At 32.2% G+C, this 57,671-nt stretch carries 62 protein-coding genes, 1 pseudogene and 1 riboswitch (1 of these 64 running past the window's edge); of the genes and pseudogenes, 19 read left to right on the top strand and 44 right to left on the bottom strand.

Annotated elements, in window-relative coordinates; genetic code table 11:
• From LQ679_RS04520 to LQ679_RS04495, 6 genes are all read right to left on the bottom strand, one after another.
• Window positions 1-1,464 carry the 5' portion of a GldG family protein gene (locus LQ679_RS04520; RefSeq protein WP_239762192.1) on the bottom strand. The gene continues 108 nt to the left of window position 1, outside the view, so the window shows 1,464 of its 1,572 coding nt (coding positions 1-1,464); its start codon is at window positions 1,462-1,464; its stop codon lies beyond the left edge, outside the window.
• An 86-nt stretch (window positions 1,465-1,550) separates the two neighbouring features.
• Window positions 1,551-1,844 (bottom strand): hypothetical protein, encoded by a 294-nt coding sequence (locus tag LQ679_RS04515; RefSeq protein ID WP_037589276.1) that lies wholly within the window; start codon window positions 1,842-1,844, stop codon window positions 1,551-1,553.
• A 68-nt stretch (window positions 1,845-1,912) separates the two neighbouring features.
• Complete coding sequence (locus LQ679_RS04510; protein ID WP_159315788.1) at window positions 1,913-2,764, bottom strand: SA0632 family lipoprotein; 852 nt, start codon at window positions 2,762-2,764, stop codon at window positions 1,913-1,915.
• A 70-nt stretch (window positions 2,765-2,834) separates the two neighbouring features.
• Window positions 2,835-4,877: a cation:proton antiporter gene (locus LQ679_RS04505; RefSeq protein ID WP_037589278.1), complete on the bottom strand. Its 2,043-nt coding sequence runs from the start codon at window positions 4,875-4,877 to the stop codon at window positions 2,835-2,837.
• Between the two features lie 18 nt (window positions 4,878-4,895).
• Window positions 4,896-5,333: a GNAT family N-acetyltransferase gene (locus LQ679_RS04500; RefSeq protein WP_037589279.1), complete on the bottom strand. Its 438-nt coding sequence runs from the start codon at window positions 5,331-5,333 to the stop codon at window positions 4,896-4,898.
• Between the two features lie 11 nt (window positions 5,334-5,344).
• Window positions 5,345-6,097: a sulfite exporter TauE/SafE family protein gene (locus tag LQ679_RS04495; protein ID WP_224658829.1), complete on the bottom strand. Its 753-nt coding sequence runs from the start codon at window positions 6,095-6,097 to the stop codon at window positions 5,345-5,347.
• A 144-nt stretch (window positions 6,098-6,241) separates the two neighbouring features.
• Here LQ679_RS04495 and LQ679_RS04490 point away from each other — a divergent pair, with 144 nt between their 5' ends.
• The gene (locus tag LQ679_RS04490; RefSeq protein WP_037589281.1) at window positions 6,242-6,925 is read left to right on the top strand and encodes a DUF1129 family protein; all 684 of its coding nucleotides are present in this window, start codon (window positions 6,242-6,244) and stop codon (window positions 6,923-6,925) included.
• Between the two features lie 592 nt (window positions 6,926-7,517).
• Here the strand turns inward: LQ679_RS04490 and LQ679_RS04485 are convergent.
• From LQ679_RS04485 to LQ679_RS04460, 6 genes are all read right to left on the bottom strand, one after another.
• On the bottom strand, window positions 7,518-8,033 hold the full coding sequence (locus tag LQ679_RS04485) for a hypothetical protein (protein WP_239762190.1): 516 nt from the start codon (window positions 8,031-8,033) through the stop codon (window positions 7,518-7,520).
• A gap of 57 nt (window positions 8,034-8,090) precedes the next feature.
• The gene (locus LQ679_RS04480; RefSeq protein ID WP_239762188.1) at window positions 8,091-8,618 is read right to left on the bottom strand and encodes a GNAT family N-acetyltransferase; all 528 of its coding nucleotides are present in this window, start codon (window positions 8,616-8,618) and stop codon (window positions 8,091-8,093) included.
• 115 nt (window positions 8,619-8,733) lie between these two features.
• Window positions 8,734-9,438: an amino acid ABC transporter permease gene (locus tag LQ679_RS04475; protein WP_235906933.1), complete on the bottom strand. Its 705-nt coding sequence runs from the start codon at window positions 9,436-9,438 to the stop codon at window positions 8,734-8,736.
• Between the two features lie 5 nt (window positions 9,439-9,443).
• Window positions 9,444-10,139 (bottom strand): amino acid ABC transporter permease, encoded by a 696-nt coding sequence (locus tag LQ679_RS04470; RefSeq protein ID WP_037589283.1) that lies wholly within the window; start codon window positions 10,137-10,139, stop codon window positions 9,444-9,446.
• Window positions 10,140-10,150: 11 nt separating this feature from the next.
• Window positions 10,151-10,978, bottom strand: a complete 828-nt coding sequence (locus tag LQ679_RS04465; RefSeq protein ID WP_103362169.1) for a transporter substrate-binding domain-containing protein — start codon at window positions 10,976-10,978, stop codon at window positions 10,151-10,153.
• A gap of 10 nt (window positions 10,979-10,988) precedes the next feature.
• Window positions 10,989-11,732 (bottom strand): amino acid ABC transporter ATP-binding protein, encoded by a 744-nt coding sequence (locus LQ679_RS04460; protein WP_239762187.1) that lies wholly within the window; start codon window positions 11,730-11,732, stop codon window positions 10,989-10,991.
• Between the two features lie 190 nt (window positions 11,733-11,922).
• On the opposite strand from LQ679_RS04460, the gene LQ679_RS04455 reads away from it, so the two are divergent.
• Together LQ679_RS04455 and nfsA are read left to right on the top strand one after the other, a co-directional pair.
• Window positions 11,923-13,206: a homocysteine synthase gene (locus LQ679_RS04455; RefSeq protein WP_239762185.1), complete on the top strand. Its 1,284-nt coding sequence runs from the start codon at window positions 11,923-11,925 to the stop codon at window positions 13,204-13,206.
• 138 nt (window positions 13,207-13,344) lie between these two features.
• Entirely contained in the window at window positions 13,345-14,100 is a 756-nt protein-coding gene (nfsA, locus tag LQ679_RS04450) for an oxygen-insensitive NADPH nitroreductase (RefSeq protein ID WP_239762184.1), read from the top strand.
• Between the two features lie 53 nt (window positions 14,101-14,153).
• Here the strand turns inward: nfsA and LQ679_RS04445 are convergent, their stop codons facing one another.
• Window positions 14,154-14,831 carry an ABC transporter ATP-binding protein gene (locus tag LQ679_RS04445; protein ID WP_239762181.1) on the bottom strand — a complete coding sequence of 226 codons (678 nt, stop codon included), beginning with the start codon at window positions 14,829-14,831 and terminating at the stop codon, window positions 14,154-14,156.
• Window positions 14,832-14,833: 2 nt separating this feature from the next.
• Window positions 14,834-15,886 (bottom strand): ABC transporter permease, encoded by a 1,053-nt coding sequence (locus LQ679_RS04440; protein ID WP_239762179.1) that lies wholly within the window; start codon window positions 15,884-15,886, stop codon window positions 14,834-14,836.
• A gap of 179 nt (window positions 15,887-16,065) precedes the next feature.
• Here LQ679_RS04440 and LQ679_RS04435 point away from each other — a divergent pair, with 179 nt between their 5' ends.
• A complete protein-coding gene (locus tag LQ679_RS04435; RefSeq protein ID WP_037589290.1) occupies window positions 16,066-16,485 on the top strand; it encodes an OsmC family protein in 420 nt (139 codons plus the stop codon).
• 55 nt (window positions 16,486-16,540) lie between these two features.
• Here LQ679_RS04435 and LQ679_RS04430 read toward each other — a convergent pair whose 3' ends face one another.
• Complete coding sequence (locus LQ679_RS04430; RefSeq protein WP_239762177.1) at window positions 16,541-17,440, bottom strand: DNA-3-methyladenine glycosylase family protein; 900 nt, start codon at window positions 17,438-17,440, stop codon at window positions 16,541-16,543.
• 136 nt (window positions 17,441-17,576) lie between these two features.
• Between LQ679_RS04430 and LQ679_RS04425 the strand changes: the two genes are divergently transcribed.
• Both LQ679_RS04425 and LQ679_RS04420 read left to right on the top strand, forming a co-directional pair.
• On the top strand, window positions 17,577-18,476 hold the full coding sequence (locus LQ679_RS04425) for an ABC transporter substrate-binding protein (protein WP_239762175.1): 900 nt from the start codon (window positions 17,577-17,579) through the stop codon (window positions 18,474-18,476).
• An 817-nt stretch (window positions 18,477-19,293) separates the two neighbouring features.
• Window positions 19,294-19,851, top strand: a complete 558-nt coding sequence (locus LQ679_RS04420) for a TetR/AcrR family transcriptional regulator (protein ID WP_239762174.1) — start codon at window positions 19,294-19,296, stop codon at window positions 19,849-19,851.
• Between the two features lie 82 nt (window positions 19,852-19,933).
• Here LQ679_RS04420 and LQ679_RS04415 read toward each other — a convergent pair whose 3' ends face one another.
• The 3 genes from LQ679_RS04415 to LQ679_RS04405 all read right to left on the bottom strand — a co-directional run bounded on the left by LQ679_RS04415 (window position 19,934) and on the right by LQ679_RS04405 (window position 22,723).
• The gene (locus tag LQ679_RS04415) at window positions 19,934-20,266 is read right to left on the bottom strand and encodes a hypothetical protein (protein ID WP_126476704.1); all 333 of its coding nucleotides are present in this window, start codon (window positions 20,264-20,266) and stop codon (window positions 19,934-19,936) included.
• Window positions 20,267-20,329: 63 nt separating this feature from the next.
• Complete coding sequence (locus LQ679_RS04410; RefSeq protein WP_239762172.1) at window positions 20,330-21,763, bottom strand: sucrose-specific PTS transporter subunit IIBC; 1,434 nt, start codon at window positions 21,761-21,763, stop codon at window positions 20,330-20,332.
• Between the two features lie 123 nt (window positions 21,764-21,886).
• Window positions 21,887-22,723: a hypothetical protein gene (locus LQ679_RS04405; protein WP_239762171.1), complete on the bottom strand. Its 837-nt coding sequence runs from the start codon at window positions 22,721-22,723 to the stop codon at window positions 21,887-21,889.
• Window positions 22,724-22,874: 151 nt separating this feature from the next.
• Between LQ679_RS04405 and LQ679_RS04400 the strand changes: the two genes are divergently transcribed.
• Both LQ679_RS04400 and LQ679_RS04395 read left to right on the top strand, forming a co-directional pair.
• On the top strand, window positions 22,875-23,816 hold the full coding sequence (locus tag LQ679_RS04400; protein ID WP_025905703.1) for an agmatinase family protein: 942 nt from the start codon (window positions 22,875-22,877) through the stop codon (window positions 23,814-23,816).
• 28 nt (window positions 23,817-23,844) lie between these two features.
• A complete protein-coding gene (locus LQ679_RS04395; protein WP_239762169.1) occupies window positions 23,845-25,068 on the top strand; it encodes an Nramp family divalent metal transporter in 1,224 nt (407 codons plus the stop codon).
• A gap of 61 nt (window positions 25,069-25,129) precedes the next feature.
• Here the strand turns inward: LQ679_RS04395 and LQ679_RS04390 are convergent, their stop codons facing one another.
• Entirely contained in the window at window positions 25,130-25,714 is a 585-nt protein-coding gene (locus LQ679_RS04390; protein ID WP_239762155.1) for an AAA family ATPase, read from the bottom strand.
• 245 nt (window positions 25,715-25,959) lie between these two features.
• Here LQ679_RS04390 and LQ679_RS04385 point away from each other — a divergent pair, with 245 nt between their 5' ends.
• Complete coding sequence (locus LQ679_RS04385; protein WP_107603061.1) at window positions 25,960-26,055, top strand: type I toxin-antitoxin system Fst family toxin; 96 nt, start codon at window positions 25,960-25,962, stop codon at window positions 26,053-26,055.
• 157 nt (window positions 26,056-26,212) lie between these two features.
• Here LQ679_RS04385 and LQ679_RS04380 read toward each other — a convergent pair whose 3' ends face one another.
• Window positions 26,213-26,584 carry a hypothetical protein gene (locus tag LQ679_RS04380; protein WP_025905698.1) on the bottom strand — a complete coding sequence of 124 codons (372 nt, stop codon included), beginning with the start codon at window positions 26,582-26,584 and terminating at the stop codon, window positions 26,213-26,215.
• A 169-nt stretch (window positions 26,585-26,753) separates the two neighbouring features.
• Between LQ679_RS04380 and LQ679_RS14930 the strand changes: the two are divergent.
• Window positions 26,754-26,834: pseudogene (locus LQ679_RS14930) on the top strand (type I toxin-antitoxin system Fst family toxin); the annotation flags it as partial.
• 165 nt (window positions 26,835-26,999) lie between these two features.
• On the opposite strand, the gene LQ679_RS04375 reads toward LQ679_RS14930, so the two are convergent.
• From LQ679_RS04375 to LQ679_RS04365, 3 genes are all read right to left on the bottom strand, one after another.
• Window positions 27,000-27,407: a GNAT family N-acetyltransferase gene (locus LQ679_RS04375; protein WP_204176119.1), complete on the bottom strand. Its 408-nt coding sequence runs from the start codon at window positions 27,405-27,407 to the stop codon at window positions 27,000-27,002.
• A 102-nt stretch (window positions 27,408-27,509) separates the two neighbouring features.
• Window positions 27,510-27,719 carry a hypothetical protein gene (locus tag LQ679_RS04370; RefSeq protein ID WP_204173339.1) on the bottom strand — a complete coding sequence of 70 codons (210 nt, stop codon included), beginning with the start codon at window positions 27,717-27,719 and terminating at the stop codon, window positions 27,510-27,512.
• Between the two features lie 737 nt (window positions 27,720-28,456).
• The gene (locus LQ679_RS04365; protein ID WP_239762146.1) at window positions 28,457-28,975 is read right to left on the bottom strand and encodes a GNAT family N-acetyltransferase; all 519 of its coding nucleotides are present in this window, start codon (window positions 28,973-28,975) and stop codon (window positions 28,457-28,459) included.
• A gap of 106 nt (window positions 28,976-29,081) precedes the next feature.
• Here LQ679_RS04365 and LQ679_RS04360 point away from each other — a divergent pair, with 106 nt between their 5' ends.
• Window positions 29,082-29,525 carry a YtoQ family protein gene (locus tag LQ679_RS04360; protein WP_206166415.1) on the top strand — a complete coding sequence of 148 codons (444 nt, stop codon included), beginning with the start codon at window positions 29,082-29,084 and terminating at the stop codon, window positions 29,523-29,525.
• 51 nt (window positions 29,526-29,576) lie between these two features.
• Here LQ679_RS04360 and LQ679_RS04355 read toward each other — a convergent pair whose 3' ends face one another.
• Window positions 29,577-30,038 carry a threonine/serine exporter family protein gene (locus LQ679_RS04355; protein ID WP_037589302.1) on the bottom strand — a complete coding sequence of 154 codons (462 nt, stop codon included), beginning with the start codon at window positions 30,036-30,038 and terminating at the stop codon, window positions 29,577-29,579.
• Between the two features lie 10 nt (window positions 30,039-30,048).
• Window positions 30,049-30,807, bottom strand: a complete 759-nt coding sequence (locus LQ679_RS04350) for a threonine/serine exporter family protein (RefSeq protein ID WP_037589303.1) — start codon at window positions 30,805-30,807, stop codon at window positions 30,049-30,051.
• Window positions 30,808-31,036: 229 nt separating this feature from the next.
• Between LQ679_RS04350 and LQ679_RS04345 the strand changes: the two genes are divergently transcribed.
• A complete protein-coding gene (locus LQ679_RS04345) occupies window positions 31,037-31,477 on the top strand; it encodes a MarR family winged helix-turn-helix transcriptional regulator (RefSeq protein ID WP_126476710.1) in 441 nt (146 codons plus the stop codon).
• A gap of 44 nt (window positions 31,478-31,521) precedes the next feature.
• Here the strand turns inward: LQ679_RS04345 and LQ679_RS04340 are convergent, their stop codons facing one another.
• The 4 genes from LQ679_RS04340 to LQ679_RS04325 form a co-directional block, all read right to left on the bottom strand.
• Entirely contained in the window at window positions 31,522-32,091 is a 570-nt protein-coding gene (locus LQ679_RS04340; protein ID WP_159315805.1) for a DNA-3-methyladenine glycosylase I, read from the bottom strand.
• 10 nt (window positions 32,092-32,101) lie between these two features.
• Window positions 32,102-32,587, bottom strand: coding sequence for a DUF1648 domain-containing protein (locus LQ679_RS04335; protein ID WP_239762145.1), 486 nt, complete (start codon window positions 32,585-32,587; stop codon window positions 32,102-32,104).
• A gap of 87 nt (window positions 32,588-32,674) precedes the next feature.
• The gene (locus LQ679_RS04330) at window positions 32,675-33,889 is read right to left on the bottom strand and encodes a NupC/NupG family nucleoside CNT transporter (protein WP_025905003.1); all 1,215 of its coding nucleotides are present in this window, start codon (window positions 33,887-33,889) and stop codon (window positions 32,675-32,677) included.
• 181 nt (window positions 33,890-34,070) lie between these two features.
• Entirely contained in the window at window positions 34,071-34,280 is a 210-nt protein-coding gene (locus LQ679_RS04325) for a hypothetical protein (RefSeq protein WP_025905002.1), read from the bottom strand.
• A 202-nt stretch (window positions 34,281-34,482) separates the two neighbouring features.
• Between LQ679_RS04325 and LQ679_RS04320 the strand changes: the two genes are divergently transcribed.
• From LQ679_RS04320 to LQ679_RS04310, 3 genes are all read left to right on the top strand, one after another.
• Entirely contained in the window at window positions 34,483-35,313 is an 831-nt protein-coding gene (locus tag LQ679_RS04320; RefSeq protein WP_239762144.1) for an aldo/keto reductase, read from the top strand.
• Between the two features lie 49 nt (window positions 35,314-35,362).
• Window positions 35,363-36,295 (top strand): aldo/keto reductase, encoded by a 933-nt coding sequence (locus LQ679_RS04315; RefSeq protein ID WP_204258138.1) that lies wholly within the window; start codon window positions 35,363-35,365, stop codon window positions 36,293-36,295.
• A gap of 591 nt (window positions 36,296-36,886) precedes the next feature.
• A complete protein-coding gene (locus tag LQ679_RS04310; RefSeq protein ID WP_037589371.1) occupies window positions 36,887-37,927 on the top strand; it encodes an NAD(P)/FAD-dependent oxidoreductase in 1,041 nt (346 codons plus the stop codon).
• A gap of 77 nt (window positions 37,928-38,004) precedes the next feature.
• Here LQ679_RS04310 and LQ679_RS04305 read toward each other — a convergent pair whose 3' ends face one another.
• Together LQ679_RS04305 and glpT are read right to left on the bottom strand one after the other, a co-directional pair.
• Window positions 38,005-38,907, bottom strand: a complete 903-nt coding sequence (locus tag LQ679_RS04305; protein WP_191836278.1) for a helix-turn-helix transcriptional regulator — start codon at window positions 38,905-38,907, stop codon at window positions 38,005-38,007.
• A 302-nt stretch (window positions 38,908-39,209) separates the two neighbouring features.
• Complete coding sequence (gene glpT / locus LQ679_RS04300) at window positions 39,210-40,571, bottom strand: glycerol-3-phosphate transporter (RefSeq protein WP_239762141.1); 1,362 nt, start codon at window positions 40,569-40,571, stop codon at window positions 39,210-39,212.
• Window positions 40,572-40,757: 186 nt separating this feature from the next.
• On the opposite strand from glpT, the gene LQ679_RS04295 reads away from it, so the two are divergent.
• A complete protein-coding gene (locus LQ679_RS04295) occupies window positions 40,758-41,339 on the top strand; it encodes a TetR/AcrR family transcriptional regulator (protein ID WP_159315832.1) in 582 nt (193 codons plus the stop codon).
• 12 nt (window positions 41,340-41,351) lie between these two features.
• Window positions 41,352-41,897 (top strand): hypothetical protein, encoded by a 546-nt coding sequence (locus tag LQ679_RS04290; RefSeq protein ID WP_191836277.1) that lies wholly within the window; start codon window positions 41,352-41,354, stop codon window positions 41,895-41,897.
• Window positions 41,898-41,939: 42 nt separating this feature from the next.
• Here LQ679_RS04290 and LQ679_RS04285 read toward each other — a convergent pair whose 3' ends face one another.
• Window positions 41,940-42,965: a hemolysin family protein gene (locus tag LQ679_RS04285; RefSeq protein WP_107577871.1), complete on the bottom strand. Its 1,026-nt coding sequence runs from the start codon at window positions 42,963-42,965 to the stop codon at window positions 41,940-41,942.
• Between the two features lie 232 nt (window positions 42,966-43,197).
• Between LQ679_RS04285 and LQ679_RS04280 the strand changes: the two genes are divergently transcribed.
• On the top strand, window positions 43,198-43,842 hold the full coding sequence (locus LQ679_RS04280) for a FusB/FusC family EF-G-binding protein (protein WP_159315834.1): 645 nt from the start codon (window positions 43,198-43,200) through the stop codon (window positions 43,840-43,842).
• Between the two features lie 219 nt (window positions 43,843-44,061).
• Here the strand turns inward: LQ679_RS04280 and LQ679_RS04275 are convergent, their stop codons facing one another.
• The 8 genes from LQ679_RS04275 to LQ679_RS04240 all read right to left on the bottom strand — a co-directional run bounded on the left by LQ679_RS04275 (window position 44,062) and on the right by LQ679_RS04240 (window position 52,200).
• Window positions 44,062-44,664, bottom strand: coding sequence for a response regulator transcription factor (locus tag LQ679_RS04275; protein ID WP_239762138.1), 603 nt, complete (start codon window positions 44,662-44,664; stop codon window positions 44,062-44,064).
• Window positions 44,661-45,767: a sensor histidine kinase gene (locus LQ679_RS04270; RefSeq protein WP_191836275.1), complete on the bottom strand. Its 1,107-nt coding sequence runs from the start codon at window positions 45,765-45,767 to the stop codon at window positions 44,661-44,663. The genes LQ679_RS04275 and LQ679_RS04270 overlap by 4 nt, the downstream gene beginning before the upstream one ends.
• Window positions 45,767-46,498, bottom strand: coding sequence for an ABC transporter permease (locus tag LQ679_RS04265; RefSeq protein ID WP_106417328.1), 732 nt, complete (start codon window positions 46,496-46,498; stop codon window positions 45,767-45,769). Before LQ679_RS04265 ends, LQ679_RS04270 begins: the two co-directional genes overlap by 1 nt.
• Window positions 46,499-46,504: 6 nt before the next feature.
• Window positions 46,505-47,371 carry an ABC transporter ATP-binding protein gene (locus LQ679_RS04260; protein WP_201277779.1) on the bottom strand — a complete coding sequence of 289 codons (867 nt, stop codon included), beginning with the start codon at window positions 47,369-47,371 and terminating at the stop codon, window positions 46,505-46,507.
• A 184-nt stretch (window positions 47,372-47,555) separates the two neighbouring features.
• A complete protein-coding gene (locus LQ679_RS04255) occupies window positions 47,556-49,253 on the bottom strand; it encodes an FTR1 family iron permease (RefSeq protein ID WP_204256201.1) in 1,698 nt (565 codons plus the stop codon).
• On the bottom strand, window positions 49,228-50,466 hold the full coding sequence (gene efeB / locus LQ679_RS04250) for an iron uptake transporter deferrochelatase/peroxidase subunit (protein WP_191836273.1): 1,239 nt from the start codon (window positions 50,464-50,466) through the stop codon (window positions 49,228-49,230). Before efeB ends, LQ679_RS04255 begins: the two co-directional genes overlap by 26 nt.
• A gap of 6 nt (window positions 50,467-50,472) precedes the next feature.
• On the bottom strand, window positions 50,473-51,333 hold the full coding sequence (gene efeO / locus LQ679_RS04245) for an iron uptake system protein EfeO (protein ID WP_037589373.1): 861 nt from the start codon (window positions 51,331-51,333) through the stop codon (window positions 50,473-50,475).
• 237 nt (window positions 51,334-51,570) lie between these two features.
• Complete coding sequence (locus tag LQ679_RS04240) at window positions 51,571-52,200, bottom strand: PepSY domain-containing protein (RefSeq protein WP_239762137.1); 630 nt, start codon at window positions 52,198-52,200, stop codon at window positions 51,571-51,573.
• A gap of 131 nt (window positions 52,201-52,331) precedes the next feature.
• Window positions 52,332-52,431, top strand: a riboswitch (SAM riboswitch).
• 74 nt (window positions 52,432-52,505) lie between these two features.
• Between LQ679_RS04240 and LQ679_RS04235 the strand changes: the two genes are divergently transcribed.
• Window positions 52,506-52,724, top strand: a complete 219-nt coding sequence (locus LQ679_RS04235; protein WP_037589321.1) for a hypothetical protein — start codon at window positions 52,506-52,508, stop codon at window positions 52,722-52,724.
• 456 nt (window positions 52,725-53,180) lie between these two features.
• Here the strand turns inward: LQ679_RS04235 and LQ679_RS04230 are convergent, their stop codons facing one another.
• The 4 genes from LQ679_RS04230 to LQ679_RS04215 form a co-directional block, all read right to left on the bottom strand.
• Window positions 53,181-54,029 (bottom strand): patatin-like phospholipase family protein, encoded by an 849-nt coding sequence (locus LQ679_RS04230; RefSeq protein WP_239762135.1) that lies wholly within the window; start codon window positions 54,027-54,029, stop codon window positions 53,181-53,183.
• Between the two features lie 109 nt (window positions 54,030-54,138).
• Window positions 54,139-55,029 (bottom strand): NAD(P)/FAD-dependent oxidoreductase, encoded by an 891-nt coding sequence (locus tag LQ679_RS04225; RefSeq protein ID WP_239762134.1) that lies wholly within the window; start codon window positions 55,027-55,029, stop codon window positions 54,139-54,141.
• Between the two features lie 70 nt (window positions 55,030-55,099).
• Entirely contained in the window at window positions 55,100-55,480 is a 381-nt protein-coding gene (locus tag LQ679_RS04220; RefSeq protein WP_037589324.1) for an RrF2 family transcriptional regulator, read from the bottom strand.
• Between the two features lie 124 nt (window positions 55,481-55,604).
• Complete coding sequence (locus tag LQ679_RS04215) at window positions 55,605-57,326, bottom strand: ABC transporter ATP-binding protein (RefSeq protein ID WP_126477845.1); 1,722 nt, start codon at window positions 57,324-57,326, stop codon at window positions 55,605-55,607.
• Between the last annotated feature and the right edge of the window lie 345 nt (window positions 57,327-57,671).

Below are 57,671 nucleotides of genomic sequence, written 5' to 3'. Positions count from 1 at the left end.
GGTTACACCGTTTTTAATTTTTGGTGATACTGAACTTGAAACACCTGGTGCTTGTCCGTCGAACATACCTACTTCTTGTCCGTCTTTATTTTTGATCGACAACTGGAATTTATGATTTACTAATTTCGATTCATCGACATGGACTGTTATTTGAAATTTCTCTTGTTTCTGAACGGATGATGGCATTTCAAATGCACCTTGGTCACTGTTAGATGATTGATTATTATTTTGTTCTTTTGAACGAGACGTCGTTGATTGATCAGCTTTCTTATTTTTACTTTCTGAGTTTGCACCATAACTTCCAGATGCATAAGTTGATGAATCATACCATTTATATCCTTGTTTAGGTGTTCCCCAAGGTTCTTTTTCATTTTCTCTACTGTTCTCTGGTTGTTCAAAATTTAACAACTGTGTTTTTTCATCAAGTTGAACATTCATAGATAATAAATCTTGTTGGTCATCTTTTTTATTTAACCATTCTACAATTTGCATAATCATTTTTTGGTTATCTTCTTCTTTAAATCCATCATAAGTCTTTTTAGTTTCACCGTTGTCTTCACGTTTATACTTTGGTGACTTATCTTCTACCATTGAAGAATCACCTATAAATGCGCCTTTACCTTTAGATACTTTACTCACAGCAATATATGGACCTTCATTGCGGCCACCACCATTGTATATACCTTGGTCTACAGCATGATTCCATGCATCATCTGTTGATAATTTAGGAACAAAAGCGACACCTTTTGCTTTATTAGGATCTGTAATGGCGATTGTTGAACCGGCATGCATCGATACTGCTTTAACACCTTTAGTAATTCCAAAGCTATCTTTTTCATCCGCTAAATCATCTACTTTAATGTTACCTAATGCATTGTATCTAAATCTTAAGCCAAACACTTCGTTTAAGAAATCTCTACTTTGAACATTTTTCATCTTATCTGACGAGCTTTCCTCAGCGTTCATGCCTTTTGTAGGATTATCAAAAGCACCTCTTCTATAACCGTTCATCACTTCTGAAGAATCATATCGATTAAAGTTTCTATCGGCATTATAATGATCACTAATCATTAATATACTTCCACCAGACTTCACATACTGCTCTATAGCGTCTTGTTCACTCGCTTTAAGTGGATTATTAGCCTCTGGAATAACAACGACTTCATATTTTTTCATCTTGTCATAATCTAATAATTGGTTATACCCTAAATCTGTTACTTCATAGTTTTCTTTAGTTAATGCATCAGCAAAATCAGAAAAGCCACCATTGATGACCCAATCTGCACTGCCCGCTGTTTGACCATGTGCACTATCAAACAAGACTTTCCCTTTAATGTCATCACTTTTAGGTGATAATATAATTTTTCCATCTTTGCCTTCTTTCTCAGTTGCGTCATTTGAACAACCCGCAATAACAAAGACAATCAGTGTTATTAAACTCAATATCGACAGTTTAGACTTCATTATATTTCTCCTTATGTATAAAATATGGAGCGAGTGAGAAATCTTTTAAACTTAAAAGATTTCATCATCCCGCTCCGTTATGTGTACTATGCTTTTCTAATATATGTTAGCAGTTTAATTGTTACAGGATCAGTATCATAATTTTTAAAGCCTCTAGGAACTTCAATCGTTGCATCAATCAAATCGTTAACATCATTAAAACGATATGTGACTTGATTAATATTAGATTTGCGATTAAAATTTACTGCTTCTGATGGCCAACTTCTAACCTCACCTGTTGTTGATTGTAATGTTCGACCTGTGATTGTTTCGATTTCATGACCTAATTCTAATAATGTCATTTTTCCGCCTTCAATCAGAACAAATTCTTTTTCGTGCACGATGACATCCCTCTTTTCAAATAATCCTTTGTTGTTTATTCCCTAATACAATTCAGTCTAAACGCGACTTATAAATCTAATTTAAATGATTTTACTTTATCAGTTGCATCATCAAATGTAGCTGATTTACTTACACCACCGTGTATATTAAAAGTAGCACGGTTTTTTTTAAGCGCATCATAAGCTTCATGGGAAATTGGAATAGATTTTAAACTTTTTGTCTTTTCACCAGGCTGATATTCATCTGTATTTTCTTTAGACTTTTTCATGTACTTTTCATTGTGAGAGTCTGGTATAAATGATGCATAATCAGATCGTTGTTTATGACTGCCATCTTGAATAGATGCCGTATTATCATAGTATAACTTATGATTAGAAGTATTTTCAGTTAATACTTCATACATCACGACATAACCATTTTTCGCACCGTTAAACAGTAAGACCTGTCCTTCAGGCATGTTATGCACTTGGAAAATTTGCAAATGATCAATATTGACTTTCATGCCACTATCTTCAAATTGAAAATGTTTATCTTTAAGATCATGAATGAGTTCAACATCTCCATTTGTTGACGTTCGAATTGTATTAGGAAATGGCTTTTTTACTGAGTCCTCTTTACTTTCAGCACTTGAAGTTTCTTTTTTGTCTGAAGAATCTTCTTTGCTATCTTTAGATTCTTCTGTATCTGATTGATTACTTTTCACTTCATCTTCAAGTTTTTTTAATTGTTCTTCTTTATCTTTAATACTTTCTTTTAACTTTTCATTTTCTTTTTCTAAAGACTTTTTATCTTTTTGATAATCTTTAGTCGATTTCTCTAAAGATTTAATTTCTTGTTCTAGATTTTTCTGTTCATCATCATTGCCACACGCTGCTAGAATAATTGATGAGCTCACCATAAGTAAAAGTGCCTTCTTCATAGGTGTCGCCTCCTATATATAGTCTTAAACATTTTACCACACAACATGTAAGCTATCTATTGAAAACAAACTATATGCTGTTACCGAGAACAATCATTTCATCATAATTAACAGATTCTCTTAGTTTGATTGCCATAGAACGACTGACTTTACCTTCTTCTGTTAACTGATTAATCATTTCTCTTTGAATTCTTAATGCGTAAATTTCCATTTCTGTATATACAGCAGTGTGATTACCTTTAAAGTAATCAGGCGTTAATCTTTCAACTTTGTTTAAGTAAGAATCACATACAATACTAATTTCAAATTCATTGTTGTCATTCATTTCTTCGGTTAATCTTTTAACAACATTGAAATGCACTTCTTTACTGATAAATCTCATTTCTTTAATGTTACTTTCAATTGAAAGTGAACTTGTAGCATTGATGAATGTTTTAATTTTTCTACGTCTAACAAATAATTTCAACATTAATTTCACTTTTGTATATAATGAAGCATTTTTAAATGTTGATGAACGTTCAGTAATTTGTCTGTAGTTATCAAATGTACTTTGAGATATTTTATTTTCTTTAATAAGTTTATCCAACGTATTGAATTCTGTATCAATCGCAATGCGTTGCATACGTTCTAACTCTTTAATATCTTCGTCTTTTTCTTCATTTTCTCTTAAGAATGATAATTGCATATGATAACTACGTGTGATTTTACCGTAAATATAGCTTGTTTCTTTACTGTAAAATTCTTGTAGATTTTCTAATGCACTTTCAATTAATAAAATTTTCGCTTCGTTAAATGTTAATAAACTTTGATCTTTCGGTTTAGCTTTTGGTGTAACGAGCGGCAATATTAATTGCGCGAGCACAAGACTGATTAAAATAACACCAGTTGCGATAAACAATAGATGATCGCGATAAATAAAATCAGTGTGTTCTGACAATTTAAATGGCAACATCAATGCGATTGCTAATGAAATGGTACCGTGAACACCACAAATCGTCATAATAAATGCATATTTAAAACGATTTGGTTTATCTATTTCTGACTCTGGCGCAATATCTTTACCCGTATTTAACATTTTAGAAAATCGACTTTCTGGTAAATAGAAATATGGATATGAAATAAGCACCCAAATGTATCTAAATAGATACACTAATGCAGCTACAAATAGTGTAATACCAATAACATGCATAATTTCATGTTGTGGTTCTTCTAATATATTAATCATGACCTCAGGTATTAAGAAACCTAATAAAATGAATACAAAACCGTTTAATAAATAACTCAATAAATCCCATGTATGATTATATGTTACTTGCTCTTTCGTCGTTGCTTGAGCAATTCTGTCTTTTTCAACACCGTGAATTAAACCTGCAACAACTGCAGCAATAATACCTGATGAATGGAATGTTTCAGCAATAATATAAACTAGAAACGGCGTAATAACCTGGATGAACGTCAACATATTACCGTTATTAATCCCATTTCGAGTTAAATAAACACGTAACTGTACAACACCATAACCAATGATAAGACCAACAATTGCGCCTCCGATTGCAGTTATGAAGAACTGGCCAACTGCACCAGTTAATGAGAATGAACCACCTACTAATGCGGCTAATGCAATCTTAAATGATAAGATACCTGCAGCATCATTTAGTAAAGATTCACCTTCTAATATAGTCATAGAACCTTTAGGCAATAATTTACCTTTCGCAATAGCTTGAACGGCTACCGCATCTGTAGGTGACACGATTGCACCAATTGCAAAACATGCAGCTAATGGTAATTCTGGCCAGATAATATGTAATAAGAAGCCTAGACCAATAACTGTTGAGAATACAAGCACTAATGCCATAGACATAACGGGTTTCAAATATCTCGCTAAATGGAAACGTGATACCGAAATACCTTCTAAAAATAGCAATGGTGCGATAATTCCTACCATAAATACTTCTGACTCAAAGTTTAATTCAACTGGAATTGGAGATAAGAATATAACAAAACCAATTATGATTTGAACAAAACTTAAAGGTATCTTAGAAATATAATGATGTATGATTGAACTTAGGATGATACCCATGATGAACCATAAGAAACCTTCAAATATGGCCATAAAATTCCTCTCTTCTGTTTAAAATAACTTTTTACGCATAATAACTTTTTCAACTTCGTAGTCCATTGATTCATTTATTTGAATCATTGTTTTATTGTGAGCATGGACTGTTGAAACGATGGTATACGCACCCATTTCTTTCGCCCACTTTTCTATTTCTCGTTTCAAAGCGGTTGCTATACCTTTATTTCTATGACTTTTCTCAACGAGAAGGTTGTATATCTTAACCTCTCGATCATGAACATTATATTTCGCCCATATAAAACCGATGCATTCATCTTGAATTAAAGCACCTTTCAAAACACTCTTCTCATATTCAAGAGATCGCTTTATCGCTTCATATTCCAATGATGTAGCAAGTCTCAAGCTTTGATTTTCATCTTTAAATGATGAAGCAGCCATTTCACTAATGCTATATATCGTTGCGTCATCTTCTATATTTTTTATGACAAACATTTTTACCCTACCTAATTATTCTCGATTAATAATTTAATTGCTAAAATAAATATAATAATAAACATTATGATTTTTAGTTTCTTTTCAGGTAAAGAAACTGTTAAACGACCACCTATAAAACCACCTAATCCTGAACCAAGTGCTAAACTTATGGCAAATGGCCAATTAACATAACCTTGAAAAATAAAAACAAAAGTAGATAATGATAAGTAAATCGTTATAACTAACGTCTTCATACACTGAACTTCAGCATAAGTCAGTCTTGGCATAATTAAATTTAAAGCTATAATAAATAAAAATCCTACAGCAGCTTGAACAATGCCACCATAAATACCAAGTGCTAGAAAAACAATAATGAGAAGTACAATTCTAAAGACAGATAATTTTTCAGATTGTTTTTGTGAATCTTTCCATCTGGTAGGAATAATCATTACGATTAAAACGAGAAGCATAATAATACCTAACATGCGGTTAAAGACAGCATCCGGGAGATTTATAGCGAAATGAACGCCAATAAAAGAGCCAATTATAGCAGGCACACTTAACATTAAACTCAACTTAACATTTTTCATGCCTTTTATATAAAACACATATAACGCTAATAAATTTTGAACTAAAATCGCAACCCTGTTCGATGCGTTCGCAACAGTAGTTGGTAGTCCAAAAAATATAAGTAATGGCAAAACAATTAATGAGCCACCAGCAGATACGATATTAATCGTTCCTGCAAAAACCCCTACTAAAAAGATAATAAATAATGTCATGATCTCCAAGACTACACCACCTGTTACATTTAATAATATCGAAAAATGAATCATCTGTAAAAAGTATAAACCTCAAATTTGTAATGTTTTTATTAGAAAATACTTGTTAAAATAAAATTATTGATAACAGAAAGGAAAACGCTGATGAAAAAATCAACACGCGACCTTATAATTGAAAATAACGTAAAACGATTAAGACTCAATAGTCACGATAGAGAAGTTTACGAAAATTATATAACATACGTACGTGCAAATTTGAGCATCAATGAATATGACTCAGAGAAAATGTTGCTCAATATACTTAATCATTTATTAAGCGCCGAAAAAGACGGCATGCATGCCATGGAATTTTTTGACCACGATCCAAAAAAACATGCCGACACGATGATTAGAAATATGCCAAATAGAACATTCCAGAATATATTTAAATTTATCGGATTACACATCCTTATTTTGTTAGGTGTATTTTCATTCATAAGAGGGTTCACAGGATTCTTCACACAAGTTGAATTCACATATCTTTATACATTCCTCATCACCTTTGTAACAGGATTTACGATGATTTTTATATTTATATGGATGATATTTAAAGTCGTTCAAATACGAATATATAGCGAATCCAATTGGACAACCATGATTACTAATATATTGATATTCGGGACATTAGTTGTAACGATACTAGCCTTTTATTTACCAGGCGTCTATTTACAATTAGGACCTAAAATATATACATCAAATTGGGCATATATCATACTTTCATTCATACTAACACCACTCGGATTATATATAGATCACCATAGAAAAATAGACCAACCCGATTCAAGGTAGATAGGACAAGCGGAGCAGGACAATAGAGCAGAACAAGCGGAACCATCATTGATTATGGTTCCGCTTGTTTCATTTTATGTGGTATTAGGAAATTGGGAGCGGGACAGAAATCTAATTTGTATAAAAAGATTTCGTAGTCCCGCCCCGGCAAGGATGACTAGAGTTGAAAAAAGCTTGGTACAAGCGCATTTTCAATTCAGTCATCTACTGCCAAGATACTATAAGAGGCTAAGACATTACATTATGTCCCAGCCTCAATCTCATTTTCGGGTCGATATTTTTTTTTATCGGCCCGTAAATCTTGTTTTCGGGTCGAGAATTTTTTTTATCGGCCGGCAAATCCTGTCTTCGGGTCGATAATTTATTTTATCGGCCTGGTAATCTCATTTTCGGGTCGATATTTATTTTTATCGGCCTGCAAATCCCATTTTCGGGTCGATATTTATTTTTATCGGCCTGGTAATCCTGTTTTCGGGTCGATAATTTTATTTATCGGCCTGCAAATCCCATTTTCGGGTCGATATTTATTTTTATCGGTCCATATTTCTCGTTTATGGACCGGTAATTTATTTTATCGGTCCAGAAAGTCACCTCATATAACAAAAGTTCCTATATATAGAATTAAAAATATCAGTAGCGTTTCAATATTTATAAAAATTACATTTGGTCTAATACCTTTCTTGTGTCTTGTTACATAATTTATAAGGATGCCAATATAATAGACAATCGTTATGCCCCATATTAGAACTAATAATCCTATTCCATAGTCGTTGTTTTGAATTAAATGTATGCCTAATAGTAATAACCATACTGATTTCATTACATTACCAGCTACCTCAAATGGATCAGATACAATTTTGAACATTTTATCTATGGTTTCTGTTCTAAACAAATTCGTATAAGATGTTAAATCACAAATCACTTGTAGGAACATCGATACACTCATCAGTATTGTAGATATCAATCCTAATATCAATACAATGCCATTTAAGTCCCCTTCAAGTTTTGCATAATAAATTAAAGGAATTTGGCTAAAACAAATAAAGATTACTGTAAACATCGTATGAATAATATAGAATTTTTCATTTTTAATTAAGTTATTAGCCAATAATAACAAACATATATAAACACCCAGCCCTACTACCACCATGCTACTCACCTGTCTTTAATAGTTTTCATTTACGATGGCATATAGGTAATGGTCTTTCCATTCGCCATTGATTCTTACGTTAGATCTGTTTAGTCCTTCGCGTGTCATGCCTGCTTTTTCTAATACTCTAACTGAACCGATATTTGTTGGTTGAACGCCTGCTTCAACTCTATGAAATCCTAATTCATTAAATGCGATACGAATGACTTCTTTTGCTGCCAATGTTGTAATACCTTTTCCGTTATATGCTTCGTCTAATGCATAACCCATCATACAGCTCTGAATATTGTGTCTAACGACTGCAAATAAATCTATCGTTCCGATTACTTTATTATCTTCTTTATGTACAATGACATAGTGATAACCCTTATCTTCAGTCATATCTTGTAAATGTTTATCGATAATTTTTCTGTAATTATAAAGTTGGTAGTCTGAATCTTTTCTATCTGCTGCTGAATATGATTCAAATAGTGCTCTATTACGTACATCTATATCTAATAATTCACTTGCGTCTGTCATTTCTACTGGTCGGATTTCAATCATGTTGCACCCCCGATATTTATTTATCTATTAGTATACACTTATACGATGTAAAGTTATAAAAAAACAAGGTCATAGTTAAAATTTCCTAGGAAATGATAATCTATGACCTTGCGCTTTATGTTTGATATAAATATTTTCCAACTCTGTTTTCCATCTTGCCAAAAATCCATTCGAAAAAGATAGCCATAATCCAATATATTGCACTAGCTATAATATATACTTCAACAAAACGATAACCATCGTTAGCAATAATTTGGCTGATTGCAAGTATTTCTGTTACTTGCACGACAAACGCGATAGCTGTTCCTTTAATTAATGCAATAAATTGATTACCTAAGTTCGGAATTGCATAACCTAAAGCTTGAGGTATCACAATTCTCATAAGTATATGTCGCTTTCTAAGTCCAACAGTAAGTGCCGCTTCTATTTGTTTATCATCAACACTTCGTAAACCACCACGCATCACTTCTGTTAAATAAGCAGCTGAATGTAATGTAAATACAAATAATACGATTGCTAAAGGATTTATACCATCAGGATTAATGTTCAACTGCCACATTTTGTTTAACCACTCTATGACTACAGGCGTCCCATAATAAAAAGCAAACAACTGAACGATGAGTGGAGTCGATCTGAAGAATGAAACAAATATGACAATGAGTTGATTAATAACTGGATACTTAGCTTGTCTTATTAATGCAAAAGCAGTACCTATCACTAAACCAATTACCATACTGACAACTGCTATTAATAACGTTGTTGGTACACCTTTTAAAATATCTCCAACATGTTCATACATAAAAGGAAAATCTATCGTCAAATTGCTCACCTCATTTGTTCAGTTTGATATGGAATATTGTATTTCTTTTCTAAAAGCATCACGATAAATTCGACTATGATACAGATAACCCAGTAAATTATGCAAATCGCGACATATACGGGAAACATACCTAGTCCGTAGTTATTACCGATAATTAAATTTACTTGTCCCATCATGTCGATTAAACCGATTGTAAACGCTAATGATGTGTCTTTAATCAGCTCTATAACTTGATTGCCGATGTTTGGTAAACTATTTCTAAATCCTTGTGGAATAATAATTCTTAATAAAATCGTACGATCATTAAGTCCGACTGTTTTCCCTGCTTCAATTTGACCTTTATCAACAGAGTTATATCCAGCTCTCATCACTTCTGATAAATATGAACCAGTATGTAGCGTGAATGTCAAAATCACAAAGAAAAGTCTACTAAAATGATTAATATCAATGTAAATCCACTGCAATATGATTGGTAACGCAAAATATACTAAAAATAGTTGTAATATAAGTGGCGTACTTCTAACAAAGGATACATATAATTTTACGATTTGGGATAGTGCAGGTACTTTTTTGATTCTAATAACTGCTAATACTAGCCCTAATATCATCGCAAATAAAAGAGAAAGAACGGTTATTAACAATGTTATTGGTAGTTTATCCAGTATTTGCACAAACAAATCTGGCCAAGTAGTTGTTCCCATATGTCTCCTCCTTATAAGCGGTCTTTAATATCATTTAATGACTCTTTATCATCAAATATATTAAATCCAAACCATTTTTTAGATAATTCCTCTAGCGTACCGTCTTCTTTTAATTCTTTAGTCGCTTTGTCTATATCTTTTTGTAATTGCGTATTTTTCTTGTTATATAAAATATGAACAGATTCTTTTGAAACAACGCCACCAACTTTTACATCAGCATTGAGCTCTTTTTGAATCGCTTGGTAAGTTGTTAAGTTTAAGAACATGGCATCTCTTCTTTTAGATTCAATCATTTTGAAATTCTCACCATTTGAAACTTTATGAATTTCATCAATGTCGATTTGATTTTTATGTGTCTTGTTGTAACCAGTTAAGATTGAATATAAGCCGCCACTCGGTGACATAGGCGTCAGCCTTTTATGTTGTAAGTCATCTAAAGTTTCAATATCATTTGTATCATTATGTACAATAAGCGTTGTTAAAGAATAAACATAAGGTTCTTTCTGATATAAGAATTTCTGCTCTCTTTCAGGCGTTTTGAAGAACCAATTAATACCCATATCAAATTTACCAACACCAATACCGACAACGTTAGATTCTTCTTCTCCGAATTCATATTGAAAATCATACTGCGGTAATTTCTTTTCAAGTTCTTTCATGTAATCCATATCGTATCCGACTGGTTTATTATCACTATCTGTATATAAATAAGGTGGATTAACTTCTGCAGATAAAGCTACTTTAACTACTTTTTTACCGTTATTTTCTTTCGTGATTGTGCCGCAACCAGATAAAGAAATGATGAGCATCATCAAAATCAATAATTTAATATACTTCATTCTTTACCTCCTACAATCCGACTGGTGTTAAACGACTTAAGAATCTTCTCGTACGTTCAGACGCTGGATTATCAATAACGGCTTCTGGTGTCCCACTTTCAATAATTTCACCTTTATCCATAAACACAACTTGATCAGATACTTCTTTCGCAAATTGGATTTCATGGGTTACAATAACCATCGTTCTACCTTCGCTTGCGATTTCTTGAATAATATTTAACACACCTTGTACAGATTCCGGATCAAGTGCTGAAGTCGGTTCATCTAATAACAATACTTCAGGTTCGATACTGAGTGCTCTCACGATACCAACTCGTTGCTGTTGTCCACCTGACAATTGAACAGGATAAACATCTGCTTTATCATCTAAAGATACTTTCTTAAGATACTTCATAGCTTTTTCTTTAGCATCTTTCTTCTTCATTCCTTGTCCGTATATTAAACCTTCTGTAATGTTTTCTAAAATCGTACGGTTTTTAAACAAATTATAGTGTTGAAAGACCATTGCAGATTGACTTCTTAAGCGTGTAACATCCTGTTTTTGATAATTTTCTACATCGAACTTACAATTCCCTAGTTCGATCAATCCTTTATATGGTGTTTCAAGCATATTTAAACTTCTTAGTAGCGTCGTCTTCCCCGATCCACTTGGTCCAATAATTGTTGTGACGGTACCTTTTTCTTGTTCAAAATTTATATTCTTCAAAATTTCTTGTGTACTAAATTTATGATACAACCCTTCAACTTTAAGCAAGTCATTCACTCCCGAACGTAATAATATTTTGAATTTATCACAACTATTCTTATAAGTAAAGTCGGTTTTAATCTAAAATTGCATTTTAAAAGGCTTAATGAAATTTTCTTATCTTTTAACTCGGATTTAATTGAATTTTTTAAATTATCTGACTATAATGACATATATAACTTTAGGAGGGATTATTTTTATGACACAAGAAAATTGGAATAAAGAAACTTTAGCCATTCATGGTGGACAAGTACCTGATCCTGTAACAGGTTCTACAGCTGTACCTATTCATCAAACAACTTCATATACGTTTAAATCTACTGAACATGCGAAGAACTTATTCGCTTTAGCTGAAGAAGGTAATATATATTCTCGAATCATGAACCCAACGAATGATGTATTCGAGAAACGTATCGCTTTATTAGAAGGCGGACTAGCAGCATTAAGTGTTGGTAGCGGTCAAGCAGCCATTACGTTGAGTATATTAAATATTGCAGAAAGTGGCTCTGAAGTAGTCGCATCTACCAACCTATATGGTGGTACATATAATTTATTTGCTGTAACTTTAAAGAAATTTGGCATTAAAGTTCACTTTGTAGATCCAGATGATCCAGCAAATTTTGAAGCAGCAATCAATGAAAATACGAAACTTATTTTCGCTGAAACAATTGGTAACCCACGTATAGATGTATTAGATATTGAAGCTGTTGCTAAAGTTGCACACGATAATGGTATTCCATTAATCGTCGATAATACATTTGCTACACCTCACCTACTACAACCAATTAAATTTGGTGCTGACATCGTTGTCCATTCTGCGACTAAATTTATTGGTGGTCACGGTACATCAATTGGTGGTGTGATTGTAGATAGTGGTCAATTTAACTGGGATAATGGCAAATTCCCCGGATTAGTCGAACCTGATCCAAGTTATCATGGTGTATCTTATGTCAATGATGTTGGTGCAGCTGCATACATTACGAAAGCACGTGTACAATTATTGCGAGACATTGGACCGGCACTTTCTCCATTTAATGCACAACAATTCCTAATCGGACTTGAAACTTTACATTTAAGAACAGAACGTCATTCTGAAAATGCTCAAAAAGTTGCAGAGTTTCTAGAAAAACATGAAAAAGTAAGCTGGGTTAATTATCCTGGTCTTAAATCTAATCAATATCACGAACTCGCAACTAAATACTTACCTAATGGCCAAGGTGCTATCTTAACATTTGGTGTTAAAGGTGATTCAGAAGCTATTCCCGAATTTGTAGAAGCCCTGAATTTATTCTCTTTATTAGCAAACGTTGGTGATTCTAAATCACTTATCATACATCCAGCAAGTACAACACACCAACAATTAACAGACGAAGAACAACTAGCATCAGGTGTTACAAAAGACTTAGTCCGCTTATCAGTAGGTACAGAATCTAGCGAAGACATTATTAAAGATTTAGAACAAGCGTTAAATAAAATTAAATAAGTTTCACTTAAAAAGCGTTTAGGATTTCATTTGATATCCTAAACGTTTATTTTTTATTTAAAGCACGTTATATGAATATTTTTAATATTTTTGATAACATTTATATATCATAAGTATTATAAAGGAGCACTGAACACAATGAATCAAAGCGTATTTGACTTAACACAACAGCACCGATCTGTTAGACAGTTTAAAGATGAACCTCTTTCTAAAGAGACTGTAGAAAAATTAGTAAAAGCAGGACAAATGGCTTCAACTTCAAGTTACGTTCAAGCTTATTCTATTATTGGTATTACAGACCCAGAAATTAAACAAGCATTAAAAGAAGTATCAGGGCAACAACATGTTGTCGATAACGGTTATTTATTTGTGTATGTGATAGATTATTACCGCCATAGTTTAATTAACCAAGAAACACAAGGCAATATGCAACCTAGTTTTGAGTCAGCTGAAGGCTTGCTCGTTGGTACGATAGATGTTGCACTTGCTGCACAGAATGTAGCTTTAACTGCTGAAGATATGGGGCTAGGCATTGTTTATTTAGGATCATTACGTAACGATGTTGGTCGAGTGAGTGAAATATTAAACTTACCTGAGCATGTCTTCCCACTATTCGGTATGGCTGTCGGTGTACCGAGTGATGACGATCAAGGGTCACCTAAACAACGCTTACCATTTGAACATGTCTTCCACGAAAATCAATATAATGCCGACAAAGAACAACAACTTAGTCAAATTAAACAATATGACAAAGACATTCAAGAATATTATGAAAAACGCACACAAGGTAAACGTTCAGAATCTTGGTCAGAACAAATTAAGAATATGATGAGCAAAAAAACAAGACCAGACATTCTAGAAAAATTAAATATCAAAGGATTTATTAAAAAATAAACATACAAAAAGCGACTGTGAGATGATTAACAATCTCCAGCCGCTTTTTCTAATTATGATACTTGTTCCTCAATTCTTCCGTCACTTAATTTAATCACTTTATCTGCAAATTCAAATATTCTTTCATCATGTGTAATCATAATACCAATTGAATTATTTTCTTTCACACTATTTTTAATCATTTTTGCTACTTCTATTGCACGTTTTGAATCTAAACTTGCAGTAGGCTCATCTGCCAAAATCATTTTTGGATGATTCATCCAAGCTCTCATAATTGCAACACGTTGTTTTTCCCCGCCTGACAATTCATTTGGATATGATTTAAGTCGATGAGATAAACCAATTTGTTTTAATAATTTTTCAGCTCTTTCTTTAGCATCTTTTTTACGCATACCAGCCATTTCACCAACATAAACAAGTTGATCTGTAACATTTAAATATGGTATTAAGTGTGATGATTGAAAGATAAATCCTATTTGATTCAATCTCATATCTGTTAATTTTTTATCTGATAAGTCTACATAATCTAAATCGTCTAAAGTTATTTCTCCTGAGCTTTTGCCAAGTAATCCACCAATAATAGAAAGTAATGTAGATTTCCCTGAACCAGAAGCGCCATTCAAAATAACAAGCTGTCCTTTTTCTGCTGTAAATGTAATGTTATTTAATACTTGTGTTTTTGCTTCATTTTCTCCGAATGATTTTGTAACATGTTCAACAACTAATCCCATTATTATTCTCCTCCTATAGCTTCAAGTGGTTCGATTTTTGTCACTTTAATCAGTGATAGTACGGCGCCGATTAATGAAACTACGATGAATACGGCTACCATTAACATCATTAAGTTTGCGTCAATATAGAATGGCATTGAAACTGGCATCACACTGTTGATGATAAATATAATGGCAATGGATAAGACCACGCCCACTAATGTAATCATCAGAATTTGCAACATTAATGATGAGATAAGTGATATGTTTTTTGTACCGATTGCTTTTAAAATACCAAATTGGCTTGTTTTTTGAATTGTCATAACATAGAAGAATGCCGTAATAACAATCGCTGAAATAACGAATAAGAATACAATCATCAAGTTCAATGGTTGTTGTTCTGCGTTATAACTTGGAATGGCATTTAACATGTCATCTTGTGAAATGACTTTAACATTGTCTATGTCGTTGATTTCACTTTTTTGATGATTATTCAAGTTGTCATAAGCAATGACTGAAATATGATGACCTTTCAACGCATCCATACCATTTTCATTTACATATGCCATAGATGTATGTGAGAACATGATGTTATCAGCGAATCCTGAGATTTTATATGATTGATCGCCTTCTGATAATTTAATTTCGTCCCCTACTTTAAAACCTTCTGCTTTTAATTTTTCATTCAATAACACTTCGTTTTTATTTTGAGGTAAATGTCCTTCTGTTGGTTTCGGTTTAATGTTATTTGTCATTTGTGTAAACATTAAATCCGTTTTCCCGCTTTTAGTATCTATTTTTTGCATTGCTGTTTTGATTGTGTCGCCTTTAGCGATTGTATTAACAGCGTCATCAGTTTTCGTCGTAATATTAGACTGACTCAAGTTATTGTCAGCATCACTGGCAATTACGTAAGTACTTTTATTCCATTGTTCAATTCCCGATACGTTCTCTTTAGCTAACCCTTGTGCTAAAGCTGATATAAATAACACTAAAAATGCTAATAAGAATAAAATTAATGTTACGAGTAGATATTTAAATTTGTAATAAGTAAGCTCTTTAAGTGCTAGTTTCATGTCTATCCGTTCCTCTCTCTTTAATGTATATACATATCATAACGAGGCAATATGAACTGAATATGAACAAAAAGACATAAAACAAATTTTTTTATTTTATGAATGATTATGGGAAAGACGATTTACTAGTCTATATTATTTGAAGTTGATACAATTTAGAAAAAGAGGAGGAGAGCTTAATGATTAAGTCTACTTGGCAAGGTAAAAAAACTTTTAAAGCACAATCCAAATTTGGACATGACATCATCTCTGATGCACCAACAGAATCAGGTGGAGATGACAATGGTCCATCTCCTGTTGAACTCATGCTAAGCGGTTTAGCTGGATGTACTGGAATTGATGTTACCAATTTAATGAAAGAACGTTTAGCTCAAGTTACGAAATTAGAAATTACTGTAGATGATGAAAGAGAAGATACAACATCTCGAGCAGTGAAACATGTCACATTAATCTTTGATGTTGAAGGTGAAGTGGATTTAAAAAAATTAAAGCGTTCCATAAAACTGAGTGTCGAAAAATATTGTACGGTTGCACATTCTTTAAAAGCAACAATTGAACCGAAACTTATCTTTAATGGTGAAGAACAAACTTTAGACTAAACAATAAGAGTTGGATGAAATACCCTAATTATCGTAGAGATTTCAATCCAACTCTTTAATTTTGAATATGTGGTGCTCGCCATATATAAAATGTTGCATATGAACTCCACTCATGCCAACCTTCATTCAAACTCAACATTTGTTCTTTAGATGGTTTCTTACCTAAATTCAAGATGTCTTTCAATGCGTTTTGTAAACCAACATCCCCGATTGGAAAAGCATCCTGAACACCTAACGCACGCATCATAACATAATGTGCTGTCCAAGGACCAATCCCTCTATTTTTAATAAGTGTACGCTCAATTTCATTTGTATCTTCAATATCCAACAACATGTCTTTAGATAACATTTGAGAATGCATTCTTTTCGCAATATCTATTAAATATTCTGCTTTTCTTCTTGAAAATTTCAAATCCATCAACTCTTGAACTGAAACATTCGCAATCACTTCAGTTGTAGGATGGATATAATAAGCTTTATGATTGTAAGTTATTTTTTCGCCATATGTTTGAACAAGTCTCTTTTTAAGTTGGTATGCAAATGTTAAATTAATTTGCTGTCCAATTACGCCCCAGGAAATAGCTTCAAATAAATTTGGAATTCTAATCAACCTTAAACCATATAATTCCTGGATTAATGGCTTTAGTATTTCATTTTTTCTACCATATTGGTAAAACGATGATAAATCTGCTGAGAAATCGAACCATTCTTCTATATATGCAATTATTTTTTCAGTAAGTGCGGGATTTACAGAAACATCATTTAAAATCTCAACAATTAAGTAATGGCGATGATAATAAATACACATCAACAGTCGCTCGCCATCTAAATTAATCGCACGATAAATTTTATGATCTTCAACTTCAAATAACACTTCATTCTCATCTCTTTTTAAATAATCTAAGCATTTTTCATAGTCGAATATTTTGGGACATTCTATTCTAATTTCATGCATGATACATCACCTCCATCGTTACAGTTTATTATCCATTATTTACAATTCATAAACAAATTTAAAATAAAAAAATGGATACTATTTAACAAATTAACATGATATAATTGAAAGTAATTATCACTTAGGAGAGAGAAAAATGACAAAAAAATTACTTGTATTCCTCGCTACATTGTTACTTGTATTAGCAGCTTGTGGCATCAAAGATGATGACTCATCTAAAAGCAAAACTCACAAATATAAAACAGATGAAGGTAAAACGGTTGAAATTCCTAACAATCCAAAACGTGTTGTCGTATTAACAACTAACCAAGGTAACTTCCAAAAACTTGGTGTAGATCCAGTCGGAACAGATGCTGATTTCCCTAAATCAAAATATGTTGACGATAAAGACGGGAAACGTGTTGGTTCTGAAGATGTTGAAGCTGTTACAAAGCTTAAACCAGATTTAATCATTACTTATAATGCTAACCCACAAATCAAAAAATATGAAAAAATAGCACCTACTGTACCATTCGACCACAGTAAACGTACTTTTAAAGAAGTACACATTGAAATCGGGAAATTATTAGGTAAAGAAGATAAAGCTAAAGAACAAGTTAAAGAATTAGAAGATATCATGGCTAAAGACGGGAAAGAAGTTCAAGACAAAATTGGTAAAGACAGCACAGTTTCTATCATGGAAGTTGGACCTAAAGAACTTACATTAATCGGTAAGAACTTTGGTAGAGGTTCAGAAGTCATTTATCAAGGATTTGGATTTAAACATCCAGAAGCAGCACAAAAAGATATTCCTAAAGAAGGTTGGTTAACAACATCATTCGAAAACTTTAATAAATACACTGGTGATTATTTATTAATCCCAACTGAAAATGGAAAAGCACCAAGTTCTTCATTAACTAAAGGTAGCATTTGGAAAAACACACCAGCAGTTAAAGAAGATCACGTGTATTACTATCCAAGAAATGAATTCATGTATTCAGATCCAATTTCAATCGAAAAACAATCTAAATACTTCAAAGATATGTTAACTAAATAATAAAGCAGAGACTAGGTCATAGTGACCTAGTCTCTTCTATTATATATGGGGGTTGTTAAATATGTACGTAACGGCGGGCTTGTGAACACTTCTGGCCAAACTTGTTCATAACGATGGCTTTGTGAACACTTCTGGCCAAACTTGTTCATAACGATGGCTTTGTGAACACTTCTGGCCAAACTTGTTCGTAACGTGGGCCTTGTGAACACTTCTGCCCAAACTTGTTCATAACGAGGGCTTTGTGAACACTTCTGCCCAAACTTGTTCATAACAGTGGTCTTAGTTACAAAACTCGGCCGAAGTGTTACTATAGACCTCCTTAATTACAAAACTCCGCCGAAGTGTTACTATGGACCTCCTTAGTTACAAAAGTCGCCTGAAGTGTTACTAAGAATAGCCATAATTACAAAAGCCGCCTGAAGTGTTACTATAGACTGCCTTAGTTACAAAACTCCGCTGAAGTGTTACTATAGACCGCCTTAGTTACAAAACTCCGCTGAATTGTTACTATAGACCTCCTTAATTACAAAACTCCGCCGAAATGTTACTATGGACGGCCTTAGTTACAAAACTACTGAGAATTGTAATTACTGGTCTCCTTATTTGCACTTCTCACTAAAACTGCTAATAACAACCTCAGTATTTGCACTTCTCATCAAAACTGCTAATAACACACTCAGTATTTGCACTTCTTGCCAAAAGTGCTAATAACGGCACGCTCATATACACAACTCGTAACAACTATTCCTCACAACCTCCCTATTTGCATTTCATAAATTTTATGCATACACTGTATATTAAAGGAGTGGAATTCATTTTGACTAAACAAACGGATTTACGCGTGATTAAAACTAAAAAAGCACTCACAGAAACATTAATCTCGATTCTTAAAGAGAAGAATTTCTCAGAGATTACTGTAAATGAAATTTGTCATACATCGCTTATACATAGAACAACTTTTTACAAGCATTTTATGGATAAGTTTGATCTCTTACAATATGCATTAAGCGAATATACAAAAGATTTCTTTGAATTAGATTTATACGACCGTCTACATCATCCATTTCAATCGATGGAAAAGGCATTTATCAGTGAGTTAAGTGACGTATTTGAAAAGCAAAAAGATAATAGTGATACTGCATTTATGGACGAAATCGCTAAGTACTTTATTGAAGTATTCAGCAAAGATTTCAAAAATAATATCAATATGGTTTCAACACCAGAGCATTTACCTCAATCTTTACTACCTTTTATTTACGCTTCTAATTTAGCTGGTATTATACATTGGTCAAAGTCCACAAACAATGATTTAGACTATGAAAAGCTGGATAAAATATTTAACGAAGTCAATATTATTGGATTGAATAACGATTAATCAACTTCATCATTTGTATATAAAAAAACCTTTCAATTTAGACCTGTTATGGTCTTCATTGAAAGGTTTTTAACAATGTTATTTATTGTTGAACAAGATTGTTAACGTAATCTTTGAATGCTTCTTTGTCTCCTTCTTCAATATCAATCATTGCAACTTTTCCTTGTGGGAGGAATTCAATAAATAATACACCTTTATCTTCTATTGTAACGGCTTTGATATCTTGATAACTAAATACTCTTTTATAAGGTTCACCGTTCATATCAACGCTCATAATGACACGTTCGTTTGTTGTAATATATGCCCCTTTAAATTGGCTTTGTTCGCCTACTTTATAAATAATTGTTCCTAGTACACTTGGCCCAATTTTTTCTGTAGGATATAATTCATTTTCATCAATTTCATTTAATTTCATGTTCAATACCTCCATTTAATAACTACTTCTATTGTACGAAATAATGAGAGGTCGTAACAAATATTATGATTGCACATCTCTATATGCTTTTCTTCTAGATAATACAATTGTAACAACAAAAGCGACAATAATTGCTATCGCCATACCGATAATATAGTTAAACCAACTACCTGGAGCTATAGAAATAAATCCCGGTAATCCTGCTGTACCGAGTGCAATAGCTTTTACTTTTGTTGCAGCTACATAACAAGAACCAACACCTGATCCTATAATCGCACCGATAAATGGATAACGTAATTTTAAGTTTATACCAAACATAGCTGGCTCTGTAATACCTAATAATGCAGAAATACCTGCTGCTGAAGCAGTACCTTTCATCTTATGATTCTTCACAATAAAGAATGCTGCAAGTGTTGCTGCCCCTTGTGCAACGTTAGACATTGCTGCAATTGGGAATATAAATGATCCGCCTGTATTTGCTTTATCTGCAATCAATGTTGTTTCAATAGCGATAAAGCTATGATGCATACCAGTAATAACAATCGGTGCATATAATAATCCAAATAACAAGCCACCAATTGCGCCACCTGTTTCATATAACCAAGTTAAACCGTCAGATAAGAAAGTCCCTGCAGTTCGTGTAACTGGTCCAACGACTAAAAATGTAACAAATGCTGTAAAGAATAATGACAGTAATGGTGTTAACAAATTATCTAAAGTAGAAGGGATGACTTTTCTAAATCCAATTTCTAATTTAGCAAGTATGTAAGATGCGACTAATATAGGTAACACTTGTCCTTGATAACCAACCATTTTGATAGAAAGTCCAAAAATTTCCCACGTTGGGATTTCGTCGCCTTTTACTAAAGCTTTAGGATAATCATAACCATTCATTAAACTAGGATGCACAAGTATCATACCAAGTGCAGCTCCAAGAAATGCATTGCCTCCAAACCGCTTCGCTGCACTAAACCCTATTAGAACTGGTAGAAATACGAATGGTGCATTTGCGAAAACATTAATCATATTAGCTAAACTTGCAAATTGACTATGTACATCAATAAATGACGCTTTATCATAAAATAAATCTTTAGCAGTCAAAATATTGTTAATTCCCATTAATAAACCACCTGCTACAATTGCAGGAATAATCGGAACAAATATATCTGATAACATTTTTACAAATTGCTGAATAGGATTTAATTTCTTAGTCGACTTTTCTTTTACTTCTGATGTCGTCGATGCCTCTAACCCTGTTAAAGATTCCATTTCCGCAAAGACTTTATTTACCGTTCCAGAACCTATAATAATTTGATATTGACCACCCGTTGAAAAAGTCCCCTTAACAACATCCATATCATTTAATTGGTCTTCATTTACTTGAGACTCGTCTTTTAATACAAGTCTTAAGCGTGTTGCACAATGCGCAATAGCTTCAATATTATCTTTCCCACCTATTGCTTCAGTAATATTCTGAGCTTCCTTTTTATAATTCATTCATTTCACTCCTTATTTATCCCGTCCTTTTTGGTACCGGTACCAAAAAGATTCAAAAAAATATATTAACATGATATGATTGTAATCGGTTCCATTAAAATTGTCAACGCTACTAATGTAATTTTACTGATTTAAATTAATATAACCAGCTCTAATTTTTTTGCCATTTTCATTAAAGGATTCAACATATCCATCTTCACTAACATTATAAGAACCAAGTAGTTTGTCATCTTTACTTGAATATGAAAATCCAAACACGTCACCTTTCTTCTTAGGTTCTTTCCAAATGATATGATCTGTATCATCTTTATCTATACCTTCAAATGCTTCTACTGCATCAAATACATTCTCTCTCGTAATGGTTGTTTGTTGATTATCCCTTGAATTTTCAAACTGAAAGTCATCTGGAAATTGCATGATATATTGAATATTATCATCGTCAGTATTTCCTTTTGTATATACAGCAACTTGATAGCCGTTATGATTCGTCTTGTTATATACAACAAATGAATGTCCTTGTCTCGTTCTTAAATCTTGTGTTGGTTCACCATGAAAATCGACGAAGTCTTTATAAGTAACGTGGTTACTAGGAACGATGCTAAATTGTTTAACTGGATAACCTTCACTCAAATAATACCTAACCATAAAATTCCCATAAACATGCCCTTCTCTTCCTAAAAAATTACGTACTTCTTCTTCATCTCCATATTTAGATTCTATTTCTGATTTATCCATTGTCTTCATTAATCCTTTATATCCCGTAACATGGTTTTCATTCATATAATGATCAGAAAAATCTTGTGATAAAACATTAATTTTTGGCGTTTCTTTTTTATTTTTCTGCTGTTTATTATTGGATTTCGAAGGTTTTTGATTGTGATTTTGAGGATCTCCTATTGTGATACTACATCCTGTTAACAGCAATATAGCAGTAACCATCCAAACACATTTATATATCATGATTATAAATCCCTCCAATCATTTTAAGTGAAATTTAATTAATTTATTAAAATTAATATTCCCTTTTCTAAAAATAATATTCAGAAAAGTTTGAAAACGAATGATTACTTTTATATAATGTGAATAAATAATTGAAAGGAGAAGTTTTACAATGACAGAACGAATTTATGGCAATACACCTTGCTTTTTAGGTGGTAAAAACTTAACAAAAGAAAAAGATTATTCTACAGACGTTCTCGTATATGGCGTCCCTTTCGAAGGACCTTGCACTTGGGGAGATTATACTGGGTGTGAATTAGGGCCGAAGCAAATTAGATTATCTTCTGCTAGATATAGTGGATATTTACCTGAATTAGATCACATAGATGTACATAAACATTTATCTATCGGGGATGTAGGTGATGTTTCAACTGTACCACATGATGTTGATCAAACGGTTCAGAACATCGAAGCATTTGCTGAAGATTTATGGAAATCCAATAAATTTTTAGTTGGTTTAGGTGGCGATCACGGCATCACTTATCCAATTTTAAAAGGATTAACGAACACCGGGAAAAAAGTAGGCATTATTCATTTAGATGCGCACTATGATAATATGCCTCACTATGAAAATGAACAATTTGCGCGTAATACACCTTTCATGAGGTTGTACGAAACAGAAGGCATTCGAAATGAAAGCTTAATTCATACTGGTATTCATGGACCTCGTAACCAGCCTGAAACGGGACAATTCGCTAAAGAAAATGGTGCGGTTACTATCACAATTAATGAAATTAAAGAAACATCTGATTTACGTCAGTTTGCGCGTGATATTTATGCTCAAGCAAGTAAAGATGTAGATGTCGTTTACTTAACGATCTGTAGTGATGTACTCGATTTCGCTTTTAATCCAGGCGGCCCTGTTGATGGCAATGGGTTAACAAGTTATGAACTATTAACAATGATTTATGAATTTGGAAAGTTAGGTCTTATTGGTATGGACTTTGTTGAAGTTTATCCAATGCAAGATGCGAATCAGAACTCTGCTCACTTTGTTTCAACTGCTGTACTTTATGTATTAGCCGGCCATATTAAGTATTTAAACAAAGTTTAACGCCTTACAAACGAAGGGATGACAAGATATGACTGAAAAGAGAGAAAGAAGTAAGTTTAGTATTTTTGGTCCCGGAATGATTATTACTGCATCATTTGTTGGTCCTGGTACCGTTACAACCATGACTCAAGGTGGTGCAGGATTTGGATACAGCTTACTCTGGGCAGTAGTCTTCTCAATCATTGCAACGATTGCACTTCAAGAAATGGTTGCTCGATTGGCGCTTGTTACAAATGAAGGTTTAGGAGAAGCTATACGGGATATTTTTAATCACCAATTACTTAAAATCATCACAGTTTGGTTCAGTATGATTGCTGTCGCAGTTGGTTGTGCAGCATACATATCGGGGGATTTATTAGGGACATCGTTAGGTGCTGCCTATTTACTAGGCATTCCAGAAAATTATATTGCACCTGTCATTGGTATTGTTATTTTGTTAATCGGGTTAAGCGGTAGTTATGATTTAATAGAAAAAGTTATGACCGTACTTGTGCTCATTATGGGTGTCATCTTTATAACAACAGTGATTGTCATTCAACCAGATTTCGGTGCTGTCTTAAAAGGTGCATTCATACCGAGCATACCTAACGGCTCATTATTAACTATTATCGCACTAATTGGTACAACAGTAGTACCTTATAATTTCTTTATCCATGCCAGTTCTATACATGAACGATTTAATGGTATAAAAGATTTAAAAATTGTAAGAATCGATACAATTGTTGCGATAGGATTAGGTGGACTGATTTCTGCTGCCATACTGATTACTTCAGGCACACTCATCCATGGAAAAGAAGTCTCAAGTTTAGTCGAGTTATCCGAACCACTTAAGCCAATTTTAGGAGACTTTGCACCTATATTTATGAGTGTCGGATTATTCTCAGCAGGTCTATCTTCAGCAATTGCCTCTCCAATGGGTGCCGCAGCAACAATCAGTAGTTGTCTCCGTTGGGAAGGTGGCGTGAAAAGTAAAAAATATAGACTCGTGTTCGCAATCGTCATTTTCATAGGTATCATCACCTCTTCACTCGGATTCGAACCATTAGAAGTCTTACTAATCGCACAAGCATTAAATGGCATCATTTTACCACTCATTGCAATATTAATCTTTATAATATTGAATAAAAAGAATATGATGGGTAAATTTGCAAACGGCATCGTCCTTAACATCATCGGACTATTCGTCGTACTCGTCGTATCATTTTTAGGTGTTTACAGTTTAATAGATGCTATACAAAGCTTTATCGGATAAATCAAAAACCCCTTCACTATCACCTTAGTGAGGGGGTTTCGTCTTGGAAAATAACATTTAATCATCTAATATGCTTAAATGTCGTTAAAATTCTATCGAGTTTTCTCTTTAGCCAATTTCTATTTTTTAATAGTTTTAATTGACTTTTTTGAGCGATTTCATTAACAACTTGATCAACATTTAATTGATCTGTATATATTTTATATTCTGTAACAACATTATCAAAAAACTCAATACAGTCGTCCATTTGAACACGAGCAAACGTTTCTCCCAATTCCAATCTTTTATTCAAACGTCTATTTAAAGTTTTCTTATTTGCATACAGTATATAATGATCTAATCGAATCCCATCTTTTTTTAAGCATTCAATAATTTCTTGGTAGTACTCAATATTAATGATCGTCATAGGTACAATGATTATACCGTCATATGACTCTGCTATATACTTTAATAAATCATAATTAAAGTATCTCCATTGATCATGGTCCTGAAAATTATCTTTATGTAAATTCTTAGGTATATTATGGCGTATAAAGAAACCTAAATTTTCAGGATCATAAACAAAAGATTTAGATAATCTCTTATTCAATTCAAAAGCCACAGTCGTTTTTCCAGAACCATATGCCCCATTCAGCCAGATAATCATATGTTCACCCTTTTCTAGTGTTAGATACATTATATCCTTTACTACAAATAATGAAAATCGGTATTGTCAAAAGTAGTTTTTAAGTAAAAATTCAAAAGCAAAATGCAGTTTACAAAAAATTTAGGCACAAATATTAAATTAAATACAATTTTATATTAAAAGTTTTTAATTGCCCGGAATAATGGTATAATTATATCGTCGCCTAGCTCTATGGCGTAATTCTACATAGAGAGGAGGTGTTGAGAATGACAACTGCTTTTGTCAATATCATTGCACCCATTATATGTGGATGTGCAATAGCTTACTTTTCTCATTGGTTAGAGAATCGTAAGAAAAAATAAAAGGCGACATTTAGCCGACACCACTAATAAAACCCCCTCACTACGGCCATAGTGAGGGGGTTTGGTGTTGAGTCACAACAATTGCTTTTGTTAGTAACATTATACCACCTATTGCATTTCATGTCATGTGTAAAATTGACATTGATGTTCAAAAAATTTATTTACTTTTAGCAATAGACATACCCATTTCATTCTTTATGTGATTTGCTACAGTCTGTAATTCAGGAAAATAATTATTAGCAAAACCTATAATGATTTTATTCTTCACAAATTCATTTAATTGTCTATCCTCTGGAATAGTCTGATCTATCAATTCCAAAAGTTCTCTATGATTTATATCATCTAAACTTACATTACCCAAATACTTCATAATAGCTAACATAAGTTTATCAAACACCTCATGCTCAAAATCAAAATCCAATAATAATAAACTTACAGAGTTTGTCTCTAATTGATTATCACCAATTCTAACTGATAGTTCGCTTATAGCTTGATAAAGTAATCTAAAACTCTCTTTATTCTCAAGCATATTCAAACACCCCTTGATTATAAAATAATTAGTATGTGTATTACCACAATCATCTTCTAAAATAATGATAACCAAAACTCTAAATCAAATCCAAACGAACAGTAAATGAAACATTGCATTAAAAACCCCCTCACTATGGCAGTAGTGAGGGGGTTTTACAGTAAATACTTTTGTCCACATCGTTGCACCCATCATATATGAATGTGCAATAGCTTACTTTTCTCATTGGCCAGAGAATTATAAAAAATAATAGGCGACTTTTAGCCAACACCATTAATAAGTTCAAGCACTACTCCATATAAAGATGAGATGAAATGTTAAAATATAACAATTATTTCTATTTATTACATTATACCACCTATTACATGTCATGTCATGTGTAAAATATACATTAATCACCTTATTTTTATACCTTTCAGAACTCTTTGATACACTTATATCTAATAATTCCTGGATATTTCTCCCCTAAAGAAATAATTTTAAATCCTAGTTTAGTATAAAAACCTACTGCGTCATTATCCGTTTCAGCTACTAACTTCTGTTTAGGGAATAATTGATGTATTTTATTTATAATCTCAGTTCCTAGCCCTTTATTCTGTATGTGACTTTGAATAGCGATATGTTTAATCACAACTTCTTGTTCAGTACTGATTAACCCCACTAGTCCTACTATACGTTCATTATTACTAACAGAATACAGTTCATTTTCAGTTATACTGTAATACTCTTCAACATCTTTTATACTTTCTATGTTCAATATATTTTGAAATAGATCCCTAATAATTGAGTTACTTTCGACACTGGTTATTTTGTTGAATTTCATCAATACCTGCACCTTCTATAGAATTATATTTCACTCTAATATCACACACTTATGTTTATTGTATATTCTTCATCAAATATAGCATTAGTATCTTAATATGGTCTATCTACAACTTAAGTAAGTTAACAATAGTACGACTATTAAATCAACGTGACTAAGTCTTTCACCAGATGAAAGTAATATATGTTTAACTATGTAGTTATTTTTTGTTCTTCTTTGTTGTTTCAAAAACTTTGCGCAGATAATGTATAATTTCCAAAATAAATAATAAATCACAAAAACAATTGAAAATATAAAGAGCATTTCAATCATAAATACCCCTCCTAACATTAATCACTTCTTTCATTTCAATATGAGTAAATTATGAAGATAAAATATTCTACATGATTTCAAATATCTTCAAATGAATCTATATCTTTATTAAGGAAAACAGATATAGATGATGATTAATATTATCGCTAACACGAAATTTGTTACTAATATCGTTCTAAATAGCTTTTGGGAAACTTTTCTTTTATACCTCTTTATTCCATATACCTGTACCCACGTGTTAAATGCAGTATAACCTACAATGAATAAAATAATTATTAAGTATAGCAATGCAATCACTCCTAAATACACCATTATTAAGATCCTTTGTCTAAGGTGCAGTGATTTACATAATATATTTTTCTGCCTATGATTCACTACGTTTAAGTTAATTTTACAACAAAGAGCACCTACTTCAAAACAATATTTACAAATAAATGGAATTATGGTTAAATTATGTAAAAATAATAAATATAAAATAAAGTAGGCGCACGTGTATGTCATCTTTTGTATTCATTTTAAAAGAACAGATTAAAAATATTTATTTAATTAAAAGGTTAGCAAATTTTGAAATTAGAATTGCAAATACGATAAAAAAGAGACCTGAAATTAGGCCTCTTTTTTATCGCATTATTTTCTAATTTTTTCTTTTACGATTAACCAAATAATAACCATAAAGTCCGCAAGCTAAAATAAATAAAAATATAAGCATATTCTGCCTCCTTATATTATATTCATCTCTATATTTCTGTCTCAACGATATAGTCGGTTGATATGTCATTACCAGCTACGAATTGATGTGATCCTACTATTTTATAGCCATGTTTAGTATAGAAGTTAAGTGCTTGGTGATTATGTTCCCATACGCCTAACCACAGTTTTGATTTTTGTTGTTCTTTAGCAATTTCAAAAGCTTTTTTCATGAGTTCACTGCCGATTCCTTTTGACTGAAATTGCTTATACATGTATAAACGTTGTACTTCTAGATATTCATCTCCCATTGGTTCCGTTTGTGCTGATCCAATATTAAGTTTCATGTACCCTGCTATTTCTTGATTGATTTTGGCAAAGAAGTACCATGATTCTTTATTTTGCAGTTCACTTAAAAGTATTTCATGATTATATGCTTCTTCAAAATATTGATTCATATCTTCTTGTGGCATATCGTCTATAAATGTATCTTTAAAAGTCGTTTTACATATTGTAGATAAAGCTTCTATTTCATTTTCTTGAATAGCTGTTATTTCGATTGTATGCATATTGAGAGCCTTCTTCCATACTTTTTTATTTATATTTTTCTAATCATATCAAAGAAAGCGATTGATTTAAATATGTTAAACTAATAAAAAAGGAGTGAATATTCGTATGACAAATTTAACGATTTATTTAGCAGGACAAATTCATGATAATTGGAGAGAAGAAATCACTCAGAAAGCTGAACAGCATAATTTACCGTTAACGTTTGTTGGTCCGCAAACCAACCATGATCGTTCTGATAATATTGGTGAATCTATTTTAGGTGAACAACCTAATAATTATTATAAAGATCAAGCCGCTTCTGATATTAATAATTTCCGTACGCAAGTGTTAATGAATAAAGCAGATGTTGTCATTGCATTATTTGGTGAAAAATATAAACAATGGAATACGGCAATGGATGCTTCTACGGCGATTGCTTTAAACAAGCCGTTAATAATTATACGACCAACTGACTTAATTCACCCACTTAAAGAGTTATCTAACAAAGCAAATGTCACTGTTGAGACAGTAGACCAAGCATTAGAAGTCCTTAAATATATTTACGAATAAAAATAAAAGGTTATGACGCTTATTAATGACAATACATGCGTGATAACCTTTTTATTTAACTTTATTTAATTGTCGATGTTTCTTAAATTTATAGTAAACTTTCGATAATAAATCTGCTATGAGCAACCCAAGTGCTATTGAACTTGAGATAAGCGCAACTTTTATCATCGTAATTAATGCTTCATGATAATCATTTAATATTAAATTTTTAATCGCTTCATAGGCTGTGCCCCCAGGTACAAGTGGTATGATACCAGGAATAATAAAGAGAATAACTGGTGAGAAGAATTTTCTACTCATGATATGTCCTGCCACACCTATAAACAAACCGCCAATAAATGAAGATTGTACGTCAGAACCATTGACTATCATACCCGTTTGAAAAGCAACCCACCCGATGGCACCAACGATACCAGCCGGGGTTAATAAATATTTAGGTGAATTAAATAATAAAGCAAAAAAGAAAGCCGTACCAAAACTAAATACAATGTTTAATATTATCGTAATAACCATAATTCACCTCTTATGAGAATATTAACAACACAATACCTACACCGACACCAATGGCAATAGAAGTAAAAGTTGCTTCTAATCCTTTAGATATGCCAACCAATAATTGTCCTAAAAATAAATCTTGAATCGCATTCGTTATGAGTACACCTGGGACAATCGGCATAACTGCAGATATAATCGCAATATTTAAAGCATCTCCACCAAATAACATTTGATTATAAATAGCGATTAATGCGATGACACTTGCGGCAATAATTTCTGCTATAAATTTAACACGTGTCCATGAATGAAGGATTTCTACTATAGAATAACCTATTGCACCACCAATAAATGTAGCGATGATATCTTCTTTATGTCCGCTAAATAAATATAGGAAGAAAATTGAAATGAAACCTGCAGCAATCATTTTAAACGGTAACGAGTATGGTAATGGAGATTTATGTATAGTACGAATACGTTTCAATGCTTCTTCAGCAGATATTTGCCCTTTATCTAACATTCTAGAAATATTATTTACTCGGTGGATATTACCTAAATTAGTATCTCGTTTACTAACTCTATAAACTCTAATATTATCATCAATATCTAAAGCGAAATTTATAATCGTTGAACTGACATAACATTGATTATTCGGATACCCTAATCGTTTAGCCATTCTATACATCGTATCTTCAACTCTAAAAGCCTCCGATCCCGCTTCTAACAATACTAAACCAGCATTCATCACAATTTCTTGAACTAAAGATTTAGGATAACGTTGTTGATTCATATACTATACACCTCACTTTATCTTTATATCTATAATAGAATATCAAAAATAACATTACAATTTAACTTTTCCTTCAAAAAAATTCTAATTTATATTTATATTATAACTGAGATTTTCCAAAACTGAATTGAGCGCGATAATTTTTGCTATTTTATGAACATTTCGTAAATAGCTTGACTTTGTTTTCATTTCATAATAGGCTTAATTTTGACGTAAGGAGGATAATGAAATGGATATACCACCAATCAACAAACAACTTGGATTCATGTTATATGTTGCGTCAAAAGAGCTTATAAAAAAATATACACCGATATTGAAGAAATATAACCTAACATATACAGGTTATATCGTTCTTGTAGCTATAGATAAAAACGAAGTAATCAATATTAAAACTTTAGGCGACAGACTATACTTAGATTCTGGGACTTTAACACCGTTATTAAAGAAACTTGAAGAAAAAGGATTCGTTAATCGTGAAAGAGCGATTAATGACGAAAGAAACTTACGTGTTTCTCTTACTGAATCAGGTGTCGAAACACAAGGTCAAATCTTAGAGGAAATTTATAAAACATTCAAAGGTTTGAACATGGATACCGAGCAATTTAACGAATTAAGAGATTCAGTAGAATCATTTATTCAAACAAATCTTAATAATGACAAAGATGCATAATTTTGAAATAACATAAAGGGTTAGGACAAGCTTTAATGATTGTCCTAACCCTTTTTATTTCTATTATAACTGTGATATGGACAGGTGATGAGATGGTCATCTATAATACCAATGCTTTGTAAAAAAGAATACATAATTTTAGGTCCAACAAATTTGAATCCTAATTTTTTTAAGTCTTTACTTAGTTTAATAGAAAGCTCCGTTTCTGCCGGTACTTCTGACATGTCATGCCATTCATTTATAATTGGCTCGTCGTCTACATATGACCAAAGAAAATCAGCAAAGCTACCATATGTTTGTTGTATTTCTTGAACTAATAATGCATTACTCTTTACGGATTTTATCTTACCTATATGTTTAATGACATTATATTCAGTTTTAATGCTTTCTAATTCTTCATCTGTTAACGCTGCGCATCGATCAATGTTAAATTGTTTAAAAGCTGCTTGATAGGCTTCACGCTTTTGAATAACCGTTTCCCATGACAGACCAGCTTGCGCACCTTCTAATGATAACATTTCAAAGATGTAATCATCATTTTTATTAATTCTACACCATTCATCTTCGTGATATTTTTTCATTAAATCACTACTTGGCCAAGTACATTCAGACATTTATCTTCACTCATTTCGTATTTTCATTTTTATCTAACATATGATTTCGAGCAATAAATATGATAATCGTCAAGCCTAACACACTTAAAATAATAATCGATTCCCAAACACCCAATTTAAAAGGCATACCAAGTGCCGTATACAAGTCTTTAATGACGAGAAATGTAAATAATGCCATCATTTCAAATTTAATAAAGTAAATTAATAATTTAGCATTTTCTATTTGGGCTTTATTTGGTTGACCATAAAGTGATGGAACATGTATGTATTTATCTAACTTTGGATTGCTGACTAAATAATGAAGCATAAGCCATATCAATAATCCTAATACAGGCATAAAGAATATAAAAGTCTTAGTCGACCATGCATCTGCATCTCCTGCAAAATTATAATGACTCGGAATTTTGTCAGGTAAATCGGCATAGTTAATCATAATTAATATAATAGAAATTAACCACAAAACAATACTCGATATATCTAATACTTTTTTGAGCATGATATATCCCCCTTTATTAAAAAAAGCAACAAGTACATTAAATGTGCTTGTTGCTTTTAAATTTAACTTTAAAAGTGTTGATTCAACTTACCAAGCAAATAATCCAACGAATGCTGCTGTTAACAGTGATACTAATATACCTGATAACAACATCATTGGTACATATTTAGATACGAAATTAGATACATCTTCTTTGACGATACCTTTCAAAGTACCTATTATCATACCAATAGTAGAGAAATTAGCAAATGATACTAAGAATGTACTAATTACTGCTGCTCTATGTGTTGAATATTCACTTATTTCTTTACTAATCGTGCTCATGACAACAAATTCATTTGTTACAATCTTAAGTGCCATTTGTTGAGCAACTACCCATGCTTCTCCAACTGGCATACCAAGTAAAATTGCAAATGGGAACATGAAGATTCCGAGAATATACTCTAATCTTATGTTTGGTAAATATGGAATTGGATCCATAATACCTAGTAATTTATTGATCAAGTCTGCAATCGCAACAAATGCGATAACAAATGCGATAATGATTAATACAAGTTTACCTGCATTGATAACTGAATCCCCTAAGAATGAGAAGAATGGCTGTTTTTCCCCTTCGTCTATCTCAGCCACGACATCATCTTCTGGGTCTAAATCAAATGGATTTAAAATTGTTGTTACAATAATCGCATTAATGATGTTTAATGGTATTGCCGTTAATACATATTCTCCTGGTATCATTGTGACATACGCACCAACAATTGCCCCTGATACAGAACTCATAGACATCATTGCAAGCGTAAGTACTCTGACTTTATTCATAGATGTTAATTGTTTAGATGAAACTGCTAATGCTTCCGTATTTCCTAAGAACATCATTTCAATTGAGAAGAATGATTCAAATTTAGGTTGTCTTGTTACTTTTGAAATAACCCAACCTAACATTGAAATAAATTTCGGTAAAATACCTAAATACATTAAAATATCAAATACTGGTACAACTAGTAAAATTGGTAGTAACGCTGAAACTGCCATATCCATTTTCCCTGGTCCTGGTGCTGTAAAGCTACCAAATGCAAATCCAATTCCCGAAAAAGCAGATTCTAAAAGCCATGATACGCCGTCAGCCGCACCTTTAACGAATCTCGCCCCGAAAGAAAATTGTGTGAAGAACCATGCTAATACTAAGTTAATAACAATTAGTATTAAGACTGATTTCCAATCAACATTCTTTTTGTCTCTAGAAAAAAGAAAAGCGACACCAATGAATACCAACAAACCAATTATGTTGATGATTAAAAACATTGTTTATTGTCCACCCTTTTCGTTTAATTAAAAGCACCATTATTATAACATGCAACGTAAAAGTATGTTACTACATTTTTACATACTATTTACGATTTCTATATAAATAAAAAAACGAACAAACCATAAAGGCTTATTCGTCGAATTTTCAATCATATACATTTTTACTCGTTAAATTTAATTATTTAGAAAATTGATCAAATTGATTAATAGATTGATCACATTTCATACTGATAGCTAAATATACGATATAACCAGAAACCAGTACCATGATTAAAGCATAAACTGTTAATACATAAATATTAGAAATAATTGCTGTATTAAACAGTACCAACATGAGTATCATGATTGCATCTATAATGCTTAATGATATGACACATACACGCTCCATTTTAACCCTTCTTTTCTCAATAATATGACTCTAGCTATTAGCTACTTATCTTGCGCAATGAGATACATCTTACTACATTAACTATATGAATTCAATACGTTTTACAAAAATATTTATAAGCTGATTATTCCTATCTACAAAAAGAGGTATGATATAGTTTAAAAGTGTACAGTCATTATATTTATATAGGAGGCATTTTATCATGGAAAATTATCATTTAAATGATGGACAAGTGTTACCGCAAGTAGGATTTGGTACGTATAAATTAAACGGATCATCAGGTGTTCATGCAATCGTAAATGCATTAAACAACGGATATCGCATATTAGATACTGCATATAATTACGAAAATGAAGGTACTGTCGGAAAAGCGATACAAGAAAGCCATGTTAGTCGTGATCAAATTATCGTAACATCAAAGCTACCTGGTCGTTATCATAGTTATGATCAAGCCATTACTGCTATACAAGAATCGATTTATCGATTAGGTCTAGAATATATTGACTTATATTTAATTCACTGGCCAAACCCTAAACAAGGCAAATATGTAGAAGCTTGGAAAGCACTCATAGACGCACAGAAACTTGGCCTTATTAAATCTATTGGTGTATGTAATTTCTTAGAAGAACATATTGATACATTAGAAAAAGAAACTGGCGTACTACCTGCAGTTAACCAAATAGAATTACATCCTTATTTCAACCAAAAAAATGTACTCGAATATCATCAAGAAAAAGGTATTATAATAGAAGCTTGGAGTCCATTAGGTCGCGCTTCAGAAGTTATAAACGATAAAGAAATTGGTAAAATCGCTGAAAAATATAATAAAACAATTCCGCAAATCATTTTAAAATGGCACGTTCAAAATGGTATTGTTCCAATTCCAAAATCAACATCTAATACTAGACAACTACAAAATTTAGATGTGTTTGATTTCTATTTAGAATCAGAAGATTTACACGCAATCGATGCATTAACAAAAGCTGATGGACGTCTTAAAGATCAAGATCCAGCAACTTATGAAGAATTTTAATTCAAACTTATTCAAATTTAAAACAAACAATGAGAAAAGGATGATTGAAATGGCAAATCGCGTAAAATTAGGTAAATCAAATATTGAAGTTAATCCAATTGGTTTAGGAACAAATGCTGTTGGCGGTCATAATTTATATCCAAACCTTGATGAAGAACAAGGTAAAAATGTTGTAAGAGCTGCCCTAGACAATGGTGTTAATTTATTAGATACTGCTTTCATTTATGGTCCAGGAAGATCAGAAGAACTTGTCGGAGAAGTCGTTAAAGAATACAATCGCGAAGATGTCGTGATTGCTACTAAAGGCGCTCACTACTTTGACGGTGATGATACGAAATTATCAAACGACCCTGAATTTTTAAAAGAACAAGTTGAAAACAGCCTTAAAAGATTACAAACTGACTATATCGATTTATATTATATTCACTTCCCAGATGACGAAACACCTAAAGACGAAGCAGTTGCAGCTTTACAAGGATTAAAAGATGCTGGAAAAATTAAAGCAATCGGTGTTTCTAACTTCACATTAGAACAACTGAAAGAAGCTAATAAAAATGGTAATGTAGATGTTATTCAACATGAATATAATTTATTAAATCGTGAGAATGAACACATCTTGGAATATACAGCAGAACATGATATTACATTTATTCCATACTTCCCATTAGCTGCAGGATTATTAGCTGGCAAATATGATGAAAATACAACGTTTGATGACTTAAGAGCAGAAAAACCTGAATTCCAAGGTGAAGCTTTTAAAGAAAATCTTAAAAAAGTAGACAAACTTAGAGAAATCGCACAAGAGCATGGCGTAGACGTAGCACATATTGTGTTAGCATATTACTTAACAAAACCATCATTAGATGTGATCATACCTGGCGCTAAACGAGGCGAACAAGTTATCGACAACTTAAAAACATTAGAAGTGAACTTAACAGAAGAGAACATTCAACTTATCGAATCACTCTTCCCAATCGCATAAGTATGATAAGAAGGCTGAGACATGAAAATTGTCTCAGCCTTTCATTATGTATGAGTGTGCTAATTTTCATTTTGCGGAATTGTGGTAATTAGAACGCTGTAACTTCCATTTTTCTGAATTGTGGTAGTTAGAATCGGCTAGCTACCATTATTCGGAATTCTGGTAGTTAGGTGAGCGCTCTCTTACGGACACTTCTCAGAATTATGTCCCTAACAACCTCTCTTACGGACACTTCTCGGAATTCTGTCCCTAACGACCCCTCTTACGGACATTTCTCGGAATTCTGTCCCTAACGACACCTCTTACGGACACTTCTCAGAATTATGTCCCTAACAACCTCTCTTACGGACATTTCTCGGAATTCTGTCCCTAACACGACTCATTTTTTCGACAATACTCAAATACATCCTCACTATCACCCCCGATTCACACAAATATTCTCGCCCATTTTTTATTCATCTAAAAATATTTTACATATGTATTTAAATTAAAAAAATTATGCCAATTCCGTCATTGATATTGATTATCATTTGCAAATATAGGATAATAATCGTAAGTTGAAATAATTAGGAGGAATCATGACTGATGAATATTACAGACGTTACGATTATCGGCGGGGGTCCAGCGGGATTATTTGCAAGTTTCTATTCCGGGTTAAGAGGAATGAGTGTTAGAATAGTTGATTTCCAAAATAAATTAGGCGGTAAAATGCATGTCTACCCTGAAAAAGTCATTTGGGATATAGGGGCTCTTGCGCCAAAACCTTGTTATGAAGTTATTCAAGATTTAGTTCAACAAGGCTTACATTTCGGTCCAGAAGTGTGCTTAGAAGAAAAAGTTATTGATATTAAAAAAGTTGAAGAACAACATTTTATTATATATACAGAAAAAGGTCATGAGTATCATTCAAAATCTGTCATTATTGCTGTTGGTAGTGGCATTATCAAACCATTAACTTTAGATATTGAAGGTGCTGAGCGTTTTGAATTATCTAATTTAAATTATGTTGTACAGTCAATTCAGAAGTTTAAAGACAAACACATATTAATTTCGGGAGCGGGAAACTCTGCATTAGATTGGGCTTGTGATTTATCAGAATATGCGAAAAGTGTTACGCTTTGCTACAGAAAAGAAGAAATTTCTGGCCATGAGCATATGAAACAATTATTAGATAAACTTGATATTTCTAAGAAACCAAGTATGGTTATTAAACAACTTAACAGTGACCCTGATAAACCAGTTATTACAGAAGTTGTTTTAGAACATGTTGATACAAAGGAACAAGAAATCATACCTGTTGATGAAGTTATCATTAGTCATGGTTTTGATCGTGAATCAGAATTACTTCATAATGCACAAACTAAAGTTAACTTAGTGAATGAATTCTTTATTGAAGGTTTAGGGAATGCTCAAACTTCAGTACCTGGTATTTTCGGTGCTGGGGATATCCTTAAACATGATGCAAAAGTTCATTTGATTGCTTCTTGTTTCAATGATGCTGCAAATGCTGCAAACTTAGCTAAAAGCTATATCGATCCTGAAGCACAAGCAGGTGGTCGCGTATCGAGCCACAACGACATCTTCAAAGAAAAGAACAAAGAAGTTATTAAAAAATATATCGCACAATCATAATATGAATCATTTACCTTCCAATCTCTTTAACCTTATAAAAGATTGGGAGGTTTTGTTTTGTTAAAATCGCGAAATTTTTATGTACATATCATGCTTGAATAATCCTCTTGAAACTTTTTCAAATAATATTTAACTTCCTCATCTGATAAATCTTGCTCATGATCTACTTCATTAAAAAAGCTTTGTCGCTCAATTTGTACGTGTTTACGTTGTGTCATATCACGATACTTTTTCGGTGTAACACCATAATACAATTTAAAGCAATAAATATAAGACGATACATTATAAAATCCATGTTTTTCTGAAATGTCGATTACTTTTTCTTGTGTATGAATTAAATCATACGTGCTATTTAACAATCTAATGTCCGTTAAATAATCTTTAAAGTTCACACCCATTTGTTCTTTAAATAATTTCGAAAAATATGATTCAGAAATATGATATTTATCGGTGAATGTATTGATCGTTATACGTTCATTATAATGCTCATAAATATAATCTTTAATTTCATCAATTATTGGGTTCATATGCCGATTAACAAGTGGACATTCTTTTGAATAAACCGTCAATCGTTCTCTATAAAATTCTAATATCGTAATAAGTTGCTTCATGATTTTTAAATTGCGATTGTTTTCTTGTATTAAATATAAATCACACAGGCAAATTAAATGGTCTCGTAAAGGGACTAACTTTGTTTGCATACTTACATGCTGATGATATGAAAGTAACTCTGGTATCATCGTTGTTATGATTGACTCATACAGATGAATTTGTACGACGATATTCCCTTCTGATACATCGAGTTTATACCACTCATTATGTTTAACAACAAACGTTTCTCCTTCTTTATATTCTTTACTATGCTCTTTAATCGTGACCATAACACGACCCTTTAATACTACAAAAAAAGAAATACCTATATGATTGCGATATTTAGTAGCAGAATATTTTAGGTATTTGATTTCATATATATTTCTCACAACAAATCTCCTAATTCTTTGATATCTTAATATATTTAATCCAAATTCCAAAAGTAAACATCAAATTACTAATGTAAAAATATTGAATTATAATGACGTTATTATAATTCGAAAACTTAAATCAGTAAATATATAAATTGAAGAAAATCAGATTAAGGTAAATGTTTTAATATTTTGAAAGAATCATACAATTTATTAAGTGAGAATTTATTGAATAGTGTCATTGAATTTCGCGAACGTTTATCATTAAATAGGAAAAGAGACTAAGGTAAAATGCCCTAGTCTCTTTACACTTTATATAATTATGATTTTACAACTTCTTGTCCACGTTTGTTCCAAGTTAAGATGAAACTTAACATTGCTAATACACTAATGATTGTTAATAATAAGAATCCTGAATCCCATCCTAATTTATCAACAGTTAATCCCATAATGATATTAGCCATTACAGCTCCACCTAAATAACCAAACAATCCTGTTAATCCTGCTGCAGTACCTGCTGCTTTTTTAGGTACATAATCTAATGCTTGTAAACCTATCAACATAACAGGTCCGTATATTAAGAAACCGATCGCAACTAATGCGATATTATCTACTAATGGGTTTCCTGCTGGATTTAACCAATATACGATGACAGCGATTGTCACACCTAACATGAATATAAATCCTGCTGGCCCCCTTCTACCCTTGTACACTTTATCCGAAATATAACCACATAATAATGTTCCTGGGATACCTGCCCATTCATATAAGAAGTATGCCCAACCTGATGCATTTAAGTCGAAACCTTTTTCTTCACTTAAATATGTTGGTGCCCAGTCTAACACACCATATCTAACAAAATAAACAAAGATATTTGCGATAGCAATCATCCAAACCCATTTGTTATTCAATACATATTTAAAGAGAATATCTTTTGTTGTAAGCTCTACTTCTAACGTTTTCTGCTCTTTATTAGGGTAATCATTTCGATATTCTTCAATCGGTGGTAATCCCATCGATTGAGGTGTATCCCTAACTAGAACGTATGAAATAATCGCAATAATTAACGCGATAATAGCTGGATATATAAATGCACCTTCAAATCCTTTTAAATAACCAAATGACAATGTTCCTGTAATTGAAATACCAAGCAAGGCAATCGGTGCCATCAACCCGCCACCAACATTATGCGCGACATTCCAAATAGCTGTCTTACCTCCACGTTCACTAACGCTGTACCAATGTACAAGCACTCTTCCAGATGGTGGCCATCCCATACCTTGGAACCAACCATTTAAGAAAAGCATAATAAACATGATAAATACACTAGATGTTAAGACCGGTATAAAACCCATCAATAAATTAACGATTGCCGTTAATACTAAACCTAATGTTAAAAATATTCTTGCGTTACTCCGGTCACTCACTGTACCCATAATAAATTTACTAAAACCGTATGCAATTGAAATAGCTGATAAAGCAAATCCTAATTCCGTCTTACTAAAGCCTTCATCGATCAATGCAGGCATTGCAAGTGAAAAGTTTTTCCTTAATAAATAGTAACCAGCATAACCAAGAAATATCCCTATAAAGACTTGTAGTCTCAATTTCTTATATGTATCATCTACCTGTTCACTTGGTAGAGGATCTATATGTTTCGCTGGCTTCAAGAAATTCGCCATACTCTTACCTCCTATTATTAATTTTTTGTAAAGAATGTAAAGATTTTGTAAAATGCAATTTATAATTTCATCATATGTATTGCAAACGTTAATGTCAATGCATTTTTATATTTTTATTATTTAATATATTTTATTTTTCAAACTTTTATTTAACACAGGTGTATTAAAATATGTTAGACTTCTACTATGCCAAAAATTATTAATCATAAAGAAAAAAAAGAACAAATTATTCAATATGCCTTTCAGTCAATTGTTGAAAATGGTGCAAAGGGATCTACGGTTAGACAAATTGCTAAACTCGCACAAATGACACCGGGACAAATTAGATATTATTTTCCAAGTCATTCAGAATTACTCAGTGCCGTTATGTCTGAAGTAGAACTAAAGGTAAGAAGGAGAATCGAATCAATACTCACGTCTGATAACCAAGATACAATTGATAAAGTAAAAGCATGTTTACTCGCCGTTTTACCGTTAGATGAAGAAAGATTAGCTGATATGGAAGTATGGATGGCCTTTCGATATGACATCCATGAATACGGACAGAGTACTTTAGATGATGGATTAGATGAACTATGTGTAACGGTATTAACAATTTTAGAACGCGATCACTTATTAAAAAACAACATCAATATACATCTTAATTCAATGAGACTTCACGCATTAATTGATGGATTAGCACTACATAAATTGTTAAATCCAGAACAGACCTCTAATGAAGATATTGAAGCAATTGTATTTGAAGAAATTTCAAAGCTTACAAAATAAAGGAGGATAATCATGAATTTTATTGTGTGGCTCATTATTTTTTGTGAAGTTGCTTTCTGGGTCGTTATATTACTTGGACTCGTCACAAGGTATGTCTTCAGACAGAAAAAGCTTGGGCTCATTTTTCTAGCACTTACACCCGTAATTGATTTGATTCTATTAATTACAACAGCTGTGGATTTAATGAACGGTGCAACTGCCGAAACACCTCACGCTATTGCTGCTGTTTATATATCTGTTTCAATTGTCTTTGGTAAAAGTATGATTCAATGGGCAGATGACCGCTTCAGATATTATGTCATGAAAGAAGGTAGCAAGCCTGAGAAACCTAGTGGATTCGCGTATGCTAAACTATATGCGAAAAGTTGGTTTAAACATTTACTCTCTTACATTATAGGGACAGGTATTCTACATTTAATCATTTATTTAATTCATGATAAAAATAGAACAGAAGCTATGGATGGTGTTATTCACATTTGGTCAATAGTGCTCATTATTGATTTAGCTATCACCATCTCGTATTTCATCTGGCCACCCAAAAAGAAACAGACAGAATAGAAAAACCTGAGCCATTTTTTGTGGCTCAGGTTCTTTTTACGTCTATTTATCGTGTTCATCTTCAATGTTACCGACAATATTTTCAAGTATGTCTTCCATCGTAATCATACCTGCTAATTCACCGTGTTCATTATGAACAATTGCGATATGTGCGCGTTGTTTTTTCATTTTATCTAGTACGTTTTGAATGGCATCTGCCTCTTTGACGTATATGATTTCATGAATCAATTCAGTAATGTCTTGTATGTTGTCTTTCAATAAATCTTTCGCATGTAAATATCCAATAACATTCGTTTTATCATCTTGGTAAACTGGATATCTCGTATAATAGCCATTTTTCACAAATTGAATAGCTTCTTGCTGACTAGCATCACTATTGATCATTGTCATATTGTCTTTAGAAATCATACAATCTTTGACGACAAGTTCATCATAAATAAAGACTTTATTAATATGTTCTAGTTCTGTTGATGAAATTTCCCCGCCTTGGTGACTTTCTTTAATCAACATCTTCAATTCTTCTTCAGAGTGATATAATTCAGACTCTTTCGCAGGCTTCATACCAAATAAGCTCAATATCATTCTTGCTGACCCATTTAAAATAAAAATAAAAGGATATAATAATTTGTAAAACAGTATGATCGGTCTTGCAAAGAATAATGTAACTTGTTCTGCTTTTTGAATTGCGATTGTCTTTGGCGCCATTTCACCTACTACAACGTGTAAATAAGTTGCGATAATAAATGCGCTGACTAATGTTAAGACATGAATAACCGTTTCTGATAATCCAAAGCTACTATAAAGTGGATGCAGAATAAACTCAAATGTTGATTCGCCAACCATACCAATTCCAAGTGCTGTAATGGTAATACCTAGCTGACATGCTGCTAAATACTCATCAAGATGTTCGACTACCTTTTTAGCTGGTTGAGCGTTCTTATAATTCTGTTCTGCTAAGTAGTTAATTCTAGATGACCTGACCTTTACAATTGCAAATTCCGTCGCAACAAAGAATCCGGTTAAAGCGAGTAATACAATAAACGTGATTAAACTAATTGTGGTCCCCAATTATTAATTAATTCCTCCATATAATAAAAAATTCCAACCATATTCGGTTGTCTTTTAATTTTACACTATTTCGAATAATTTTTATAATAATATACATTTGAAATTACATGGTTAAAGGACTATACTAGTGTCTGATAAGGAGGGATCTTAAGATGCTACTAAATGTGTCATGTTCTCTACAATTATTCATACCCAACGATCAAAGGAAATAATTTAAAAGAAGGGATTCAATATGAATAATTACATTAAACCATATCAATTCGTTAGTATTAAAGAAAAATCTGAACAGTTATTTAACGTTTATAAATCTGTAAATGATATAAAAACAATCGATACGTTTCAAGCTATAACATACGACCATATTTCACAGCTTTTTGAGGAAAAGCATTCAGAAATAGAAGATTTCACAAAAATCATTATGAATAAAAAGATTTCTCGAGCACAAATTGAGAAATTATTATTTGGACTTAAAAGCTACGTCGTTCCATTTGAACAGCCTTCAAGTAAGCAACTTGAAAAAATCTTTAAAAAGACCAAGAAATTAAAACATCCAGAATGGGATAACATAGACTTAAAAGAGTCTTCATATATAGGTTGGAATGATTCTGGTAAACAAAAGAAATTTATCGTGCTTTATGAAGATGATAAATTGATAGGTGTATCAGGAGACTTATCACCTACCATTAAACCCGGAATCTGTAGTATATGTAAGAAAGAATCCAATGTTTCCATGTTTCTATCAACTACGAAGTCAAAAGGTGATGGAACATATACTAAAAATGGTAATTATATTTGCCATGATAGTGAACATTGTAATCAACAACTCGATCAACTAAACGGATTATATGAGTTTATACACACAGTAAAAACAAAATAATCAATAAGAAAGCTGAGCACATCATCAAATGATGGCTCAGCTTTTCATTTATCGGCCCGAAAATCCCGTTTTCGGGTCGTTATTTTTATTTATCGGCCTGAAAATCCCGTTTTCGGGTCGATATTTTTATTTATCGGTCCATATTTCTCATTTCTGGACCGGTAATTTATTTTATCGGTCCAGAAATTCCCTACTTACCTCTACTACCCTTGCACCTATCTATATCCATCCTTTTTCGATTGCTTTCTGCCATGCGTCAAACCGGTTATCTGCTTCTAATTTATCTATAATTATCGATGTATAATTTCTAATTGTGCCGTCTGATAAATATAACTCTTTTGATATTTCTTTACTGGATAAGCCTTTGCCTATTTCTTTCAATACGAGTTGTTCTTTCGGACTTAATGGATTTCGATCTTTAAACATTGATGTCATTAAAGATTCACTATATTCTTTCTTACCGTCCATCACATTTTTAATTGTTTCGACAAGTTCATCTATTGATCGTTCTTTCAATACGTATGCATCAACATCTTTTGCTACTGCACTCTCAAAGTATCCAGGTCTTTTAAAAGTTGTAACGATGATGACTTTCGTATTTAAATTTGAATCTTTTACTTTTTTCAATACTTCTAATCCTGTCATTTTAGGCATTTCGACATCTAGTATCGCGACATCTGGTTCGTGACTTTGAATACTTTCTAATGCATCTTCTCCATTTGAAAAGTCCCCTAAAATATTTAATTCATCATTCATTTCCATCAATTGAACCATGGCTTTACGTAACATTTCTTGGTCTTCTGCTATAACAATTGATATCATAATGTGTCATCCCCTCTAGGCAATGTGATCGTCATTTTTAATCCTTTATTTAAATTACTTACTTTTAGTTGGCCATTTAATGCATGAACACGATTTTTGATACTCTTAAAATCATCTTCATCAATGTGTTTCATACCTATGCCGTCATCTATGATTACCAATGTTAAATGTTCATTTTCTTCAACGATTTCACCTGTTACTTTAGTAGCCTGTGCATGCTTAATGACATTGTTAACCGCTTCTCTCAAAATCATGGACAGTGCTGATTGTCGAGTTGGACTGAGTGATTGAGCTCTGTCAGCATTGTTAAATTCAAACGATAAGTTTGCATTTTCTAACAATGTTTCCATCGTCTTCACTTCTTCTTCAAAAGATTGCAACTTCAAATCATCTACAATTGCTCTTACTTTAACAAGTGCTTCTTTAGATAATTCATTCACAGACGCCATTTCTTCTTTCGCTTTATCAATATCTTTATCCACTAATTTCATCGCAAGTTCAGATTTAATACTTAAACTCGCAAACACATGACCTAACGTATCGTGTAAGTCTTGTCCTATTCGATTTCGTTCTTGTTCAGCAATTAACGTATTGATATGTTCATTTTTACTTCTAATTTCTTCTTTTAACTGTTCAGATTCTAACGCTTTAAAATTTCCAAACATAATAAATATCATGACAATACTCATAGGTATCATAATAATTAAATAGTCTCTATGATCAACTGCAATAATATAAATAGCAATCATAAACGACACAATATACATCAATACTTCGATAGATTTTATTTTAGTTTGAAAAACATATGGAATAATATAAGCTGCATAGAAAAAGAATAATAAGTGAGAAGCATTAAAAAAATCTACAAAATAAAATATACCTAAAAAATGAACCATTAAAAGTATTCTTCTAAGCATGCGCCTTTTAGATAAATCTACATAAATCATCATTAAGTAACTTATCGTAAATAGAGCGGTAACCAATATACCGCTCCATAAAGGTCCTCTATGACCAAGTACTGTTAAACTCAATATCGGAAAGATGAGATAAATTAAGTTTGATGAACCTATAGGATTATCTTTAATTCTTTCTATTAATGTCATTAAACCACTTCCGTCTTTTTACGTATAATCAACGCAATACTTATAAACAGTATACAATAAATTGCCAATATAAGAAGTGATACAAAGTGTATACCACCTTGAGTTGTCACAGATAAAGAAAGTTCTCTTAAATTATAAGTAGGTGTTGCATACGATACGTGCTTTAGCCAATCTGGAAACTGATCTGTCGGGAACCAAAGTCCACCCAATACAGCAAGTCCTAAATATATGATATTCGCAATAGCACTAGCTTTTTGAATATCTTTTATTTGAGATATGAGAACGCCCATTGATAAAAACATGCTAGACCCAACCCATAACATCAATCCTGAGCCAATCCATTCGCCTGCTGACATTTCAACACCTTTATAAAAAGCACCTGTTAAAAATAATGCGATAATGGCTAGACAAAACATGCACATGAGTTTCATTACTTTCCCTGCATAGTAATAACTTGGAGATAAAGGTGTTTTGAATAAATTTTTAGACCATCCAATTTTCTTATCTTCTATCATCTCTAACGGAAATGTCATAATACAGAAACTACTTAAACTGAACGTCGCCATACTAAACATATATTCTTTATAAAATTTAGCTTCGTATTCTTTAGGTAAATCCAATAACGCTGTAAATATTAAATAAAATACTAACGGCAACATAATCGAAAGTATTAAATATGATTTTTTTCTAGTTAACAATAACAATTCAGATTTAAAATACGCCCATAACATATCTCATCAAACCCTTTCTTCATTTTTTGAAAATATCGTATCCATCAATGACTCTTTAATAATTTCTACCTCATTAAAATCAATGCCATAGTCTATAAATGCTTTAATAACAGGATTAACATCTTCAGTCGTAATGATGAGCATATCTTTAGATGCTTCAACCGAAACATTTTTAAGAATGTTCACCACTTCTTTCTTAGATAAAGGAATTTGAATCATCGTTTTGTTTTCACTATGACGTATCGCTCTAGGTGTACTATCCATAACAAGCTCACCTTTATTAAGTACAACAACACGGTCAGCCATTCTTTCAACTTCTTCAATATAATGAGAAGTATAAAATATCGTTTTACCTTCTTGTTTCATTTCCTCAATCACTTTCCAGAAATGCTTCCTCATTTCAGTATCCATCGCACTTGTCGGTTCATCCAAAATGACAAAATCCGGTTTCCCAATAATAGATAATGTAAAATCCAATATTCTGCGTTCACCACCAGATAATTTAGCAGCAAATTGTTCAAGTTTATCATTATCGAATCGAGTAATTTCTTTAAAAGTTTCTATCGAAATCGTATCTTTATAAAAAGACTTAAAAAGATAAAACAACTCCTTAACTTTCATCACATCCGGGAAAGCCGTCGTTTGAAACAAAATACCCATCCGCTTCTTATCTAATTGTTGATTGTCACTAATAATTTGCCCGTCATTAGGATGTCTGTCCCCAATAATCATATCAATCAACGTAGACTTACCAGCACCATTTGGACCAATTAAAGCCGTACATTCACCCTCATTAATTTGAAAAGAAACATCACTCACAACTTTTTTCTGATTATAGATTTTCGTTACATTTTGAACATCAATCACAATCATCACCGTCCTTTATAAGTTATCTATATTATAAAAAATCACACCATCCGTTATAAGTACAAACTGTCACGAATATCATATGACAAATGTCATGAAAGGCATGTAAGACGATATATTATCATATCAATTACCACGAAAACTAAAAAACGCTAAGACAAATGCCTTTGTCTTAGCGTTTTAAATTACTCTATTTCTTCTTACTCATTGCATAGTAAATCACAACTAAAATGACTAATGCTAATTGTGGTATCAATGTTTCGTATGTTGGATAAAATCCTATTAAGTCTATGAATGGTAAGTGATTAATTGTGTGTTGTGGTACTATGTTTAATATTTGTAATGTATGAATACTTACGCCTAATATTTTAAATGCCAATATAAATATAAATAATGACATGATAAAGAATAAGCGATGTATTGGTAACCATTTTGTAATTTGGTTAAAGAAAATTGCGATTAACGCCAGTATGACGGATGCGACGATAATTCCTAATATTAATGACCATGTTGAGATTTTCCCAACGATACCTAAATAGAAGATAATCGTCTCTGCACCTTCTCTAAATACGGATAGGAAAGCGACTAACCCGAGAGTAACGATACTTCCTGTAGACATAGCTTTATCCATATTTTTATTGATGAAGTTCTGCCATGAATCTAAACTTGATTTAGAGTGCAACCAGATACCTACGATGATCATTAATATCACAGATCCAATACCTACTAAACCTTCTGTTAATTCTCTTGTTGAACCTAGGTTTTCAAATATCGCTTTAAATATGAAAGCTAACGCAATACTTAATACAATACCGATGACACTTCCTGTAACAATCCATTTTGATGCTTTTGTTTGTTCAGATTTACGTGTTACAGTAAGCAACGCCATAATAATGAGCAGCGCTTCTACACCTTCACGTAATAAGATTAAAGCTGCATCCCAAAATGTATAGCTCGTCTTAGAAATGGTTGATTTAATTTCTTGATTGAGCGTTTCTAACTGGCTACCAATGTCATCTTTATTATCTTCATCAAGTTGACCTGCATATTGAGGAATTTTCTGCTCTATTTTAGTGTACAACGCACCATTTCTCGTGCTAATTTCACTCTCAACATTTGGCCATGCAATAATAAATTGTTGTAACGCTTGCTTTGATTTAGCTAAATTATCATTTTTTATATTTTTAATCGCAGTATCTAAATGTTCATTTAAAATGTTAACATCTTGATCGCTTGTTTTAGCATCTGATTTTTTCCCTGCATGATAATCATCAAGTTCTTTTTTCAATTGATCAACTTGCATTTGTGCACTATTCGCGTCTACTTTATCTTTCGTTAATTCAATTCTTGTAAACATTAATGCAGTTTCAACTTGGCCATATCTGCCAATATCTTCTTCTCGCACAATTTTTTCATTCTTTGTCCAAGTCGCATTTAATTGATTGTTAATCGTTTTTGCTTTTTCAAAATCTTTATCTGAAATCGCCTTTGTTATATTTTTAATCAATGGCTGCATTTCATTTTGTAACTGATCTCGTTTCTTCTGTTTATCAACAGGATTTAATACTTTTTCATAATCAATTAAATCAGAAGTCAGTGTATTTAACGCACTTTCTCTATCTTTTTGAGACGTTGTTTTTTCAACTTTTTCGATATCTTGATCTATTTTTTTCACAAGTTTATGGTCTTTTTTATTCGTACTTTGCCAATTATCTTTAATCTCTTTGAAATGCTTGTCGAATGCCTTTTCGTCTTTATCTTGTATCGCCGATTTGGCATCCGTCACACTAATATAAATATCACTTAAGCTCGTTTCTGCTTTAGCGGTCAAAGATAACAGCATAAATAGTATTGCGACTAAACTAAATACGATTGAATAACGTTTCACCTAAATATCCTCCTTCTTGGACACCTGGTAAACATAGAAAAATACCTGAACCTCGATGTGTAATATATTCATTTAATTTATCAATAGCACCCATTTTACTTTGGATTTTAATAAATTGTTCCGGTGATTTTTGAAATGCTAGGAAGAGTAATCCTGCATCAAAAGCACCTGTATTTGCGTTTATACCATCTGAATATGAAAAAGATCTTCTTAATAAATTTGTTTTAGATGCTTTTGCTAAATTGACATGTGATTCTTTTTCTATCAAGTTCTCGCCATTTTTATCTTTAATATCAGGGTCAAATGTATCAAATTCTTTTTCTTTACCAATTGGCGCACCAGAATGACGGTATCTACCAAATGTGGCTTCTTGTTCACCTAAAGCCGTTCTATCCCAAGTTTCTAACAACATTTGAATTCTTCTTGCGACTAAATATGAACCATTTTTAGCCCAACCATCTTGTATAAAGACGTATTCATTCAAATCACTTTTATTTTGGACATTAGGATTACCTGTTCCATCTTTAAAAGAGAATAAATTTCTAGGCGTTTCTTTCTTACCATCTTTTTCTTCAAATGAGTTAAATCCAGCTTGGCTCCACTTCATTGAAACTTCACCTTTAGCCACTCTAATTAAATTTCTAATGGCATGAAAATTAACTTGTGGATCATCTGAGCATGCTTGAATACAAATGTCTCCACCTGAATAGTCTTCATCAATTTGATCTTTAGGAAAATGCGGTAAATCTTTTAATAAATCTGGTTTATGCTTTTTCAATCCAACTTTCTCAAAGAATGAAGGACTTATGCCAAAAGTAAGAGACAGACGACTGGCGTCTAAGCCAATCGTCTCCCCTGTATCTGGACTTGGTAACATTTTGTTTTTACCAAGCTCTTTTACATATTCACCATTCATTAAATGAACACTATAATTTGTCCATACTTTAAACATTTCTTTAACATCTGAAACTGACATTTTGTTAATGCTCAGAACGACAAAGTAAATATGTTTTTGTTGTTCTGTCGTGATGCCAGACTGATATTTACCATAGAAATTGATTTTATTTTTTACGCCTGTTTTATCTTTAGCAAAGTATTGAGATGCTAGAAAAGTACCGCCTACACCAGTAGAGCCTATCAGTAATCCCGCACCACCAACACCAGCGAGTTTTAGAAAATCCCTTCTAGCTATATGATTTTCTTTATTAGACATCAATCATCACTCCGTAATAACAGCCATTTGACTTAAAGATTCTCCTAATTTATCAACAGCTTCAGAAAGTTTTTTCGTTTCATCTTTAGATAGTTTCGTATAGTCTTCATATCCACCATCTTTAGTCTTATATTGATCTAATAATTTATTAACATTATCAAATCTTTCTTGAGTTGTATCAGCAAGTTTTTTATCTTTATCTGCTACTTTATCTTTAAATATTTCAAAGATTTTTTCTGCACCTTCGATGTTTGCTTTAAAGTCATATAAATCTGTGTGTGAATAAATTTCTTCTTCACCTGTAATTTTTGAGCTAGATACTTCATTTAATAAGTCGATTGAACCTTGTAACATTAATTTAGGTGTAACATCTACTGTATCTACTTTTGCACGTAACTCTTTAGTGTCTTTTAATAATTGATCAGCAACTGGTGCCATATCTTTAGTTGTATTATCTTCCCATAATGCTTTTTCAATTTTGTGGTAACCTGACCATTCGTCTTCTTTATTTTCTTCTTTCATATCTGCTAAACGTGCATCAATTTTCGGATCTAAATCACCGAAACTTTCAGCAACTGGCTCAGATCTTTCGTAGTACATACGAGCTGTAGGATATATTTCTTTCGCTTTTTCGATATCGTCTGCTTTAACCGCTTCAACGAATTTTTCAGTATCCGCTAAGAATTTATCTAATTGTTCAGTTGTAAAATCTTTATAAGCTTTTGTTTCTTTTGAGAAATCCGCTTTTTCAGACTTTTTCGTTTCCTTTGTTTCTTTTTTATCTTCATTTTCTTTCTTATCAGCGCTATTCCCACACGCTGTTAAAATTAAAGTACTTGCTAATAAAGTTGTTGCTAACTTTTTCATCATAACACTTCCCATCTAATTGATTATCATTATCATCTTTAATTTATGCCTATAATGTGTAATAGTCAATAAAAATTTTATAGAATTCATCAAAAATACAAATACAAGACTGTACCTATAGTGTTTATGTAATGAAATTTTTCAGACTTCTACTTAATTACTAATTGAGAATGATAATCACTCAACGAACATAAAAAAACATAGGATAAAACGAATTATCCTATGTTCTATAAAAAATTAATCTGTTTCTTGTTCTAGAATTTCTTTAGACTTAGCATCAATTGTAAATTCTGTTGATTCTTTATTACCTTCTTTTAACTCAATAGAATAAACAAGTTTGCCATTATCTTCACTTAGTGACCATTCTTTAATATCACCTTTAGCTTTGTCTTGTGCTACTTTAAGTGCATGTTCAAATTTAGCGACATCTGATAATTTGAATGTTTGATCATTATCATCGCTATCTTCTTGTTCTTTTTCAACATTCGTAACAGATTTATCATCTGCATTTATCAACACTTTATTTTCATTTGTTCCATCAACTAATTCTACTTTATAACTCCACTCGCCTGTTTCTTTTTCAAACGATAAATCTTTCAGTTCACCTTTTGATTCTTTTTGTGCAGCTTTTACAGCATCTTCTGGAGAGACTTTAACGTCATCCCATTTCACTGTATTTTCAGTTGCTTTGTCAGAAGATTGATCATCATCTGTATTTTGATCGTCGTTACTATTTTCTTTAGTTGTTTGTTCTGTTTTTTCATCATTTTGATTATCTTTTTTATCATTGTTATCATCGTCACCATTTCCACATGCTGCTAACACGATACCTGCTGACAATAATAAAGAAAGCATTTTATACTTCATAATCTATTCCTCCTATGCTTCATATTCAGTTAATATATAGACCATCTCAAAATTTTTAAACATTTAGATTTTTAAAATTAGACAAAATACAATTAATTCGTTATGATTAAGAAACAATAAAATAGCTCGTAGTCTTATTAAGAGTAGGCGGAGGGAATTGGCCCGATGAAACCTCAGCAACAGGCGTATGTACTGTGCTAAATCCAACAAGTTTAACTTGAAAGATAAGAAGATTCTCTAAACAGCTCTTCTTAATCTTAAGATGAGCTGTTTTATTGTAACTATCAAATTAGGAGGCAATAAATATGAGAACAAGAGACGATATTTTATCAGAACTATTAGAATTAAAGGCAAATCCACCAAAAAGCTTTTCAGGTTCAATAGCTAAGACCCAGAAGAAGAACGCTTTAATCCAAGAATTATGCAGAGTCGAGAACACAATACTACAACCAACTTCAGATTCTGAACACCACAATGTTCAATTTGGTGACTTTGAAATTAATATTAAAATAACTAAAAAATAAGCATAACGAGTCTAGGACTTAATTCCTAACTCAAATTAAATAACACCTCATTCTACTGATTTATTCAGTATAAATGAGGTGTTATTTTTTATAATCTACGATTTTGTTCATATCTAGTTTATTTTTTCTTCCCTTTGTCTGACACATTAAAAAGTAGTGTCATAAGTACTGCATAAATAAAAGCAGAAATTATATTTTTTAATACCTCATTATCTTTGAAAATTAGTAAATCAATCAGATAATTCAAAATAAAAAATACAACCATAAAATATATAAAATACAAAAACGCCTTCAGAATTAATACCCCTTTCTCTAATTGATAACTATTATCAATTATAAGATAAATTCTATTATTTTCAATAGTGTTAATTTGCAAGTTTTAGGAGGTAATCATTTAAATAAAAAAACAAACTGAACTTTTAAATTTAAGTTCAGTTTGTCTCATGTTTTTCAATTTTATTTCCAATTCTTCGCATCTTCTATAGATTCGCGTCCAATTGTTATGCCTTGTTCATATCCAGCGTCACCTATTTCTTTAATATGTTCTGCTGAATAAATATTGGTTCCTATAATATCTTTGCTTTTCTGATCAGGCGTTATTAATATAACGTTGCTGTGTTCTTTGAGGCTTTCAACTTCTTCATACACTGAAGGTACTAAACCTTGCTTTTGATCAAGTGGCGCTAAAACAATAATATCTTGATAATCAGTCATTAGTTTCGCATTTGTTGACGAAATCATACCGCCATCAATCCAAGAAACACCTTGAAAATCAACATGTGGCCAAATACCAGGTACTGCTCCACTTGCCATAACCGCTTCTGTTAAACTTATACCAGTCTTTTTATTAAATACTGTAAGTTCTCCGGTTTCTGCATTGATAGCTGTAATTTCAAGTTGTTCTGTCCAATCTACATCACCTATTCTTTGACGGACAGAATGTGCTCGTTCATCGTGTGAAACTTTTGAAGGATTTGTATGAATAATATCTCCAAGCTTTTGTCCGATAACACGTTCGTCTGTTTTTCCTTGCACAAATGCATCACGCCATAATTCAAATAATGCTGGATCCAATTGCGCATTATCTGCAGCATCATGATTAATAGCAAGATCCTCATAATAACGCTTCATATTTTGCCCGTTAGCTAAAATAGAACCCACATATGATCCGGCCGAACTCCCTAATATTTTATCGGCGTGGTTTACAAGTATCCCTGAATCCATTAGTCCTGCTAGAACACCAGATTCCCAAGCAATACCTGTTATACCTCCCCCACCTAACACAAGTGCTTTTTCTTGAATCATTTGATACATCTCCATCCATTTATAAAATGCTTTTTACTACGCAAAGCTTTAGTCAATGGTAACTATAACGCTATTTTGCGAAATTATCATTTATTTCACCTTTCTTTTATTATGATTCCATAATGATTTGCATTGCTACAAATTTTGCGATTTGATTCCCATTTGCTGCTGCGTCTATTAGTTGAGATGCCATGAAATCTTTACTTTCTCCTGCTACAAATAACCCTGGTATAGATGATTCACCTAACTCATTAATTTTTATTTTTCCGTTGTCTTCTCTTTCAATATTGAGCGCTTTTAAAAATTCAAAATCAGTATCCCACTTCACACCAATAATTGCACCGCTTCTATTGATACGTTCACCATTTTTAAAGATTACTTCATTAATTTGTCCTTCATGATGTTTAAATTCAGCTACTTCGCTTTCCACTAATGTGATCTGTTTACTTTCAATAAACGCTTTATCTTCTTCAGTTAATAATGAAAAATCACGACTACTTATAACAATATCGTCTGTCCAATTGTTAATCAGCATCGCCATATGTTTCACATGTTCAGGTTGAACAGCTACAAGTAATGGTTGATGTCTCAATTCATATCCATCACACCATGGACAATAAAAGACAGATTTGCCGTAACTTTCTTTTAAACCTTCAATTTCTGGTAATGTTTCTCGCAATCCTGTACATACCATAATTTTTTTAGCTTTATATTGTTGATTGGCTGTTTCAACAATAAAGTTATGCTCTTCTTTCAATATGTTTAACACCGTGTCATTAATACGTGTTACATCATCATATTGATCTACATCGTGTTCTGCTTTAGCTCTCAATTCTTCAGGTCTTACACCGTCTTGTGTTAAAAATGCATGTGAATGCTGTGTCACTTTATTTCTCGCATTATTATTGTCTATCACTAATGTCTTTTTTAAAGCTCTTCCTAACGTGAGTGCACTCGCTAATCCTGCTGGCCCTCCACCTATTACGATACAATCAAACATGGTATTTCCACCTTTCACAACTATTATAGAGTCGTAATATCTATAATTGATAGATAAAAAAAGATTTAACTTACATTAAATCTTTTAAAGTTTTATTTTTCAAAGCTTGCGTCATTTCATCTTCAGCTGAAGTTAATATCGCTTGTATCTTACATTCTGGACCGTGATCAAAGCTATCTTCAAGTGTACTTTGATGACCATCAATTGCAGTAATAATATCATAGACAGTTATGTCTTCCCAATTATTAACTAAGTAATAACCACCTTTAGCACCAGATGCAGATTTTATGACGTTTGCCTTTACTAATTGCGTTAATATTTTAGATAAATATGTTACAGATACATTTAACGTTTCAGATAAACTTTTAACATTGATGGGCTGTTGGTCTCTTTTAGCAATTAAATATGCCAATGCATGCAGCCCATAGTCTGATCCTTTAGAAATCTTCATGTTACACCTCTTAATCATAGATATTACCACTCTATAATAACAACTTTAAACAGAAAGTCTATTATTTAGCTCAAAATATAAAAATGAAGAGACCTTTTTCTTCAAAAAGATCTCTAGCATTATGTTAAAATTCATCAATTTGTTCAAATTGTGACATGTATAAATCTTTGTATTTACCGCCTTTATCCATGAGTTCATCATGACTGCCCATTTCTTGTATTTGACCTTGTTCGATATATACAATTCTATCGACATGTCTAATCGTACTCAATCTATGCGCAATAATCAGTGATGTTCGACCACGTGATAAATTTTTAAATGCTGATTGTATTTTATTTTCAGTTTCAACATCTAAAGCACTCGTAGCTTCATCAAGAATAATAATTGGCGGATTCTTCAAGAACATTCTCGCAATTGAAATACGTTGCTTTTGTCCACCAGATAGTTTTGTACCGCGTTCCCCAACAACAGTATCTAAACCTTCTGGCAATTCATCTACAAACGTTCTTAATTGTGCTTGGTCAACTGCGTAATTAATTTCTTCTTCCGTTGCATTTAAATTACCATAAATAATATTATCTCTTAATGTTCCACCGAAAAGAAATACATCTTGTTGTACAACACCAATTTGTTTTCTTAATGATTCCAACTTATAAGATTTAATGTCTCGATTATTGATTTTAATCTTACCTTGTAACGGATCATAGAACCTTGGTAATAACGAACAAATTGTCGTTTTACCTCCCCCACTCGGTCCTACTAGTGCTACTTTTTCACCTTGTTCAATTTTGATAGATAGCTGATTTAAGATTAATTTCTCTGAATATTTGAATGATACATTTTCATATTCAATTGTATCTGGTTCATCTATAAATTCGATAGCATCGTCATTATCTTTAATTTCTGGTTCCATATTTACGATTTCTTTGAAATTTTTGAACCCAGCAATACCTTTAGGAAACAGTTCAATAACCATATTAATTGACTCTAACGGTTTAAATAATAGATTTGTAATCATAATAAATGCTACAAATCCACCATATGACAATGCTCCATTTAATACAAAATAACTTCCTAAAATCAGTACAAAGATTAACGTTAATTTTTGAGCAATATGACTAATCGACAAGTTCCAAGACATATAAGAATATGCTTTTAATTTTGTCGCTCTAAAATTATCATTGACCTTTTTAAATCTTGCTAATTCGTGACCTTCATTTGTAAATGCTTGTACAAGACGCATACCACCAACATTATCAGCAATAAGCTCATTAAATCTCGAAACATTGCTAAATAAGTTCTTAAAAGCACCTGACATCTTTTGATTAAAGTAAATCGTCAATACAAAAATAATCGGTACAACACAGAACGTAATTAGCGCGAGTTTCACATCGATCGTCAACATAATGACAAATGAACCGACAAGCGTCATCACAGCTACAAAGACATCTTCAGGTCCATGGTGAGCAACTTCTCCAATATCCATTAAATCGTTCGTTAATCGTCCAATGATTTTACCTGATTTTTGGTTATCAAAGAATCCAAAATTCATTTTTTGAATATGCTCATAAAGCTCATTACGAATATCTCTTTCAATATTAGTCCCCAGTTTATGCCCCCAATACGTCACGATGAATTTCAATACAGATTCAACAACGTATATGAATAATAAAAGAAAAACAAAAATCACAATCCAACTCCAATTCTTAGTTGGCAATAGCTGATCTATAAATATACTTGTAATAAGTGGAAACACCAATTCGAGAATACCTACGAAAACAGCCGAACCAAAATCTAAGAAAAACAATCCTTTATAGGGTTTATAATATTGGAAGAATTCTTTCATAACGGACCTCCTAAATAAATTACGACCAAATTTAATTATACTATAGAATTATATTTTTTCTGCACTTTTTAAGAATTTATTTAAAATTGTTTTTGTATCCGAAATAAAATGGATGATGAAATGGTGCGTGGCGTGGTGGATTTTCGGGTCGATAATTTATTTTATCGGCCTGCAAATCCTGTTTTCGGGTCGATAATTTATTTTATCGGGCTGTAAATCTCGTTGTCGGGTCGTTAATTATTTATATAGGACTGCAAATCCTGGTTTCGGGTCGATAATTTATTTTATCGGCCTGTAAATCCTGTTTTCGGGTCGATAATTTATTTTATCGGCCTGTAAATCTCG

The organism is Mammaliicoccus sp. I-M35, from assembly GCF_022386455.1.
GTDB classification, from domain to species: domain Bacteria; phylum Bacillota; class Bacilli; order Staphylococcales; family Staphylococcaceae; genus Mammaliicoccus; species Mammaliicoccus sciuri_A.
Note: the sequence above shows the minus strand (reverse complement) of the source record. Positions and strands in the feature narration are given on the sequence as shown.

Excerpts from the sequence above, each read along its gene's own strand:
- LQ679_RS04510 (WP_159315788.1), bottom strand. The coding sequence starts at position 2,764 with ATGAAGAAGGCACTTTTACTTATGGTGAGCTCATCAATTATTCTAGCA.
- LQ679_RS04505 (WP_037589278.1), bottom strand. The coding sequence starts at position 4,877 with ATGGCCATATTTGAAGGTTTCTTATGGTTCATCATGGGTATCATCCTA.
- LQ679_RS04500 (WP_037589279.1), bottom strand. The coding sequence starts at position 5,333 with ATGTTTGTCATAAAAAATATAGAAGATGACGCAACGATATATAGCATT.
- LQ679_RS04495 (WP_224658829.1), bottom strand. The coding sequence starts at position 6,097 with ATGACATTATTTATTATCTTTTTAGTAGGGGTTTTTGCAGGAACGATT.
- LQ679_RS04490 (WP_037589281.1), top strand. The coding sequence starts at position 6,242 with ATGAAAAAATCAACACGCGACCTTATAATTGAAAATAACGTAAAACGA.
- LQ679_RS04480 (WP_239762188.1), bottom strand. The coding sequence starts at position 8,618 with ATGATTGAAATCCGACCAGTAGAAATGACAGACGCAAGTGAATTATTA.
- LQ679_RS04470 (WP_037589283.1), bottom strand. The coding sequence starts at position 10,139 with ATGGGAACAACTACTTGGCCAGATTTGTTTGTGCAAATACTGGATAAA.
- LQ679_RS04465 (WP_103362169.1), bottom strand. The coding sequence starts at position 10,978 with ATGAAGTATATTAAATTATTGATTTTGATGATGCTCATCATTTCTTTA.
- LQ679_RS04455 (WP_239762185.1), top strand. The coding sequence starts at position 11,923 with ATGACACAAGAAAATTGGAATAAAGAAACTTTAGCCATTCATGGTGGA.
- nfsA (WP_239762184.1), top strand. The coding sequence starts at position 13,345 with ATGAATCAAAGCGTATTTGACTTAACACAACAGCACCGATCTGTTAGA.
- LQ679_RS04445 (WP_239762181.1), bottom strand. The coding sequence starts at position 14,831 with ATGGGATTAGTTGTTGAACATGTTACAAAATCATTCGGAGAAAATGAA.
- LQ679_RS04440 (WP_239762179.1), bottom strand. The coding sequence starts at position 15,886 with ATGAAACTAGCACTTAAAGAGCTTACTTATTACAAATTTAAATATCTA.
- LQ679_RS04435 (WP_037589290.1), top strand. The coding sequence starts at position 16,066 with ATGATTAAGTCTACTTGGCAAGGTAAAAAAACTTTTAAAGCACAATCC.
- LQ679_RS04430 (WP_239762177.1), bottom strand. The coding sequence starts at position 17,440 with ATGCATGAAATTAGAATAGAATGTCCCAAAATATTCGACTATGAAAAA.
- LQ679_RS04425 (WP_239762175.1), top strand. The coding sequence starts at position 17,577 with ATGACAAAAAAATTACTTGTATTCCTCGCTACATTGTTACTTGTATTA.
- LQ679_RS04415 (WP_126476704.1), bottom strand. The coding sequence starts at position 20,266 with ATGAAATTAAATGAAATTGATGAAAATGAATTATATCCTACAGAAAAA.
- LQ679_RS04410 (WP_239762172.1), bottom strand. The coding sequence starts at position 21,763 with ATGAATTATAAAAAGGAAGCTCAGAATATTACTGAAGCAATAGGTGGG.
- LQ679_RS04405 (WP_239762171.1), bottom strand. The coding sequence starts at position 22,723 with ATGATATATAAATGTGTTTGGATGGTTACTGCTATATTGCTGTTAACA.
- LQ679_RS04400 (WP_025905703.1), top strand. The coding sequence starts at position 22,875 with ATGACAGAACGAATTTATGGCAATACACCTTGCTTTTTAGGTGGTAAA.
- LQ679_RS04395 (WP_239762169.1), top strand. The coding sequence starts at position 23,845 with ATGACTGAAAAGAGAGAAAGAAGTAAGTTTAGTATTTTTGGTCCCGGA.
- LQ679_RS04390 (WP_239762155.1), bottom strand. The coding sequence starts at position 25,714 with ATGATTATCTGGCTGAATGGGGCATATGGTTCTGGAAAAACGACTGTG.
- LQ679_RS04385 (WP_107603061.1), top strand. The coding sequence starts at position 25,960 with ATGACAACTGCTTTTGTCAATATCATTGCACCCATTATATGTGGATGT.
- LQ679_RS04380 (WP_025905698.1), bottom strand. The coding sequence starts at position 26,584 with ATGCTTGAGAATAAAGAGAGTTTTAGATTACTTTATCAAGCTATAAGC.
- LQ679_RS04375 (WP_204176119.1), bottom strand. The coding sequence starts at position 27,407 with ATGAAATTCAACAAAATAACCAGTGTCGAAAGTAACTCAATTATTAGG.
- LQ679_RS04370 (WP_204173339.1), bottom strand. The coding sequence starts at position 27,719 with ATGATTGAAATGCTCTTTATATTTTCAATTGTTTTTGTGATTTATTAT.
- LQ679_RS04365 (WP_239762146.1), bottom strand. The coding sequence starts at position 28,975 with ATGCATACAATCGAAATAACAGCTATTCAAGAAAATGAAATAGAAGCT.
- LQ679_RS04360 (WP_206166415.1), top strand. The coding sequence starts at position 29,082 with ATGACAAATTTAACGATTTATTTAGCAGGACAAATTCATGATAATTGG.
- LQ679_RS04355 (WP_037589302.1), bottom strand. The coding sequence starts at position 30,038 with ATGGTTATTACGATAATATTAAACATTGTATTTAGTTTTGGTACGGCT.
- LQ679_RS04350 (WP_037589303.1), bottom strand. The coding sequence starts at position 30,807 with ATGAATCAACAACGTTATCCTAAATCTTTAGTTCAAGAAATTGTGATG.
- LQ679_RS04345 (WP_126476710.1), top strand. The coding sequence starts at position 31,037 with ATGGATATACCACCAATCAACAAACAACTTGGATTCATGTTATATGTT.
- LQ679_RS04340 (WP_159315805.1), bottom strand. The coding sequence starts at position 32,091 with ATGTCTGAATGTACTTGGCCAAGTAGTGATTTAATGAAAAAATATCAC.
- LQ679_RS04335 (WP_239762145.1), bottom strand. The coding sequence starts at position 32,587 with ATGCTCAAAAAAGTATTAGATATATCGAGTATTGTTTTGTGGTTAATT.
- LQ679_RS04330 (WP_025905003.1), bottom strand. The coding sequence starts at position 33,889 with ATGTTTTTAATCATCAACATAATTGGTTTGTTGGTATTCATTGGTGTC.
- LQ679_RS04325 (WP_025905002.1), bottom strand. The coding sequence starts at position 34,280 with ATGGAGCGTGTATGTGTCATATCATTAAGCATTATAGATGCAATCATG.
- LQ679_RS04320 (WP_239762144.1), top strand. The coding sequence starts at position 34,483 with ATGGAAAATTATCATTTAAATGATGGACAAGTGTTACCGCAAGTAGGA.
- LQ679_RS04315 (WP_204258138.1), top strand. The coding sequence starts at position 35,363 with ATGGCAAATCGCGTAAAATTAGGTAAATCAAATATTGAAGTTAATCCA.
- glpT (WP_239762141.1), bottom strand. The coding sequence starts at position 40,571 with ATGGCGAATTTCTTGAAGCCAGCGAAACATATAGATCCTCTACCAAGT.
- LQ679_RS04295 (WP_159315832.1), top strand. The coding sequence starts at position 40,758 with ATGCCAAAAATTATTAATCATAAAGAAAAAAAAGAACAAATTATTCAA.
- LQ679_RS04290 (WP_191836277.1), top strand. The coding sequence starts at position 41,352 with ATGAATTTTATTGTGTGGCTCATTATTTTTTGTGAAGTTGCTTTCTGG.
- LQ679_RS04280 (WP_159315834.1), top strand. The coding sequence starts at position 43,198 with ATGAATAATTACATTAAACCATATCAATTCGTTAGTATTAAAGAAAAA.
- LQ679_RS04275 (WP_239762138.1), bottom strand. The coding sequence starts at position 44,664 with ATGATATCAATTGTTATAGCAGAAGACCAAGAAATGTTACGTAAAGCC.
- LQ679_RS04270 (WP_191836275.1), bottom strand. The coding sequence starts at position 45,767 with ATGACATTAATAGAAAGAATTAAAGATAATCCTATAGGTTCATCAAAC.
- LQ679_RS04265 (WP_106417328.1), bottom strand. The coding sequence starts at position 46,498 with ATGTTATGGGCGTATTTTAAATCTGAATTGTTATTGTTAACTAGAAAA.
- LQ679_RS04260 (WP_201277779.1), bottom strand. The coding sequence starts at position 47,371 with ATGATTGTGATTGATGTTCAAAATGTAACGAAAATCTATAATCAGAAA.
- efeB (WP_191836273.1), bottom strand. The coding sequence starts at position 50,466 with ATGTCTAATAAAGAAAATCATATAGCTAGAAGGGATTTTCTAAAACTC.
- efeO (WP_037589373.1), bottom strand. The coding sequence starts at position 51,333 with ATGAAAAAGTTAGCAACAACTTTATTAGCAAGTACTTTAATTTTAACA.
- LQ679_RS04240 (WP_239762137.1), bottom strand. The coding sequence starts at position 52,200 with ATGAAGTATAAAATGCTTTCTTTATTATTGTCAGCAGGTATCGTGTTA.
- LQ679_RS04235 (WP_037589321.1), top strand. The coding sequence starts at position 52,506 with ATGAGAACAAGAGACGATATTTTATCAGAACTATTAGAATTAAAGGCA.
- LQ679_RS04230 (WP_239762135.1), bottom strand. The coding sequence starts at position 54,029 with ATGATTCAAGAAAAAGCACTTGTGTTAGGTGGGGGAGGTATAACAGGT.
- LQ679_RS04225 (WP_239762134.1), bottom strand. The coding sequence starts at position 55,029 with ATGTTTGATTGTATCGTAATAGGTGGAGGGCCAGCAGGATTAGCGAGT.
- LQ679_RS04220 (WP_037589324.1), bottom strand. The coding sequence starts at position 55,480 with ATGAAGATTTCTAAAGGATCAGACTATGGGCTGCATGCATTGGCATAT.
- LQ679_RS04215 (WP_126477845.1), bottom strand. The coding sequence starts at position 57,326 with ATGAAAGAATTCTTCCAATATTATAAACCCTATAAAGGATTGTTTTTC.